The sequence below is a fragment of the Aristophania vespae genome, from assembly GCF_009906835.1.
GTDB lineage: Bacteria > Pseudomonadota > Alphaproteobacteria > Acetobacterales > Acetobacteraceae > Aristophania > Aristophania vespae.
Map to the genome: position 1 here is coordinate 1,240,001 of NZ_CP047652.1, position 57,671 is coordinate 1,297,671.

A 57,671-nucleotide genomic window follows, 5' to 3' on the forward strand; every position below is an offset into this window, starting at 1 on the left:
TGTGCCATTTGGCAATATTTGATGGTCTGCTGTGGGAATATGTGTGTGGGTTCCGACAACTAATGAAACGTGACCGTCAAAAAATTGTCCGATTCCCATTTTTTCACTTGTCGCTTCAGCATGTACATCAAGGATAATGGCCTGCACTGTCGTCCCCAAACGATAGCGCAATAAAAGCTCGCTGACAGTACGGAAAGGATCGTCTAACGGATCCATAAAAATGCGCCCCATAACATTAATAACGAGCGCTTTTTGTCCCTTCGGTAATTCAATAAGGCAACTACCCTGCCCTGGAGTGCCTGGTGGGTAGTTAATAGGGCGGATAACAGTTGGAAACTGATCAATTTGTCCAATTAGATCGCGTCGATCCCACGCATGATTACCAAGCGTTATGGCATCAACCCCGCCATTGAGGAGATCTCTCGCAATTTGCGGAGATAGTCCGAAACCATGAGAAGCGTTTTCTCCATTTACAACAACTAAATCGAGAGACAGCTTTTCACGCCACTCCGGTAAACCTTTTAAAACGGCTTCCCGGCCTGAGCGGCCTACGATATCTCCCAAAAACAATAGTCTCAATGTCTGACTTTCATAAAATTCAAAACGTTATAATTTCGTGTTCTGTTACGATAAATTCGAGTCGTTGATCAAATATATCTGTCGGAATCCATTTTTGCTCCTGGCTGGAAAGTGCATAGCCAACAGCCATACTATTAGGATAGGCATTTAATGTCCGGTCATAATAGCCTCCTCCATATCCCAGTCTGGCTCCCGAGCGATCAAAAGCTAAAAGAGGAACAAGGATTAGGTCAGGAGTGCCTTGTGCCCCTCGCGGGTAAGACGTGCCAAATCGGCCCCTATACATTTTTGTATGTGGTTTCCAATAATGGAATGTAAGGGCCGAACCTTTTGGGGGTGTATAAGGAAGAAGAACCTGAAGGCCCACTTTATCCAGAAGGTGGCAAAGAGGCCTTAGATCAATTTCTGAGTCTAATGGCCAAACGAGGGCGATTCTGGAAAAACCAGTTTTCCAGATAAAATGCGAGAGTTTCTGTATAATAAGCCGATTTTGTTTTGGAAGCGGTCGTGTACGATCGGAAAGCAGTTTTCGCCGTAGCTGCTGTTTTTTTTGGTCTATATCCAGAACTGACCTCTTAAATGAAAAAGAGCCACCGAGCCGTCGGTTTCTGTCTACCCTCCTAGACCTGCTTGAACAGGTGGGCACCAGTTAACGTGACCAGGGCCACGACAGAGCCAGTTCCCTAAGGAGTGCTTATCGGCCCAGGGGTTGATCTTACCTAACAAACCCGGCAGCTCCCTCTGAAATATGACATTCAGCTTGTCGTAGTTCAAGACTCAATTTTCAAAGAAAAAAAAAGTTTAGGCCAATTTTGAGGCATCTTCATCCAATTGTGACAAAAGATTTTCGGCAAGATCGGCAACTTGGTGCAGTCTTTCATGCTGTCTGGAGCGTTCTTCAATGATTAATCGTGCCTGCTCGATAGCCTTGACCGATTCGTCAGTCATCTGGCCTGCTCGCAAATCCTGAATTTCATCAGCTAAAAGCAGCGCTGTTAAAAACAGGGCATGGCTTTCGCTACTCGGTGCAAGCTGGCTACGTACAGTGTTCAAGCGCCTTTCGACTTCTTGAGACAAATATTGCACGTGACCTTCTTCGCCATCTTTGCAACCCACAACATAAGTTGCCCCTGTTATGGTGAGCGTAATTTGTGCCATATATCAGCCCTCCTTTTGCTCATCTTTAACAGGGACCTCCAAAAGAGACTTAATTTTATGCTCTAAATCTTCGATACGTTCAGTCAAGCTGGACATGAAAGTCTCTTTTTCTTTTTGATATGATAGAGCCTGACTATCTCGCTGCTCCAAAATAAAGCCGACACGTACCAAAGCAGTCTCTAACCGTTCAATGGGGTCATCATTATGGACAAACTCATTATGTTGAGGATACTCAACGATATCCATTTTCAATCCCCTTTTCTTTTCTCTCAACCTTAAAAGCGTTTATTCTATTTTGAGAAAGACTTTTCTTTGCAAAGCGTCAAGCATGTTAGACCCTTTTCCTTACCCTGTTATTGATATTTCCTCCCAAAATGAGCTTAAACGACTTTTGAGCCTACAAAATGAGAAGAGAATTACAATTATTTCGCCCCCTTATGCAGGCCATGCTTTTGGCCTGCCCTGGTGGCAAACCTTGATAAAAGACTGTCCTTTTCCCACTATCCTTGATTGTGGTGCATCGGCTGCGTTGGCTTTAGCAGCACTTGAAGACGGTATTCATGGGGTTATTTGTCGTGATTTTTACTCTTTAAAACCGTCTCAATACTCTTATCAGCTTTTAACAAAACGGCCTGACACATTATCTTTAAAAGACTACATAAAACAACTATCCAGTTCTTAGAGGATCCGGCATTTAAATAATGATGATTGATTTTGATTTATACCCCATGATTTCACCAACAGATGATTATGAAGCTGTGCTCAATCACCTGCCTAAAATCCTGATTGAGCCCCGCATTTCGGCTCTGCTTTTATGCATCGATAAAGTTCCTTCAGAAACGATTATAGGCAAGCTTCTATCTTTATCTCAACAACATAACGTTGCTTTAATGGTATCTTTTACGGCTTATTCCAAGCCTGATAGCCAAAGATTTAAAGATGTTGACGGTGTACATATAACCGATCTCGCTAATCTTCCTCTTTCTGTTCAGTCCGCAAAATCTTTGAAGCAACAAATAGGCTGCAGCTGCACTACGTTAGATGAAGCAATGTATGCAGGCGAAGTAGGAGTCGACTATGTCTCATTCCCTGCACATTCGTTGGAGCTTATTGAAAAATGGAGCGGTTTTGCTGAGCTTCCTTGCGTTGCTGAAAATGCAGACTCTCCCCATGAAGCTTTTGAAGCTGTAAAGCGCGGGGCCGACTTTGTTGCTTTTTCATTAAGTATGAATGAAACAGATCTAGAGTGGATTAATGAGCTAAATACTCTCGGCTCACTTTAATTTTAGGGAGCTATATTTATTTTTTCCGAGGCAGGAATTGAGTTTAGAAGATAAAGTGTCCCATTGGATTGGGGATAAACCTGCCCTGTGAACCGGGTCATTCCACCCTGAGGGGTAATGACAATTACCTCACCTGACGGTAAAGGCCTTAAAAAGATTTTAGTGCCACTTAAAGTCGTTGCTTCAACATTACCATTTAGAAACTGGGCTCTTTTACGCAGACTGGGCAGAGAATAATTCCCTATTAAAATAGTTCCGCCAATAAAGCGCGAAAGCTGCTTTTGGTTAGACGGAGCCATGAGACCACCGGGTACTTTACGGCTGTAATCTTCCAATATCTCATTAGGCAAAGCAAGAACGGTATATGGGCCTTCTGCCTGAAGCCATCTTTGCCAGCCAGCCTGTTTTACCGCGGCGTAATAATCAGCTAATTCTATTGAAGAACTTATATTTTCATCGAGGGTGTTATCTTCATAAGACACAGTAGGCGTTGAATGAAACGCTATCGGGCTGCTGCTTGATTCACCCTTTTTGGCAGAATGGTACTGGTTAGTAGCACTCTTCGCATCAGGTAATATTTCAGAATAATTTGAAGGACCTACAAAATAAGGATCTTGCCTATCTGGCTCAGCACCACTTTGACAGGCAGATAATGCGCCTCCTAATAAAATGCTACTAATGAGCCAGTAAAATCGCTTATGGATTGAGTCATAATTTTGATGGCTCAACATCCATCTCCTCTTTTTCTCCAAGCAATGACTCGGTCTTCGAGCAGTTCAAACGTCGTTTGGCAAGTGCTGGCACTATAGCCCGACATAGCCGGACCGCCCCACGGGCCTCCCCAGCCCCATCCCCAACCATAATCATTGCCCCAACCCCAGTCAGAAGAGCCCGGATAGAAATCAACGTCTGACACATTATAAGCCAAAAATTTGTGACCTTTAGTCTCATAGGTGGTTGAAGGGACACCAAATTCCCTAATGACTTCCAACGCACTCTGTCCCACCATCGAATCGAGTAGTTCCTTTTTCTCCAAAGGTGAAACTTCACATCCCGCTAAAATGGTAAGACAGGCTATATTCAAAAACAAAAAAAACTGCTTTAGCCGTCTTCCTTGCACTATAGGGCAGTCATGTAATTTCTTTTTCTCTACCATCATTTTGTATCCTTAAGATTTTTCGTAACGTAGAGATCACTCCAGAAAGAAAATTTGTCTTTTCTAACTCAGCCCAGCCAGAGCAAATCGTCAATAGATGGAGCGTTTGTGGCTAACATCGCAAGGCGGTCAAACCCTAGTGCAATACCAGAGCAAGGGGGCATAAAACTGATAGACTTTAAAAATGCTTCATCTAGCGGCCAATCCTGATCTTTATAGAGATCAAGTCTTCGCGCACGGTCTATCTCAAAGCGTTTTCTTTGCTCATTTTGATCTGTAAGTTCCTCAAAAGCATTGGCCAACTCTAAGCCACCTGCGTAAAGCTCAAAACGCAAAGCAACACGTTCATCATGAGGATCTTTTTTGGATAGTGCCGCCTGAGGTGCCGGCCAGTGTGTTAGGAATGTTGGTTTTTCACGGCCAATAAAAGGTTCAATTTTTTCCAGCATCAGACGGAAAAATAAATCTTCCCACTCTTCTCCCTCACGTAACAAAACACCCGCCTGTCGCGCTAAGGCCTCAGCATCATTTATCGTTCCCAATAAATCAGCACCTACATAGCGATGAAAAGCGTCTTCCAAGGTTAGACGTTCAAACGGCGCTGATAATTTTATTGTGTTCGACTTATAGTGAATCTCAGAAGGTAAAATGGTTTTTAATAAATCTTCTGTTTCATCCATAAGGGCAGTTAGGTCAGCTTTTGGATGATACCATTCCAGCATGGTGAATTCGGGGTGGTGAGTGGCGCTTTTTTCTCCATTTCTCCAAACACGGGCGAATTGATAGATTGGAGATTGCAAAGCAGCTACCAATCTTTTCATAGCGAACTCAGGGCTAGTATGAAGAAAGCGTTTTTCTTTTTCGCCATCTGGTTTTTCAAGAATTGTAGAAAAACATCTTAAATGGACCTCCTCCCCAGGTGTTTGCACGAGATAAGGCGTCTCGACCTCAATATAATTTTTGTGGTCAAAAAACGCCCGCACAGCATGCATAAGTTCCATACGGCGGCGCATTAAAGGGGCCTTGTCTGCTATGGAACGAAGGTCATGAGGTAAAGATGCAGGCATAAACACTACGCTTAAAATATTTATAATATGAATAGTTTTTGTTGCATAAGGCTGTAAAGCTTGGCTAGAGCAAACTCATGGAAAAAACGGCTAAACCTTCTCTGCAAAGCACTATTCGCTCAGCTCATGACCTTATAGAGGCTGGCCTTGCTTCAGAATCAGATCGGACTCATTTAGAAACTGTAGCCCAACATTATGCCACAGCCGTGCCACCTGCTTTTCAGGCTCTGATAGAAGACCCTAATGACCCTATTGGAAAGCAAGTGATTCCAACTGCTAATGAGCTCATAACGCAAAATTATGAGATGAATGACCCCATCGGAGATGAGGCTTTTTCGCCCCTTCCTGGTCTGATTCATCGTTATGAAGATAGAGTTTTATTAAAGCCACTTCTCATTTGCCCTCTTTATTGCCGATTTTGCTTTCGGCGTGAGCATGTAGGGCCGGATGGTGGATTATTGAATAAAAACGATCTGACAAAAGCGTTTGAATGGATCGACTCGCACCCCGAAATACAGGAAGTCATTTTATCAGGTGGCGATCCTTTAATGCTCTCTCCTCGTCGATTAAGTTTTATTATATCTCACCTTTCTTCCATAACGCATATTCATACAATCAGAATACATACACGTGTACCTGTTGCTGCCCCTGAACTGATTAACCATGAACTTTTACAGGCTCTAGACAGTGAAAAAGCTGTATGGATGGTTCTTCATATTAATCATGCGCAGGAATTGGGGCCTTCTGCGAAAGCAGCCATAAAATCGTTAGTCAAAGAAGGCATACCGCTTTTATCGCAATCAGTCCTATTGCGCGGAATCAATGATAACCTTGACTCTTTAGAGACGCTTTTGCGATCACTGATACAATTACGCATCAAACCTTATTATTTACATCATCTTGATCCTGCTCCCGGTACATCCCATTTCCACGTTCCGGTCGAAAAAGGACTCGCTCTTCTTAAGGCTTTGAGAGGACGCGTATCAGGATTGGCCTGGCCGCATTACGTTGTTGATATTCCAGGAGGAAAAGGGAAAGTTCCTTTAGGCCCTAGCTATCTTTTACCGAAAGAAAACAGCTATAATGGAGAGGAAAAAATATATTCCTTCCGAGGTGACATTCACAATTTTCGTTAAAAGCGGAAATCATAAAGAGAATTTTAGCGCCTTGCGTCTTACCCCTAGCTAGCGCTAGAAGCCGCATATATAGAGTAAATACGTAAACCTTATAAAGTACCGGAGAGCCGTACCTACCATGAAACAACAAGCCAACCTCATCAGAGCCGGGCAGGTAATTGAACATAATGGGCGTCGTTGGACTGTTCTCAAACAACAAATCCTGACCCCAGGTAAGGGCGGTGCTTTTATCCAGGTTGAAATGCGTGACCTTTCTACCGGTAACAAAACCAATGAAAGATGGCGCACAGCTGACACTGTCGAACGTCTCATCACAGAAGATAAAGACTATATTTATTCCTACACAGACGGTGAAAACATCGTTTTAATGGATCCTGAGACTTTTGAGCAAACATTCCTGCCCCAAGATATTTTGGGAGAACAGCTCGCTTTTCTGCAAGATAACATGCAACTTAGCATTAAGCTTGTTGAAGGTGACCCTGTAGCTGTCACACTTCCGCCTCATGTCACCCTTGAAGTGGCAGAAGCAGACCCGGTTGTAAAAGGGCAAACAGCAAGCTCTTCATATAAGCCTGCTGTCTTATCTAACGGTGTTAAAACCCTTGTTCCTCCTTTTGTTGAGGCTGGTGAGCGCATTGTCGTCCGCACTGACGATGCTTCTTACGTTGAGCGCGCTAAGGACTAAATCATGCGTTTATCTCCGCATATGACCGTAATGCAAAATGCTGCTCAAAAAGCAGCACGGTCTCTTTTGCGTGATTTTACTGAGGTGGAGCAGCTTCAGGTAAGTATCAAAGGTCCGGGTGACTTTGTCTCTCAGGCTGATATGCGCGCCGAAGCTACCATTCGTGAAGAACTGAACCGGGCGCGCCCTGGTTATAGTTTTTTGATGGAAGAAAGCGGCGCTTCTGGAAGCGATAATTGGAGCTGGCGTTGGGTTGTTGATCCCCTTGATGGGACAACAAACTTCCTGCACGGTATTCCTCACTGGGCTATTTCCATTGGGCTACAAAAACGTCTAGCTGATGGCACAATCGAGCTTGTAGCTGCTGTCGTTTATAACCCTGCCACAAATGAAATGTATTGGGCTGAAAAAGGCATTGGCGCTTTTCTTAATGAAAGACGCTTGCGTGTTTCAGCACGGCGCAAATTATCAGAAGCCGTATTTGCAACTGGTATTCCTTTTGCCAAAGTTTCTGAAGAAAAGCGTCTTCCTTTCGGTTTCATTCTTGGTGCTTTAATGCCAAAAGTTGCAGGTATTCGCCGTTTTGGTGCTGCTGCTCTTGACCTCGCATGGGTAGCTGCTGGCCGCTATGAAGGCTATTGGGAGCTTGGAATAAAACCTTGGGACTGTGCTGCTGGTCTTCTTTTAGTACGAGAAGCCGGTGGATATGTTACGGATGAACATGGGAATGACCTGAGTGCTCTCCCTGATGATGATGTGACAATTATCGCTGCCAACACTCACTTTCACACACCTTTAAAAGATCTCGTCCGCAGTTCAATCGAAAAAGCTTCAGCTTCCTAACTCATATTGAATTGGAAGATTGCAGGAGGGGGCGCCACTCGGCTAGGATTATTCTATGAAATTAAGGCTGATCCATTCTCTCCTGCTGAGTTCTGTACTGCTCAGCTGTAGCATTTTCACTACAGCCAGCATGGCACAGATTTCTACGAATTTTGATGTACTCCCCAAGGGAGACAAAAATTCAGCACCGCAGGCTGAAAAAAAAACGAAATCTGTGGCGCGTTCATCGCCTTCATCAAAAGCTATTCAGCAAGCTAAAACTGGCTCCCCCTCTTCCGCAGCCCATACGACGCTCCCGGCAATCCCTCAAGAACCGCCAAAACCCGTCATTATTCCACCTCCTTTTGTGCCGGTGCCCACTCATCCAGCCGTTGCACCAACAGACATAAAAGCAGATCAGGCCGCTAAAAGTCAGTTTGTTTCCCTGGCCGGTACAAAGCGCGTTTTATTTGACACTCTTTCATATAGTTTAAATCAAGAAACGATCGATGCTGTTTCTAATTTGGGGAAAGAATTAGCAAGTCAGCCACATAAACGAATTGTGCTGGAAAGCTATGCTAATATTCCAGGAGATGATCCCTCTCAGCCACGCCGTGTTGCTCTTGCAAGAGCTTTGGCGATTCGATCTCTTTTAATACGCAGTGGCGTAGCCACTACGAGAATCTATCCTATTGCTCATGGTAGAACTGAGGCTCAAGATAAGGAGCCGGCTGACAGGGTAGATATTAGACTTGAAGAAAATCCTGTTAAATATGTCCCTCTGTCTATTGCAGCACCTGAAAATACAGATCCTGCTCTGACCGATCCTCAAAAAAGGAGTTCAGTACAATGACACGCCCAACGCGCTATCTGGTCAGAATGGTTCTATTTTTGCTTATCATTGCAGGGCTGGGCTTTTATCTCTCACCAATGCTGAAACATGCCTTTATGGCCAATCCTGGGCTAAATGGTACAATCTTAGGTATCTTGGTGTTAGGCATTATCTGGAATTTCCATTTAATTATTCGTCTATATCCTGAGATAAATTGGGCTGATGGCCTTCGTCAAAAACGCTCCGGCCTAACAGTACGACCCAAAACACGCTTATTAGGCGTACTTTCGGGAGCCATTAAACAAACGCAAAGCGAACAGGTGCCCTTGACGCTATCTCCTCAAAGAACAGAAACACTTCTTGATAGTTTGAGTGCGCGCATGGATGAAGGGCGTGATATTTCACGCTACACAACGCAACTCCTTATTTTCTTGGGCCTTTTAGGTACATTTTACGGGCTACTCCTTACATTACGCTCCATTGCGGATGTTATTGGCGGGTTGCCTTCGGTCAATGCTGATGTCGGACTTATGTTTGACCATGTAAAAAATGGATTGGTCCGTCCATTGACAGGTATGGCCACAGCTTTTTCTGGGTCAATGTTTGGCCTAGCTGGTGCGCTTATTCTTGGCTTTTTAGATCTAACAACAGGGCAGGCTCAAAACCGCTTTTTTAACGAACTTGAAGATTGGCTTACTAATCTTGTTAATACAAAATCCGAGTCCAGCAGCGTTACAACAAGTGCCGCTATAAATGCACTGACAAGCCAAAATGAACCTGAAGCTTTCACCGCCACTATGGAAGATTGGCTGCCTCGTGTTCAGGATTTCATGCGTCTTACGACCGAAAATGTTTCTTTATTGCAGCAAAACCTCACAATCTTGCGGGCTTTAGTTCGTGATGGTCAGGAAGGTCAGCAACAAGTTATCGCAACGCTTAAAGAAATATTGAATAATCTTGAGCAGCAAGGACGCGAGCAAGCTTCAATTCAGCTATTACAGGAGATTGAACGCCAGTTAAAAAGCCTGCGTGACGAGATGCGCGAAAATCGTATAGCAGCGAAAGAACTGTAATATGGCACGGCGCAAACGTAATACACATAGCGCAATAAATGCCTGGCCTGGCTATGTAGATGCTCTCTCTACATTGCTTATGGTCATTACATTTGTTTTGCTCGTTTTTGTCATTGGGCAACAATTTCTTTCTGCAACTATTACGCAAAAAGAACGCACTCTTTCTTCTTTAAAAGAACAGGTTGACCACCTGGCTAAAGTTTTGTCCCTGAGCCAAGAAGAGGTCAAACAGCTTAAAAGTGATAATCAGTTAAAAAATGCAGAATTAGCCACTCTGAAGGAAAATTTGGATGAAAAATCCAAAAACCTGCAAGAGTTACAAGAAAAATCTAGCTCGCTTGAAGCAACGCAATTTAGAGACATTCTTGATTTATCTAAACAAGTTTCAGCACTGTCTCAGCAACTGGAAATGATTTCTAAAGCGCTTGACCTTGAAAAGCAGAAAGAATCTGACAAAGATCAACAAATTGAGGATCTGGGCAAAAAGCTAAATATAGCGTTGGCAGATAAAGTCACTCAGCTCAAACGTTATCGCTCCGAATTTTTTGGGCGTTTAAGAGAAATTCTTAAAGGCAAACATGGCATTGAGGTGAAGGGAGATCGCTTTATTTTCCCTTCAGAAATTCTTTTTCCTACAGGAAGTGCTGAGCTAACAGCCGAAGGAAAAAGTGAAATTCGGACCCTTGCCAAAACATTTCGCAGTGTTGCTTCAACGATTCCCAAAGATATTCCCTGGATCTTACGCGTTGATGGTCATGCAGACCGTATGCCCATACATAGTATTTTCCCGAGTAACTGGGAACTTTCTTCAGCAAGAGCAATTACAGTTGTAAAAATGCTTATTGCTGAGGGCGTTGACCCGCACCATCTCGCAGCGACAGGGTTTTCCGTCTATCAACCTCTTGCAAAAGGTACGAGTGCCGAGGACTATGCCCGTAACCGACGCATTGAGTTCCGCTTAACTGATCGCTAACTCCTAAATTGCTTGTTTTTGACGTAATGACAGAAACAACGGAATCACCTATAGAAATGCCATGACTAATACACCGCTCTCTTTGATCCGAAACTTCTCAATCATTGCTCATATTGACCATGGCAAATCAACCCTGGCTGACCGTCTTATCGAGGCCTGTGGCGCCCTAACAGCCCGAGAAATGAAAGGGCAGGTTCTTGATTCGATGGAACTTGAGCAAGAGCGCGGTATTACAATCAAGGCCCAGACCGTGCGTCTGACCTATCCGGCCAAAGATGGTAAGATTTATACCCTGAATCTCATGGATACACCGGGCCATGTTGATTTTGCTTATGAAGTAAGTCGTTCCCTTGCCGCCTGTGAAGGCTCATTGCTTGTTGTAGACGCTTCTCAGGGAGTAGAGGCTCAAACACTAGCCAATGTTTACCAGGCAATTGACGCTAACCACGAAATTGTACCTGTCCTTAATAAAATTGATCTTCCTGCTGCCGAGCCAGAACGTGTTAGAACTCAAATTGAGGACGTTGTAGGTATTCCGGCAGATGACGCAGTCGAAATTAGTGCAAAAACAGGCATTAATATCGAAGGCGTTCTAGAAGCTCTTGTAGAGAGGCTTCCTGCCCCAGTGGGTGACGATAAGGCGCCGCTACAGGCCTTGCTGGTTGATAGCTGGTATGACCCTTATTTGGGTGTGATCATTTTGGTGCGTATTAAAGAGGGGCGACTAAAACGCGGCGATAAGATTCGCATGATGCAAACAAATGCGACTTATCATGTAGATCAGGTTGGCGTCTTTTTGCCCAAAATGAAATCCGTCGATTCATTAGGCCCAGGTGAAATTGGCTATATTAATGCGGCTATCAAAACAGTGGCTGACTGTAATGTGGGTGATACAATCACACTTGATAACCGCCCTGCAGAAAAAGCTCTTCCTGGTTTTAAACCCTCCATTCCAGTGGTGTGGTGTGGCCTGTTCCCTATCGATGCAGATGATTTTGAAAAATTACGCGACAGTTTAGGCAAACTACGCCTCAATGACGCATCTTTTCATTTTGAAGCAGAAACCTCTGCAGCTCTGGGATTTGGCTTCCGCTGTGGATTCCTTGGATTACTCCATTTAGAAATTATTCAGGAACGTCTTTCCCGCGAGTTTAATCTTGATCTTATAGCAACAGCTCCTTCGGTTGTTTACAAAATTGAACGGACAAACGGCACAGTTGAAGACTTACATAATCCAGCTGATATGCCTGACCTCTCGCAAATAGAGCGCATCGAAGAACCCTGGATTAAAGCTTCAATCCTCGTGCAAGATGAATATCTTGGTGCTGTTTTAAGTTTATGTAGTGAGAGGCGTGGCATTCAAATTGACCTCACTTATGTAGGCAATCGCGCCATGGCCACATATCGCTTACCACTTAACGAAGTCGTATTCGACTTTTATGACCGTTTAAAATCGCTGACACGCGGCTATGCCTCATTTGATTATCAAATGGATGGTTATGAAGAAAGCGACCTTGTGCGGATTTCCATTTTGGTCAATCACGAACCTGTCGATGCGCTCGCTTTTGTTGCTCACCGCTCAGCAGCAGAAGCCAGAGGCCGCTCTATTTGTGCAAAATTAAAAGACCTAATTCCCAAACAACTTTTTAAAATTGCTATTCAAGCTGCCATTGGCTCCAAAGTTATAGCACGCGAAACCATTGGCGCCCTTTCTAAAGATGTGACAGCCAAATGTTATGGCGGTGATATTTCGCGTAAAAGAAAGCTACTTGATAAGCAAAAAGAAGGTAAAAAGCGCATGCGTCAGTTTGGTAAGGTTGAAATCCCTCAAAGCGCCTTCCTTGCAGCTCTTAAAATGGATTGAGATAAATGCCCAGGACGGGAGCTTTACTTTGCGTGCGAAACGCACGAAAGACACTTCACTGGTGGATTGCTCATCACTTAGCTGTTGGCTTTACAACACTTTATATCTGTGATGATCATTCTGATGATGGCACATGGGAGTTTCTCCAAACAGCCGCTCATCGTTATGATCTAAGAATCAGCCAAACTGATTTGAGCATTACGTCACCTGAAGAGCGTCGTGAGAAAGCACAAAGAGAACTTGTTCGGGAACAACATCAAAATATCAGCTGGATTCTCCCTCTTGATTTAGATGAATATTTTTATCCAGAGAGCGGTTCAGTTAGAGCTTTTTTAGCTGACCTCAAAGCACGATATGGAGAAGAAACATTCAATCTCACTCTGTCTTTTCCGATTAATTGGTGTATTAGCGGCTTAAATGGCCATCATCCTGATAATATAACAGGCAATAGCCCTTCGCCGCGTACGCTCTTTAACCGTCATGCGCCACAAGAATTTCAGGACCATAGAATCGTTCGCTTTATTTGCCGCCCTGAAGCATTGGCAGAAACGTTACCTGACCCCTTTAGCTGGTCAGATCATGATGTTGACTGGTCGTTGGGGCGCATTATGCATGATGCGGCTGCGCAATCACAAGGCGATGTGAGACTTCATTACGACAGAAATGAAGAGGTTTTTATCCATGCAGATCGCTTTTTATGTCAAACGCAGCTAATTGCAGCAAGAATTTTACAGGCCGCGTTATTAGCTCTTTCCTATAAACTTAGAGAAAGACCAATACAAAATTTTGACGAAGAGCAATTATCGATAAAACTTTATAAAGTCGTATCTAACGGCATGATATTATATTTCGATCATGATCATAATAAGATTGTGTGGCAAAATATAGATCAGACCCAGCAAACAGAACTGGCACCATTTTATCTTATAGGCGATATTAAAGATTCGATTCCCCGAAATGGACTCAATTTATGGGGCTATATTCTTCCAGCTGAAAAATTATCGTCTTATGAAAACTATCTTTCTGTAAAACATAGCTATAGTGAGCTACTCGGCTTTTTGCCTTTGGGTTTATATTATAAAAACAATAAATATAATTTGATTAATAGCGCTAGTAATGAATGCTTATTTGAGGAACCATGTTCTTTTGAGTTAGTATCTTTTCTTTCTGACAGCGCACTCATTAACCAAACGGTTTTTCAGCAATTTTCTACTCTGTTCAAATATGGTCACACAGCCCCGGCTCTCATAAAAGCACTTAAAGAACTTCCATGGATTGCGCCCTCTATATTAGGCGCTGCATTACTTCATTTATCAGAAAAAGAAAAAGCCCAAATTTTGCCTCTATATTTGCAAGACATATTCGGTGCTGCCTCCAAATAGAGTTTTTCAAAAAGGAGTCAGCTCATGTTTCTAACGTGGCTTGATCGTTTTTTCCATATATCACAAAGAGGTTCTACAATTTCTCGCGAAATTGTAGCAGGACTCACGGTTTTTGGAGCAATGGCTTATATCATGGCCGTTAATCCAACTATTTTATCCGCTACTGGCCTCGCACGTCATGACATGGTTATGACAACCATAGCAGGAGCCGTCGCAGGCACCCTCATTATGGCTCTCTGGGCTAAACTTCCTATAGCTTTAGCCCCAGCCATGAGTAGCAATGTCCTTTTTACACAAGTGATCATCGTGCAAGGACATTTTAGCCCGCGTACGGCTTTTACTGTTGTATTTTGTAGTGGTCTTTGCTTTACGGCCCTAGCACTGACCCAATTACGGCAAAAAATCATTAATGGTTTCCCCCCCGCTATTATTATTGGAGTTCAGGCGGCAATCGGTGCATTTGTAGCGCGTCTGGGACTTATTACAGCAGGAATAGCCGTACCTTCCCCTGGGGGCTTAGCATTTGGCTCTCTTTCTGACCCTTCTGTCATCCTTGCCCTAAGCGGTATTGCTCTTTGTGCTGCTTTTCTTATTTGCAAAATACCGGCAGGTTTTTTGATTACAATTTTTGTTTTAACCATCACAGGGTTATTTGTACCTAACGGGCATGGCGGGGTTATTACGCAGTTACCTAATCGCTTTTTTGACTGGCCTCATTATCCGACACATCTACTATTTCCATTCGATTTTAAAGAATTTTTTTCACATTTAGGATTGTTAATTCCTATTACGCTTTATCTTTTATTAAGCGATTTTTTTGACGCAACAGCTACACTTATGAGCGTAGTGCAACGTTCAAATCTTCACGAAAATACTGGGAAATTAAAACTTGATTCGAGCGCTTTTGCTGCAGATGGGCTTGCAAGCGTTGTTGGTGCTACTTTAGGGACAAGCACAGTCTCGGCCTATGTTGAAAACCTAGCTGGAGCTGAGGCTGGAGCACGAACTGGTCTTGCAGCCATTGTGGTAGCCTTATTATTTGCTCTTTCCTGTGTTTTATGGCCCCTTATAACAGCCATCCCTGCCCTTGCCATATCGCCTATTCTTGTTTTGGTTGGCTTAAGTATGACCAGTTGCCTTGGTCGCTTGTCTTCCTCTTTAGATGAAGCCCTTGCACCACTTTTTATGTTTCTTATAGCAGCTGTTACAGGAAACTTTATGCTCAGCCTGACTTGTGGTATGCTGCTTTATTCAGGATTAGCAGTAGTTTCCAGGCAATTTTCTCGATTAACACCGGTTGTTTTAAGTTTGGATATCGTTTTTATAGGCTACATGGTTTTACAAACGTATTTTTAATATATTTTCTTAGTCAGTTTCACGATGTCTTTACGGAAAATATGTATTGGCGAGGTTATTTTGCCATAAAGACATGGTAAATTAAAAAGCCTCTATGGAGTCTAAAAACCTAGGGGATGTGGTCTTTTTCATGCTTAGTAAGAGCCATGAATTAAACTATCAACGCATTCTCTCTTATTAGGGCTAGAAAAAGATGTTATATCGCTGTAAGTCTTCCGGTCTTTATGTAACTTTTTTCAGTCACTGTGCCGATAGCTAACGCTCTTATGTCTCAATCCTTACAAAATTCTCTTAAAGATTTATCATTTGAAGATGCACTCTCAGAGTTAGAAACCATTGTGCGTAATCTTGAGGGCGGCCAGCTCACTTTAGAGAAAGCCATAACAGCCTATGAGCGTGGCGCTGCCTTGCGTCAGCATTGTGAAGCCCGATTAGGTGAAGCAGAAATGCGCGTAAAGGCGATTGTGCAAAAGAGCGATGGGTCTCACGGCCTGCAAGATTTACCCCCTAGTTTTAGTGCCTCTGAGGAGACTGCTTAAATGACCGCCCTTCCCCTAAAGGAAGCCCTTAACCAGGCTTGTCACGAGATTGAGCGGACAATTGATGTTTTGCTCCCGCTAGTACCTGGTGATGAAAATATTTTAATTGAAGCCATGCGCTATGCAGCCCTAGGTGGTGGTAAGCGCTTAAGAGGCTTTCTCATATTAGAAACGGCAGCACTTTTTGATGCCCCTCGTGAAGCCGCGTTAAAAGCCGCCGCTTCGGTTGAATTTTTGCATGCCTATTCTCTTGTGCATGACGATCTTCCTGCTATGGATGATGACGATCTGAGACGGGGCCAGCCTTCAACCCATAAGAAATTTAATGAAGCCATTGCTATCCTTGCTGGTGACGCGTTACAGACAAGCGCTTTTGAAGCTATTTTAGATCCATCCACTAAACTAGATGCTTCGATAAGAGCAGAGCTTGCTTTAAGCCTTGCAAAAGCTTCAGGCTCGACTGGAATGGTCGCTGGGCAAGTTATTGACATACGTGGTGAAGGGCGCGCACTGCCTTTAGAAGAAGTAAGCCGCCTTCATGCCCTTAAAACAGGTGCTTTAATTCGCTATTCTGCCGAAGCAGGTGCAATTTTAGCGGGCATTTCAAAAAGTGATCCTCGCCGACAGGCCTTATTAAGTTATGGCGCTGATATTGGTACAGCCTTCCAAGTTGCTGATGATGTTCTTGACAGCACCGCAAGCACCGAAGAATTAGGAAAAACAGCTGGCAAGGATGAAGATGCCAGCAAATCAAACTATGTTGCACTCTTAGGCATAGAAGGTGCTCGCGCAGAAGCAAGACGCCTTATTGAAAGGGCTAGAAATTCCCTAGAAATTTTTGGCCCCCGTGCCGAAACTCTCCGCTCCCTTGCGGATTATTTTGTAGAACGCAGGAGCTAATCGTCTTATGAGCACCTCTAATATTTCAACTTTTGGTCGTTATCCTACGCTAGATCGCATTAACTACCCAGCAGATATGCGCAATCTCTCAACGGAGCAGCTTAAAATACTAGCTGATGAAGTCCGTGCCGAGACTATTGATGCTGTCTCATGCACTGGCGGGCATCTTGGAGCCTCTTTGGGTGTTGTAGAGCTTACTGTTGCTTTGCATGCTGTCTTTAATACTCCTGATGATAGAGTTATTTGGGATGTTGGCCACCAGGCTTATCCCCATAAAATTTTGACAGGCCGACGCGATCGCATCCGCACATTGCGTCAACCTGGTGGGCTTTCTGGTTTTACGCGCCGCTCTGAAAGTGATTATGATCCATTCGGAGCTGCACATTCCTCTACTTCCATCTCTGCTGGATTAGGAATGGCGGCTGCGCATCATATGCAGGCCAAAAAAGATCCCAGCTACGAAGAGCGGAATGTTATTGCCGTTATTGGTGATGGATCCATTTCTGCCGGTATGGCCTATGAGGCTATGAATAATGCCGGCTTTATGGGTGACAGAGGTGCAGACCGGCTCATCGTTATTCTCAATGATAACGAAATGTCCATTGCACCACCTGTTGGCGCAATGTCTAATTATTTGACACGCCTTATGTCTTCTCACAGTTTTCTGTCGATTAGAGATTTGGCAGGCAAGTGGGCAAAACATCTACCTTCAGGCATTGAACGTACGGCTAAAAAAGCTGAGGAATATGCCCGTGGGATGATAACAGGTGGCACGTTATTCGAAGAGTTGGGTTTTTATTATGTTGGCCCTGTCGACGGCCACGATATGACCCAGCTTGTTCCCATTTTGCGCAATTTAAGAGATGCGGAACATCGTAGCCCCATTCTTCTTCATGTCATTACTGAAAAAGGGCGTGGTTATAAACCAGCTGAAGCGGCTGGTGATAAATATCATGCTGTAGCAAAATTTGACGTTGAAACTGGTAAGCAGAAAAAGGCACCTGCAGGCCCACCAACATATACATCTGTCTTTGCTCGGGAGCTTCTCTATCGTGCTGGCATAGATGATAATGTTATGGCCATTACGGCGGCTATGCCTTCTGGCACTGGACTGAATCTTTTTGCCGATAAATACCCTGACCGTTTTTTCGATGTCGGTATTGCTGAACAGCATGCCGTTACCTTTGCAGCCGGTATAGCAAGTGAAGGCTTACGTCCTTTCTGCGCAATTTATTCTTCTTTCTTGCAACGGGCTTACGACCAGGTCATGCATGATGTTGCACTGCAAAATCTGCCTGTGCGCTTTGCCATAGATCGTGCTGGTCTTGTTGGAGCAGATGGCGCGACTCATGCAGGATCTTTTGACCTCAATTATCTGTGCTGTCTGCCTAACATGGTCGTTATGGCACCCTCCGATGAGGTTGAACTACTGCACATGACGGCAACATCATGGTCTCATGATTCTGGCCCTTCTGCCGTGCGTTATCCACGTGGATCAGGCGTCGGTCTTGAACTGCCGGCACATGGTGAGATTCTTGAGATTGGCAAAGGCAGAATTGTAAAAGACACAGATAAAGCTGGTGTTGCTATCCTTTCATTAGGAACGCGCTTACAAGAAGCACTGAGTGCAGCCGAAACCTTAGAGAATGAGGGCATTGCTGTTACCGTCGCAGATGCACGCTTTGCAAAACCTGTTGATACGGCCTTAATTGAGCAGCTTGCTCAAAAGCATGATGTCTTTATTACAATTGAAGAAGGCGCTGCTGGCGGCTTTAGCTCGCAGGTCGTACAACATCTTGCTGCCACAGGACTTATAGATAAAGTAAGATTCCGTCCTATGTCATTGCCTGATATATGGATTGATCACAATACGCCCGAGGCCCAGTATGAAGAAGCTGGTCTGACAGCTGCTCATATTGCCGAGACGGCGCGTAAAGCTTACAGCGCTAAAAAAGTTTAATGGCCAAACGTCGTGCTGACCAACTCCTGGTAGATCGGGGGTTGGTCGAAAGCCGGACGCGTGCACAGGCACTCATTATGGCCGGACTAGTCTATGCCGGTATTGATGGAGATAAGCCTGTCCGCAAAGCAGGTGACCAGCTTTCGGAAGAAACACCTCTCTGCGTTAAGGGGCAGGATCATCCCTGGGTTTCGCGTGGGGGACTAAAACTTGATCATGCCATCACTGCATTTAATTTAAATGTTGAAAATGTCATCGGTTTGGATGTTGGCGCCTCTACTGGTGGTTTTACGGATGTCTTGCTTACTCATGGCGCCAGCAAAGTTTACGCTGTTGATGTCGGCCATGGCCAACTTGCCTGGAAGCTTCGTTCTGATTCGCGCGTGGTGGTTTTTGAGAAAACCAATGCCCGTTATCTGACAAGTGAGCTTATTAAAGAGCCGGTTGACATTGTTGTTTGCGATGCAAGTTTTATCAGCTTAAAAACCGTTTTGCCTGCTGCTTTAGAGCTAACAAAAGCTGGCGGGATGGCTGTTGCTTTAATTAAGCCCCAGTTTGAAGCAGGGCGAGCTGATATTGGCCCTAAAGGGGTAGTGCGTGATCCCGCAATACATCAGCGTGTTTGTAATGAAATTACCGAATGGTTCAGCACCTTACCAGACTGGACAGTTATGGGACTGGAAACAAGCCCTATAACCGGGCCAGAAGGTAATAAAGAATTTCTCATTTATGCTAAAAAGAGCAGCTAATTTACAGATTTTATAGCCTTTTCTCATGCTCTTATGGTATGGGACGCGCTTATGACGAATCTGGCTGCTCCTTCCTCCTCTTCTCAAGCGCTCAATGATCTTAATGAAACTGAACGCAAACGTATTTTAGCGAAATCGGCTCTTTTTGTCCCCCCTACAGCAATGACTGAAGATGGGCGCAGAGATCTGGTCGGTTTATCGCGTGAAGAGCTTGAAGCTGTTCTCACTGACATAGGGGAAAAGCCTTTTCGGGCTAAGCAAGTCTGGCACTGGATTTATCATCAGGGTGTCACTGACTTTTCTAAAATGAGCACTATTGCAAAGCCCTTACAAAATAAATTAGCTGAACATTTTATTGTAAGCCGTCCCTCGATCACGACTGAGCAAACCTCAAAAGATAATACCAGAAAGTTCCTTTTTCGGTTTCGGGACGGACAGGAAGCAGAAACAGTTTATATTCCAGACCGGCAAGAGGATCGTGGGGCTGTTTGCATATCTTCACAAGTAGGCTGCACTTTATCTTGCACATTTTGCCATACAGGTACTCAAAAGCTGGTTCGCAATCTTGGAGCTGCTGAAATTGTCGGACAGTTTATGGCAGCCCGTGACAGCTATAAAGAATGGCCTAGTCCCAAAGGTGAAACACCACGCCTCCTTTCCACTATCGTGTTGATGGGCATGGGAGAACCTCTCTATAATTACGAAAATGTCGCAAAAGCTATGAAAATCGTCATGGATGGTGAAGGCATTGCTTTATCTCGGCGGCGCATCACTCTATCTACTTCAGGTGTTGTTCCCATGATGGACCGCTGTGGCGATGAACTTGCCATTAATTTGGCAATATCGCTTCATGCTGTGACAAATGAATTGAGAGATGAGATTGTTCCTTTAAATCGGAAATATCCCATTGAAGAGCTAATGGCAGCCTGTCGCCGTTATCCTGCGGCTTCAAACTCACGACGCATCACATTCGAATATATTATGCTACGTGGCATTAATGATAGCGACGCTGATGCCAGAGAGCTGGTTCGTCTTATCCGGGGAATCCCTGCAAAAGTAAATTTAATTCCTTTTAATCCCTGGCCTGGCTCCGATTTTAAGCCATCTACAAAAGAACGACTTGCACGCTTTGCACAAATTATTATGGATGCAGGTTATTCAGCCCCTATTCGTATGCCAAGAGGGCGCGATATTTTAGCAGCATGCGGCCAGTTAAAAACTCAAAGTGAAAAATTAAGACGAACCATTGCAAAAAATCCTGATGATAAGTCTGAAATTTAGTATTTTCTGTTTTTGAGCTCTCTGATTGCATCCTCATTTGTCTAGTACATTTAATAGCGTTACAAAAATTACAAATATTTTGTAGCTATTGAAGTACTGGCCCTAATCCGCCCCAAATGATAAAGTACGGCAAATTCTGTATTTTTTCATTTTCCGGGAGGATAAACGTTATTATGAGCAGCACGTCAGGGGTTAAAAAAGTCGTACTGGCTTATTCAGGCGGGCTGGATACATCTGTTATCCTTCGCTGGTTACAACAACGTTATAATTGTGAAGTCGTCACATTTACAGCCGATCTTGGTCAGGGCGAAGAACTTGAGCCTGCCCGGAAAAAAGCAGAAATTTTTGGCGTCAAAGAAATCTTTGTTGAAGATCTGCGTGAAACATTCGTCAAAGACTTTGTTTTTCCGATGTTCCGCGCCAATACTCTTTATGAAGGGCAATATCTTCTTGGCACTGCCATAGCGCGCCCACTCATTGCACAAAGACAAATTGAGATTGCCGAGGCTGTTGGTGCCGATGCTGTTGCACATGGAGCAACAGGAAAAGGCAATGATCAAGTCCGCTTTGAACTTGGTTATTATGCTCTCAAACCTGACGTTAAAGTGATTGCACCCTGGCGGGAATGGGATTTGACGTCTCGCACAAAATTACTTGATTTTGCCGAGAAAAACCAAATTCCCGTTACAAAAGATAAACGTGGAGAAGCCCCTTTCTCTGTAGATGCTAACCTGCTTCATTCCTCTTCCGAAGGCAAAATTTTGGAAGATCCCGCCGTTGGCCCAGATGAAATTGTCTTCCAGAGAACCGTATCACCTGAGTCTGCCCCAGACAAAGCTACAGAAATTACTATTGATTTTGTAAATGGTGACCCTGTTGCGCTCAATGGCACAACACTTTCACCTGCTACTTTACTCACAAAACTGAATGAGCTGGGCCGTATTAATGGTATTGGCCGTCTGGATCTCGTCGAAAACCGCTTTGTTGGTATGAAATCTCGCGGTATTTACGAAACACCTGGAGGAACTATTCTCTTAACAGCTCACCGCTCTATGGAGACAATTACCCTCGACCGTGATGCAGGCCATTTAAAAGACAGCATTATGCCACGCTATGCTGAGCTGATTTATAATGGCTTGTGGTTCTCTCCCGAACGTCGCATGCTTCAGGCGCTTATTGATACGAGCCAGCATTCAGTAACAGGACGTGTGCGCTTAAAACTTTATAAGGGCAACGTTATTTGTGTTGGTCGTGAAAGCCCCAATAGTCTTTATGACGCACGCGTTGTAACATTCGAAGATGATGAAGGGGCTTATAACCAGGAAGATGCTCAAGGCTTTATTAAATTAAATGCTTTACGCCTTCGCCTTGGAGCCCAGATAGGAAGAAAAGGTGGAGCCCTCTAAGCTCTCTCTCACATCCTGTCATTCACTTATATAAGGAGAAACTTTGTGCGCCGTTATATACGCTTCACCAAGGCTATAATTCCTGCTCTAGCTTTATCGAGTCTCTTAGGTTTGGGAGCTTGTGCAGATGCCCCTAAACCAGAGCTCACCAGCGATCAATTTATGGCCAAGGTTCGTAAAGAACCAGGTGTTAAGACGTTACCTGACGGATTAGCGTATAAAGTAATCAAATCAGGCCCCAAAGATGGACCTAGCCCTCATGAAGGCTCAATGATGATGCTGATTTATGAGGGACGACTACCTGATGGCAGTATTTTCGACAGCTCCGAAATGCATACTGGAGCTGCCTATATGGAAATGCCCCTCGATGGTGTGATCAAAGGGTGGATGGAAGGTCTACCTATGATGCATGTAGGTGATACGTGGGAGTTTTATATTCCTGCCGAACTCGCTTACGGTAAACGGTCTTTAGGGGTCATCCCGCCTAACAGCCCGCTGGTTTTCAAGATCCAGCTTCTCGGTCTTGATGATGGATCAATGCTGTAAAGCACTAAAGGGTCTTGATTAGAGTCTTTAAGTATTATTCTAAAGCCGCCCTTTCTTACTGAAAGGTGCGGCTTTACACTATAATGAGGTTTTTTATGCAACGTGTTTTTTCTGGTATTCAACCAACAGGTATTCCCCATCTTGGTAATTATTTAGGTGCCATTCGGAGTTGGGTTACGTTGCAAGAGACTTATGACAGCTTTTACTGTCTTGTTGATCTCCACTCTATCACTATGCCCTGGGAACCAGAAAAACTTCGCCAACAAACTTTGGTTACAGCAGCCTGTTTATTGGCGTGCGGTCTGAACCCTGACCGTCTTTATAACCAGTCAGCTGTTAGCACACACGCACGGCTTGGCTGGATATTTAACTGTGTCTCGCGCCTGGGTTGGTTGAACCGCATGACACAATTTAAAGACAAAGCCGGTAAAAATAGAGAAAATCACTCAGCAGGACTTTATGTTTACCCCAATCTTATGGCTGCTGACATATTGGCCTTTCATGCCACACATGTTCCCGTTGGAGATGATCAGCGCCAGCATATTGAACTAGCCAATGATATTGCTCAAAAATTCAACCATGATATGGGCGTAGAATTTTTCCCACAAATTCAGGGGCTTATTCCGCCTCATGCAGCGCGCGTTATGAATTTACGCGATGGTCAGAAGAAAATGTCAAAATCTGACCCCTCAGAACAAAGCCGCATTATCCTTACTGATAAAGAGGATGACATTACCCTTAAAATCAAACGCGCTAAAACAGATTCTGAACCTTTGCCTGGTGAGGTTGAAGGGTTAAAAGACCGCCATGAGGCACGCAATCTAATAACGATTTACGCTTCTTTGTCTGACAAAACACCTGAAGCCGTTTTACAGGAATTTGGCGGTAATGGTTTCGGACAGTTCAAGAAAGCTTTAACTGACCTTCTCATAGAAAAAATTGTTCCTATTGCCCAGGAAACAGAACGCCTTCTTTCTCATGAGGATCACATAATATCCCTTTTACGAAAGGGAGCAGAAACGGCCTCAACGGTCTCTGAACCAATTGTAAGTGAAGCAGAACGCCTGGTAGGTTTTTTGCGATAAAAGCTACATATCTTTTCTAAATTAAAAAGGTCTTCTTTGAGACGTGAACCTCTTTTTCATCCAATAAAGCAGAAATTTTCACTTCAGTAGCAGCAAAAGTCTCCATCTGAAATGACCCTGCCAAACTTTAAAAGTATGTCAGGGCCTTTCAAAGAATCTTCTTTGAGACACAAACCTCTCTTCCATCCGTTAAAGCAGGAATTCTTACTTCAGCCGCAGCAGCAAGAGTTTTCCTTGAGAATGATCCTGTTAAGCTTTAAAAACACGGCAGGGCCTTTCACAGGATCTTCTTGAAGACACAAACTTCTTCTTCATCCGTTAAAGCAAGAATTTCCGATCGCAGCTGCATCAGTAAGTGTCTCCGTTTGAAACAGCTTTGTCAGACTTTAAGAATGCGGTAGGACCTTTCAAAGAATCTTCTTTGAGACGTAAACCTCTTTTTCATCCACTAAAGCAGGAATTTCTACTTCAGCCGCAACAGCAGGAAGTCTTTCTTTAGAATGGTCTTGTTAGGCTCTAAAAACACGGCAGAGCCTTTCGAGAAGGTCTTCTCGGAGGTCACAAACCTCTTCTCTGCCCATTAAAGCAGGAATTTCCATTACAGCCGCGTCAGCAGGATCTCACTTTGAAATAATTCTGGCAGGATTCAAAAGTATGTCAGGGCCTTCCAAAAGTTCTTTTTGAAGACTTAAACCTCTTCCCCATCCATTAAGGCAAGAATTTCCATTACAGCCGCATCAGCAGGAGTCTCCCCTCGAGGGGGACTTAATTTTTGTAAAAGGCTACTAAAAGCACCTTTTTGGGCATCTGCTTTAAAAGGAGACCGCAAAAGCTCTGAAATTGTTTCGGCTAATAAATCTGCTCTACAGTCTTTTTGCAAAAGCTCAGGTACAATCGCTGTACCCATCAAAAGATTTACCATGGCCACATAAGGTACTTTAATTAAATGCCTCGCAATAAATGCAGATAACCAATTGACCTTGTAAGTAACAACCATGGGCACACGCCCCATAGCCAGCTCTAACGTGGAAGTGCCAGATTTTGTAACAGCACATTGAGCCGCCGCATATGCATCATGTTTATCCTGGATATCTGTTACCAGGCGAGGTTGGACTTCCCATTTTTTAAGATAATGCCGCACTAAAGGCGCCATAGCAGGCACAACGGGAATGACCAGACAAAGATCTGGAAATTCTTTAACAAGAAGTTTTACCATTTGATGGAAAACGGGCATTAATTTTGGGACTTCAGAACTTCGACTTCCTGGCATTAAAATAAGAACTGGCGCCGTATCCGAGATATCATGCCGCTTTCGAAAACGATAGGCTTTGCCGTGAGCCACCCCAGCCTGCAAAACGGGGTGACCAACAAACCTACCTTCAAATCCACGCTTGGCAAACCACTCAGGTTCAAACGGAAATAAACAAAGTAGCCGGTCCCACAGGCCATGATATTTTTTTAAGCGTTTTTCGCGCCATGCCCATACCTGAGGGGCTACATAATGCACTCTCTTTATACCTAAAGGAGCAATACGTTTTAGCAGGCGAAACGAAAAGCCAGGACTATCAATGGTAATAACAACATCGGGGCGTCTGAGCTTAATATCTAACTCCGCTTCTAATAAACGCTGTGACAGCATCCTTAAACGCGGAACAATTTCTAAAAACCCCATGACCGCTAAATCATCCATGGGAAAGAGACTCCTTAACCCCAGAGCCTCCATGCGGCCTCCCCCACACCAGCAAAAACAATTTCAGGATCGCGCTTATGAAAAGCTTCCATAAGACGCGCTCCGATCACATCACCGCTGGTCTCTCCCGCAAGAATCCAAACAACGCGGCCACGTTGATGCATTTGCATCTGACCCTGAACGGCAATTCTTTGGACCATGCTGGCTTTCCTCAGTTCATAATTATCGTCTCAATACAGCTCCTGTCACTTTTTGGACAGCTCGTTCAATATTAGCTGCTAAGGCCTCGAGCTGTTGATCCGTCAAGCTTTCCTGCTTTGGCTGCAACGTAACCTCGATTCCTATGGAACGATAACCCTCAGGTAATTTATCACCTTCATATATATCAAATAAACGCACATCCGTAACAAGTTTACGATCTGCCATGCGCGCAGCTTTAATCAAATCCTGCACGTCAACTTCTTTGGGTGACAAGAAAGCAAAGTCTCTTCTTACAGGCTGCAGGGGAGACAAATCCGGTGCTGCTTTGCGTTTATTTTTTGGCATTGGAACATTACCAATATTGAGTTCAAAAACGGCAATTGTCCCCGTTAGGCCAAAATGGCGTGCTACTGTAGGATGAAGCTCTCCAAAACTACCCAGAACCAATTTAGGGCCCTGGCGCACAACACCGGAACGACCAGGATGATAATATTTTGGAGCATCTGATGTTGTAGTGAGTGAGACGTCTGGTACACCCCACAACTCTAAAGCCGCTAATAAATCAGCTTTTGCTGTCAGCCAATCTGGCTCTTGTGCCACCTTTCCTGGGGCACGAGCACTCACACCACCACGAACAGCAGAAAGAACATAACGACTACCCTGCTTACCAAAGGATGGACCAATCTCGAAGAAAGCAGCTTCTCCATTCTGTCCTAAACCACGTGCCAGATTACGATCCAGCGCCCGTAAAAGATTTATAAGAGGCGTTGGACGTAATTGATTTAGATCTGAAGCAATGGGGTTTAAGATCTTTTCACTTTCACAAATCTCATCAAAATAGCTGGCATCCTGATCAGAAACAAAAGAGAAACCAACTGTCTCCATATAACCCCGTGCAGCGCAAAGACGTCGCAACATAGAGTGACGTGCCTGCTGGGTTTGCTGAGAAAAAACAGTTCTCTCATTCAAAGGCGGCAAGGATTGAGGCGCTACTGTATCTATACCTTTAAGACGGAGCACTTCCTCAATCAGATCACATTCAGCTTCAATCTCATTCACATGTAGTGAAGCTTTTTCTGCCTGCTCTTTTGTTAATGTTGGAGCCTGAGACAAAGGTTGAGCTGAAGCAATATCATGACGCCATGATGGAACAGCAAATGTCGCTTTCTCGTCATTTTGCTCTCTGACTTCAAAACCTAAATGCTCTAAAGACGTAACAGCCTCATGAGAAGCAATATCCATGCCTGCAAGTGTTTTTAATTTCTCAAAACGCAATGTTGCTGTGCGTTGCCATGCCGGCTCTTTTCCAGCTTCTACGACCTCACCAGCTTCACCACCACAGAGAGAAATTATAAGAGCACTGGCTGCTTCCAAACCGTTCCGCACTAATGCAGGATCAACACCACGTTCAAAACGATAACGCGCATCAGAATTGATACCGAGCCGACGGCCAGTTAGAGCAATCTGGACAGCATCAAAATAGCCTGATTCGACAAATATATCTGTGCTATTTTCATCAACAGAACTGGCTTCGCCTCCAATAATGCCGGCAAGGGATTGCACGCCTTTATTATCAGCAATAATCATATCCTCTGTACCAAGGACATAATCTTTACCATCAAGAGCTTTAAAGCTTTCACAAGCGGCATGAGTGATATTTAGCTCACTACCGGAAAGTTTGGCTGCATCAAATACGTGTAGGGGACGCCCGATATCATACATCACGTAATTGGTAATATCGACAAGCGCTGAATGTGACTTTACGCCTACTGAGTCCAGACGTCTTTTAAGCCATTCTGGAGAAGGACCGTTTTTAACGCCACGAATAACCCGCCCCATTACGAAAGAGCATGCAGAATGGCTCAGCTTCCAATTAAATGGTGTTGAAATTTTACTTTCAATCGCCTCAGTCAGCCAGGGTTTTAAATGCCCTACCCCTGCCGCAGCGAGATCACGGGCAATTCCTCTGACACTAAGTGCGTCACCACGATTAGGTGTAATGGCGATTTCGATGACTGGATCATCCAGCTTGGCATAGTAAACATAATCTTCACCGACTGGCGCTAAGGAAGATAACTCGGCAATACCGTCGCTTTCCTCGCCCAAGCCCAATTCGCGTAAGGAGCAAAGCATACCTTCACTCTTTTGACCGCGAATTTTACCGGCCTTGATGGTTATGTCACTGCCGGGAATATATGTGCCAGGAGGAGCAAATATGACATGTAAGCCTGTCCGAGCATTAGGAGCCCCACAAACAACTTGAAGCTCTTCCATCCCTGGACCTGCATTAACCTTACAAACCTGCAAGCGATCAGCATCGGGATGTTTTACCGCTTCAAGAATTTTTGCTGTGCGAAATCCTGAAAGGCGCTTTGTTGGGTCATCAATGGCTTCAACTTCGAGCCCAATCCGGTTTAATGCCGCACAGAGCTCATCTAAAGAGGCCGTAAAATCTAAATGGTCGCGTAGCCAGGAAAGAGAAAATTTCATGTTAGCAGCCCTCTGCCAAACCAGAAGATGAGAAGGCTGAAAATCCATAATGACGGAGCCAGCGCAAATCACTTTCGTAAAAAGACCGTAAATCAGCAATGCCATTTTTTAACATGGCCAAACGCTCTACCCCCATACCAAAAGCAAAACCTTGCCATTCAGCGGGGTCAAGGCCACAATTAGCGAGCACACGTGGATTGACCATACCTGCCCCTAAAACTTCTAGCCAATCAGCTCCTGCGCCAATTTCACCCGTTTTTCGTGACCAGCCAATATCCACTTCCATAGACGGTTCAGTAAAAGGAAAATAGGAAGAGCGAAAACGCACAGGCAAATCAGGTTTATTAAAATAAGCCCGCAAAAATTCTATCAAACAGCCCTTAAGGTGGCCAAGGGTAATATTTTTATCAATGACCAAACCTTCACATTGATGAAACATTGGTGAATGAGTGGCATCATGATCAGCTCGGTAAGTACGACCTGGGGCAATAATACGAATGGGTGGATTTTGCCCAAGCATTGTACGTATCTGCACACCAGAGGTTTGCGTCCTTAAAACACGCGGCTCCCCCTGTCCTTCTTCGTCCAGGAGATAAAATGTATCTTGTTCTGTGCGAGCAGGATGATGATCTGGTGTATTTAAAGCAGAGAAATTATGCCACTGCGTTTCAATATCCGGCCCCTCTGCAACAGAAAATCCCATACGCGCAAAAATTGCCGTCATTTCTTCAATGGTGCGGCTAATAGGATGGATTAAACCCTGAGGCTCAAGAGGCGGTGGAAGAGTTACGTCAACACGCTCTTCTTTTAGACGAGCCTCTAAAGCAAGCTCTTCGATTTCTTTACCGCGCTTCTCAATTAATTTGGTCAACTCGTCACGCAATCGATTTAATTCCTGACCGCGTGCTTTTCTCTCTTCAGCTGGAACTTGCCCTAGCTGGCGTAAAAGCATCGTCAGTTTTCCAGAGCGGCCTAAAGTGCCTACACGCACCGCATCCCACTCATTATGAGTGTTTGCTGCGATAAGAGCCTCTATGGTTTCCTGTTTCAAAGCGTCGAGATCGTTGGCCATAATGCCTATCTTCCACCACCAAAAGAAAACGGGCTGCTCTTTTAATAAAGAGACAGCCCGTTAATCACATCTCCCTCTTTTAAAGAGGGAGAGATAACACAGAACTCAATGTAAAATATGTCTTACAGAGCTGCCTGAGCTTTACGCACGATCTCAGCAAAAGCATCAGCATTATCATAAGCGATAGCTGCTAAAACTTTACGATCAATTTCAATACCAGCTTTAGCAAGCCCGTTAATGAAGCGGCTGTAAGTTAAGCCATGCTCACGGACTGCCGCATTGATACGTTGAATCCACAAAGCACGGAAATCACGTTTTTTGTTGCGACGATCGCGATATGCGTATTGAAGCCCTTTTTCAACGCGTTCGAGAGCAATACGGTAGTTCGTAGAAGAACGACCGCGATAACCCTTAGCGAGTTTTAGAACTTTTTTGTGACGAGCGTGGGAGGTATTGCCCCGTTTAACACGTGCCATGGTCTTTTATCTCCTTACGATAGCCCGTAGGGCGCCCACTGTTTAATTGTACGTGCGTCCATATCTGTCATTGTTTGAGGACCACGGTTAGAACGTTTCATTTTCTGGGGGCGATTGATCAAGCCATGGCGTTTATTGCCAGGTCCGCACATCACTTTACCGGTTGCGGTAATTTTAAACCGCTTTTTAACCGAAGACTTCGTCTTCATCTTGGGCATTTGTCTCTCCCTTAAACTTTTTGAAGGCTACATTGACAAAACCCAATGCAACCTCACGGCCAGGCATGCCACAATTGAGCCCGGGCGCGTGTCGATTCCCGCGCTTATAAGAGGATTTCCGCCCCAGAGCAAGAAAAAAGAGCACAAAACAAGTCTTAAAGCTTTACGGAAAATCACTAATTTTGAAGCTTCATAAAAATATCATTATACTCAGAAATTCGTATAATAACCCTGAGAAAATAGCTTGTATTAAGCAGTAATATAAAAACTATTTTAATATTCTATCTCTTATTCTTTGTAAGAAAAATTTATTCTTAACAATTAAGACGTAAGATCTCTGTTAAACTAAAATGTTATATTATCTTGCGAGTAACAAATATATTCTTTAGGGGAATAGCTTTAAATCTAACTTCTAGACGTTACACCGCAATTTAAGTAACGTTAGGTCATTCTTTCTGACAACTAATTAGCAGGGTTTTCTATGTCTTCTACATCCCGAAAGGGAGGAGTCTGGCTCACAATTATTGCCCTAATTGTGGCAATCATCGGGTTACTACTCACAATTGGTGGCGTTTGGAACGTCGTCGTGGGTGGCCCCTTTTATTATCTGATTGCCGGTATCGGCTATTTGCTCACCAGCGCCCTCCTCTTTAAACGTAACCCGGCAGGATTAGCACTTTTTGCGCTTATTCTTCTTGGCACAATCATTTGGGCTATTTTCCTTGTTGGATTTGACTTTTGGTCACTTCTTCCATGGTTAGATGTTGCCCTGGTGGTTGGAATCGTGTTGAGCCTGCCCTGGGTTACACGTGCTCTTTCAGCAAGCCGTGCCGCAAGCCTACCTCTCCTTGGCACAATTGTTCTGGGTGTCATTACTCTAGTGGCTGGCTGGTTTTCTGATCCTACCGATATTGCTGGTCAATTACCCACAAAGATCGTAAATGCCCAAATTGAGAATGCAGAAAATGTACCTGCTGAGGAATGGCATTCTTATGGACGGACTCAGGAAGGCAATCGCTGGTCTCCTCTGACACAGATTAACGATAAAAACGTTAATAAGCTCAAAGTAGCCTGGGTGATGAGGACAAAAGATTTCCAAACATCACAGGATTCTGGTGAAGCCACTAACGAAGCAACGCCAATCGAGTTCGATAATACTCTTTATTTCTGTTCTCTGCACCAGAAGCTCTTCGCTATAGATGCTGCTACAGGAAAAGAGAAATGGGTTTTTGACCCTAAGCTTGATTCTCAACCCAGCTTCCAACATCTCACCTGCCGCGGCGTTAGCTTTCATGCCAAACCTGCAAATGCAGTTGATTCTGAAGGTAAAGATGTTACAGACACAGATTGTGCAAAACGCATTATTCTACCTGTAAATGATGGCCGCATTGTTGAAGTTGATGCCGAAACAGGCAAAAAATGCTCTGCCTTTGGTAAAGATGGTGAAGTTGATTTACGTTTCTCACATCAGCCATATGACACATTAGGCGATTACGAACCTACATCTCCTCCTGTTGTGACTGACAAATTTATTATCGTTAACAGTGCAGTTACAGATAATGGCTCTGTCAGACAGCCTTCTGGTGCAACACGTGCTTATGATGTTTACACAGGTAAATTAGCCTGGGTCTTTGATGCAGCTAACCCAGACCCAAATGAAATGCCAAGTGAAGAACATCCGCACTTTCATCCAAATTCGCCAAACTCATGGACAATCTCTGCTTACGACAAGAAGTTAAACCTTGTTTATATTCCAATGGGCGTAGGCACACCTGACCAGTGGGGCGGTTATCGTTCCAAAGAAGCAGAACGTTTTGTTCCTGGCGTCATAGCTCTGAACGCTGATAATGGGAAACTTGTTTGGTTCTATCAAACTGTGCATCATGACCTGTGGGATATGGATGTCAGTTCTCAACCAAGCCTTGTTGATATCACTCAAAAAGATGGTTCAACTGTACCGGCTATTTATATCCCTACCAAAACTGGTGATATATTTGTTCTTGATCGTCGCACAGGTAAACCTATTGTTGATGCACCCGAAATGGCTGTACCGCAAAAACCTGTTGCTGGTGACCATACAAGCCCAACCCAACCATATTCTCGCCTGAGCTTGCGCCCGACTAAACCTTTGAGTGACAAAGATATTTGGGGCGGTAGCACACTTGATCAGATGGTTTGTAGCATTTACTTCCATAGCCTACGCTATGAAGGGCCGTTTACACCTCCTTCTTTACAAGGAACTTTAGTGTTCCCTGGTAATTTGGGAATGTTTGAATGGGGTGGTTTGGGAGTTGATCCTCAGCGCCAAATCGCTTTTGCTAACCCAATCAGTTTACCTTTCGTTTCTCAGCTAGTACCTCGCGGCCCAGGTAACCCCCTATGGCCAGATCAAAATATGTCCAAAAAGAAGGGCAAGGAAAGCGGATTACAGCATAATTACGGTATTCCTTACGCTGTAAAACTTTCACCCTTTATGAACCCTCTTTTGACAAAACTGGGCGTTAGAATCCCATGCCGTACGCCACCTTGGGGTGAAGTTGCTGGTATTGATCTGCGCACAAATAAGGTTGTTTATCGTCACCGTAACGGAACCATGCAAGACTCACTTTATGGAACACCCATTCCTGTTCCCTTGCCTCCTGTAAAAATTGGGGTGCCAAGTTTAGGTGGGCCGTTAGTTACCGCAGGTAATGTTGGTTTCTTAACAGGTACGATGGATCGCTATATCAGAGCTTATGACCTCACTACGGGTAAAATGCTTTGGAGTGACCGTTTGCCAGCTGGTGCACAATCTACCCCAATGACTTACTCAGTTAATGGGCGTCAATATATTGTGACTTATGCAGGTGGGCACGCATCTTTCCCAACAAAAATGGGAGACTATCTCATCGCATATACCCTTGATGAGGGTAATGAGAAAAAATAAGAATGACCTACAATATTCAGGTTTTTCTTAAGGAAAGGCGCTCTTTAAAAGGGCGCCTTTTTTTGTCTTTGTTCCTTAAATATAAATTACACATCTTTAACTATTCTTTTGAAAATTTAGAATATAGAGTCAAATAGTTCGTGTAATTTTACATGGATATTTTCTTATTCCTCCTAAGGGGATTATCATGACACTTCGTCGTATCGCTTTTGCTGCTCTTACTTTTACCGCTCTTAGTGGGCAAGCTGCGTTAGCTCATAACGCTGGCCATCATTGTCGTGATGAAAAAGGCCATTTTGCAAAATGTCACAAACATCATAAAGCAAAAAAACATTGCCGCGATGAAAAAGGGAAATTTACGAAATGCGCTTCTCACAAAAAAGATGAAGCTATGCAACATAGCAAAGAGGCTACAGAGCAGAATTTAAAAGCTCCAGCCGAAAACTTGCAAAATAAAGCTTCTTCAATGGCACCAGATGCAATGAAATCTGACATGCCTGCAAAAACTGCCCAGGTTCCAGAAGCTCCTACCGCAGAACAATAAAATCGCAAAAATGCCCTTTTTTCTTATAAAAAAGGGCATTTTTTCGTTAATCTCTAAGTTGTTTTTTAAAGAGAAGCTGCATATTGCCTGATAGACTGGGCCATTGCTTCTACGCCATTACCTCTATTTGTAGAAAGTGCTTTTACTAAACCAAGATCATGTAAGAAAGATGATCCTGTTTCTAAAATTTCGGCCGGACGCCTGCCCGAATAAACACGTAAAAGCAAAGCAACAAGCCCTTGTACAATAGCCGCATCAGAAGCTCCGGCAAAATAAAGCTTTCCCTGATCAAATTTTGCTTCAAGCCATACCTGACTTTGGCAGCCAGGAACGCGGTGTTCGTCATTTTGCCATTCAGAGGGAAAAGCAGGTAATTTGCGTCCGAGCTCAATAATATATTGATAACGCTCCATCCAATCATCAAAGAGGTCTAGCTCTTCTTTAATCATATCAATAGCTTCTACAGCGCTAGGCTCCTGAGGTTGCAGGAAAGGAAGCGTTATCTGGTCTGACATATTATTATGTTTTTACCTCTGGAAAGTGGCCCTTAGAAAATCTTCTTAAAGGATAAAGCGACTTAAATCACCCTTACGAGCCAAAGGTGCTACTTTTTCCTGCACATCCTGCTCAGTAACGTGAATAGTCTCACCCTTTTTCTCAGAAGCCGTGAAAGAAACGTCTTCAAGAAGACGCTCTAACACTGTGGCTAATCGTCTGGCACCAATATTTTCAACGCGTTCATTAATATCAGCAGCAACGTCAGCCAAAGCATCAATAGCTTTGTCACTAAATTCCAGAGTCACACCCTCAGTTTTCATTAAAGCAACATATTGCTTAATGAGAGAATGCTCAGGCTCCATTAAAATACGGCGCAAATCATTACGATTTAGACCAGCCAGCTCAACACGAATAGGCAGTCTACCTTGTAGCTCTGGCAATAAATCAGATGGCTTTGCCAGATGGAATGCCCCCGACGTAATAAAGAGAATATGGTCTGTTTTGACTGGACCATATTTCGTATTGACCGTTGTCCCTTCAATTAGAGGCAGCAGGTCGCGTTGCACACCTTCTCTTGAAACATTACCACTACGCGAGCCTTGTTCTGATGTAGCGCAAACTTTATCGATTTCATCAAGAAAAACGATACCGTTATTTTGCGTAAAAAGAAGAGATTCTTGATCTAATGCATCATCATCTAACAGATTATCTGCCTCTTCACGCAAGATTTGTTCGCGGGCTTTGGCAATGGTCATTTTTCGCTTTGTTTTTGTGCGCCCCATCATATTACGCATCATATCGCTCAGATTAATAACCTGACCGGGCACAATACCTGGAGGTAAGTCACCATTACCCATATTTTGCGAAGCGGCTTTGTCGCTTGAAAGCTCAATTTCGATTTCTTTATCCTCGAAATCGCCTTTATGAAGCATTTGCCTAAAGCGCGTCCGTGTATCAGCCGAAGCTTCTTTGCCAACCAATACATCTAGCAGACGCTCTTCTGTAGCTTCCTGCGCAAGGCCTTCAACATCTTTGCGCTTTTGCTTGCGAAGCATTGAACGTGCCACTTCGACTAAGTCACGCACAATACTGTCAACATCACGCCCGACATAACCTACTTCGGTGAATTTTGTCGCCTCAATTTTAATGAAAGGGGCGTTAGCCAGTTTCGCCAATCGGCGTGCAATTTCGGTTTTACCGCAACCGGTAGGCCCAATCATTAATATATTTTTGGGCACCACTTCTTCGCGCATAGTGCCTTCAAGCTGCGCCCTGCGCCAGCGATTACGTAAGGCAATGGCTACTGCACGCTTAGCATCACTTTGACCAACAATATAACGATCCAGCTCTGCTACAATAGCTCTGGGTGCTAATTCTGAACCGCTCATACATCCGCTCCCTTTTCATTGGTAAGGGTCTCAACACGCACAGAGTGATTGGTATAAACACATATGTCACCCGCGATTTTCATAGCACGCCTTGCTATTTCCTCAGCTTCTAAATTATCCACCGTTAGCAAGGCACGAGCTGCTGAAAGAGCAAAATTTCCGCCTGAACCAATGGCAATAATACCATCTTCTGGTTCTAAAACATCGCCATTACCAGTGAGTGTAAAAGAACGTTCTTTATCTGCAACAGCCATCATTGCCTCTAACCTGCGCAGATAGCGGTCAGTTCGCCAATCCTTCGCAAGTTCAACACAGGCACGTTCTAACTGGCCAGGATAACGCTCTAACTTTGCTTCTAATCTTTCAAGCAAGGTAAAAGCATCTGCCGTTGCACCGGCAAATCCTGCCAAAATGGAATCATCTGGGCCTATACGTCTTACCTTGCGGGCATTGCCTTTAATGACAGTTTGACCAAGTGTCACTTGGCCATCTCCAGCCATTGCCACTTGATTGTTACGACGGACACATAAAATTGTTGTGCCGTGCCACCCAATAGGGTCATGGGAAGAATGGTTCATCATAAATTCCAAAATGGTAATTTGTTCTTTAAACTCAAGCCCTAACAAGGCAATTCTTCAATTCATAAGTTCATGCACTGAACGTAACAGCATCTCTTGAGTAAAAGGTTTTGAAAGAAGGGGGGCCCCTCCCAAATCAAGATTTGCGACATCCCCGCTCATATATAAAAGCTTTATGTTAGGAAGACGTTGCTGCAAAAATCTTGCACAACTCGGCCCATCATGGCTGGGCATACGTACATCTAATATCGCAAGGTCAGGGTGATAGCCACTATCAAGAAGAGCTAAAGCCTCATCCAAATTCCGCGCATTCTTGACTTCCAAGCCATCAATTTCAAGAAAATTAGAAACAACCAGTCTAATCATATCTTCGTCATCAACAACCAAGATACGATGTTTTTGCGCTTTCTGATTGTCTGTTGCTGCGTGAAAGTTTTCTTTCGAGCTTTCTTCTGTAATCTGAGACGTGACTATGGGTAAAAATAACGTCATTACAGTGCCCTGTTGCGGCTTACTAATAACCCGAATATCGCCGTAACAGCGTGTAATGAATCCATAAACACCTGATAAACCCAATCCGGTGCCTTTTCCTACCTCTTTTGTTGTGAAAAAGGGATCAAAAATGCGGTCAATAATCTCGGGAGGCATACCCTCCCCTTCATCGGCCACATCTAAAGCAACAGCATGACAAGGTGCACAGTAAGACGGGGCATTTTTCAAACTATGCTCCACTAATCGTGCTTTGATCTCAACCTTTCCCCCATGTGGCATAGCATCACGCGCATTGACACAAAGATTAAGCAAGGCCATTTCGAGCTGCTGAGGGTCAGTCAGAATAAGGGGAACGCCTTCTGATACGGGGTGAATAACCAACTCGCAGCGTTGCCCTCCCCCTCGCAGACTTTGCCCTAAAATTCCTTCTAAATCAGCTAAAAACCGCCTTATAGGAACTTCTTTTAGTGAATCCTGCTTTGACCGGCCAAATTGCAGTAAACGCCGCGTTAAAGCCGCCCCTCTCTGAACAGCATCTTTAGCCTGCTGCAAAAAACGGAGCGCCTGGAGCTTATCAGGCGCAATATCATCTTCAAGCATTTCCAAAGACCCAGAAATAGCCGCCAGAAGATTGTTAAAATCATGTGCAACTCCTCCTGCCAAGGTGCCAAGAGACTCTAATCTTTCTGCCTGACGCAACTGAGATTCAATTGTCACGCGACGCGTAACGTCACGATCAAGACAGACTTGCCAGGCCTGCTCTTGAGGGACATTTTTTGGCCAGGCTAAAGTAAGCCTATTGAGCTCATGCCACCGTGTTTTTATGGCACCAGAATTTGTTGTGACTTGTTCAGCAACAAGACGTTCTGACTGCCCATTGCGACGGGTTTCTTCCCGCATTTTTAAAATTTCATCACGCAAGGCAGGGGGATAATGGGTTATTTCATCTCCCCAATATTCATCTAACTTATCTTTGACATTACTCCGTATGGAATTCCCCTGTGCATCAGAAAAAATAAGATTAAGGGGAAGAGCTTCCATTAAGCCACGCAATAAAGCTTGCTCTGTACGTAAAGCTCTCTGAGAAAGACAATGCTGAGTGACTTCAGCGACTAAAGTACGAAGTGATTCAGACTCCCAGGGTTTGTGGATATAAGCCTGTACATTGCCCTCATTAAGGGCTGAAACAACAGCCTCAAGGTCTGCATAGCCTGTTAAAAGAATGCTACGTGCATCAGAAATTTCGTCAGCACGAGCTAAAAACCGGTCCCCCATCAAGCCTGGCATTCTTTGATCAGAGATAATCGTTGCTGTTTCTGGGTGCTGCGATAATAGCTCCAGGGCTTCCAAAGGGTCAGTCGTTGTCAGAAGAGTATAATCATCTTCTAAGATATCACTCAAAGCGATGAGAATTTCCTCTTCATCATCCACAAGCAAAATAGTCGGGCGATCATTATCAGTTCTGGAATAAACCATTTCTTGACTAGCAGTCTCTTGAGACATTATTTAACGCGCCCCTTTGCAGCCAAACCTTCTGGCGTTTGGTAAACAGGAATGACGAGCCTAAAACAAGTACCACTAGCAGGCTTATGCTCCCATAATCCAGGACCAATTTCGATCGTGCCACCATGTGCCTCTACTACGCCATGGGCGATAGCCAAACCTAGGCCAGTCCCTTCTCCAACTGGTTTGGTTGTAAAAAACGGATCAAAAACCCTGTGTTGAACATCTTCTTTTAGGCCTGTCCCATCATCACAAACAGTAATGATATAGCTATCATTTTGAAGATGTGTCGCAATTTCTATATGACCCTGAGCAGGCTCAGACGCTTTATAACCCGAAGCAATGGCATCGGCTGCGTTTGAAATAATATTCATGACTGCTTGATTAATAAGAGAGGCCTGGCAAATTAAATGAGATGGCGCCTCTAATTTTTTGGTCACCTGAATATTCTTGCCGAGTTTGTGAGCCAAAAGCGTTAATGTTATCTCCAAAGCTTCAACCACATCTACTTTCTGAAATACAGTTTCGTCTAAACGTGAGAAACGACGCAAACCAACAACAAGATTTTGAATGCGCTGAAGGCCTATTTTCATAGCCTCCAGTCGAGACGATCCTTTTTCAATCTTTTTCCGTGTGTCTTCAGATGTAACTTCGGTTTTCAAGGCTGCCAGGCTAGCAGCAACAGTGCTGGCATGGCTTATGGTAAAAGCAAGGGGGTTATTAATTTCATGGGCAATCCCTGCCACGAGTTCGCCTAAAGAAGCCATCTTGGCTGTATGAACCAACTTTGCCTGTGCCTGGATAAGCTGCGTGTTAGTATGAGCAAGTTCCTGGTTAGCCTGCTCCAAAGCCTCAGCCATCTCAGCTTTGGCACGGGCTGCCTCTAAAGCAATAGCAGCTCTCTGGCGTTCTGACTCTTTTTGCCGAAAGCTCTCTTCAGCCATGCGCCTTTGAGCTAAAGTGCGAATTCTTAGTGCCAGAACATCTAATGAAATGTCACTTGATACAAGATCATCTATGCCTGCTTCTAAATACGCAACAGATGATTGCCCACGAAATCTTTGAGCTTCAACAATCCCCAAAATACGAAAAGGCGTCGCCCCTGCTTCCTTAATGGCTTGACGACGTTTTTCTATAAGTTGGCAGAATTCTAAATCTCCTTCTCCCTTACCAAGGTCAACTAGTACCAAACAGTCAGGTGCTGAACCACTTCCCAACCAGCCTCCCTCAATCAAATCGGTCGATCGTTCAACTGTTGTAACTGTATAGCCATCTCTCCATAAAAGCTCACCTAACCCTGGGCCTTCCTGGTAATCATCATCCAAATCATCTTCTAAGAATTCGGCCTGTGCGTTTTCCCAAAAATTTAAGAGGGATTCATCGGTAGGAGGATTAACAATAACAATACGGGCCCGACGGAGTTTGGCAGAATCTTCTTCCGGGATTCTCTCTGTGCCTGTTTGGAGTAAGGCCCTAATGCGTAAAAATAAAAGATCTGGATGAGCAGAACGCGAAATATAAGCATCTGCGCCACTTTCCAAACCATCCCGCTCTACACCAGAAGAAACATCTTCTGTGAGCATCAAGACAGGGATGGAGCGCAGCCACCCATCAAGACGTAACCGGCGCACGAGCTGTCCTGCACTCATTCCAGCAAGCCAGGTACAAACCACGATTAAATCTGGCAGCCCGTTAACTCTGCTTTGCTCAAGAACGGGTAAAGCATTCTCAGCACACTCTACACAGACAAGATGAAAGCCTTGTGATAAAAGGAGGTGCTTTATTTTTCCCTGCTCCTCCCCGTCTGGTTCAACAAGAAGGATATTAATTTTTTCCAGTTCTGCAGGACGGAAAATTTGCATAATAACCCCTTTATCCGCTAGGCGAAAAACGCGTATAGGCTCATTGGTATTATAGTCACTTATAGGCCCTATAATATAATGAGCCTATATTTGATGAGGTCTATTGGCCCTTCTGAACTCATAAAAGGTTTCAAAGCTTTATGAATGATCACTCTTCACCACTGACATCGCCTGAAACAAGGCGCCTTACACAGCCTTCTTTCTCCTCGAAGGAACGGTCTTCATTATCAAAACAACCTTTTGCAGGCCGTATTCTCCTGACTGGCATTTGGGGAGTTTTTCATTTTTTAGCTTGTTTTTTGCTTCAAGTTTGCGAACTTTTTGCACCTTTAGCCCTCATTCTTGGCTTTGGCTGGACTTTTTTGCCTCACCTCATTGGAGTTGTGAATCAGAATGTTGTCACCACCAGTAGTGACCCTCAAACAAAAGAACTCATTAACCACATTACGCAATCGCTTCCGACTCGCCTGGACATAATGGGGCATACCCTAACCGCTCATGGTTTAATCATTGATGGTTTTTTACTCATGGCTTTGGCTGCCCTTTGTGCCACGATTGCAACATGGCTTGGTCGCCGCCTTTAATTCTAACTAGACGATACAACTTTAAAATTTTGCAATTAAATGGTTAAGAATTTTAATGCTTAAGTTTTTGAATGATTGAGCTACACAATCTAACGCTTCCTATTTCTCGGGATTATCATCCGCAGAATCAGCAAACACTATCTCTCCGTTTGGAAATAGGAAGCCATTACTGGCTCCTGGGGCCCCCTGAAAGTGGAAAAACCAGCTTGCTTGAAATTCTTGCCCTGCAACGTTCTTTTTCAAAAGGCACCTTCAATTTATTTGGAAACGATATTTCTAAAAAGATGCCTTCTAAAACATTATCTTTTCTTCGTTCTCGCATTAGCTATATTGCTGACAATCCTGAATTTATTGAAGAATGGACAATATTTGACAATATCGCTCTACCTTTAAGACTTAACCAGTATGATCGAAAAACAATTATCCATGATACGACTACAATTTTAAGGTGGCTTTCTTTAGATAAAGATGCACAATCTTACCCAAAGACCCTGTCCCATACAGCCTTACTCAAAGCTTCTATAGCCCGCGCTCTGATTAATAGACCCGCCCTTTTACTGATTGATAAACTCGCTCTTACAATTAATCAGTACGTCCAGGATAAACTTATTACGATTCTTAAAGAAATTATCGCTACGGGCAAAACAACTGTCGTTATTGCAACAGAAACATCTGACTTAGTACATTTATTACCCGGCCCCATTATTCATCTGCCAGCACAATTTCCAGATACTGGCTCTCCTTTTAAATCACTCAGAACACCAGTTTCAAGCAAACGTTCCAGATGGTTTTGAAAAAAATAAATGAATTATTTATCACGCTTCCCTCCACTTGTTCCGCGTTTATGCTCTAATTTTCTGCCTTTTTTTGCAGCCTTATCAATTTTGCTTGTAGGAGCAGGGATTGATCTGACAATTGGCTCTAACGCGCTCATTCAAAGTTGGGAATCTCGGTTAGAAGATCACGCTCTTATTGCTTTACCTCCTTCGCAACAAGCTGGCAGTGTCACTCCCCAATCACCAGAAGCACAAAGTTCTGACTTGCTTCAAATATTACACGCAAATAAACAAATAACTGATATCAAATTTGTTTCTAGAGAAGAAATAACGCAAATATTATCTAATTGGGGAAGTTCCTGGCCTGGCCCTTTGCCCATTGTCGTAAGGGTCAATTATGAAGGGGAGCGTCAAACACTTGAGCAAAATATTGTAACCAAAGAACCAAAAGCTATTGTCGTTTTCCCCCCTGCCCCATCTCAATTTTTACATCCTCTTACTGTCCCTCTCCGCCTGGCTAATAAAACCATTACATTTTTTCTGATTTTGACTGGAGAATTTGTATTTTTTTTAGGCGTGATTTTGTCACTTCATAGTGGATGGATAAAACATTATAATAGCTTAAAAATATTGTCTCATTTAGGGTGCTCGCATCAAAACCTCTTTCGCAGTCTTATGCGACAATTTGGCTGGCGGTGTTTATTAGGAGGATATGTGGGTGTGCTAGTACTTATTCCCTTCATAAATGGGATAACATCTATGCTGCGTCCCATCTTGCAGCTACCGCTTGAAAACACAACCTTATATAATCTGTTCTTTCATAATCCCTTTAGTTTTTTCTGGAGTTTTGTAATTATTTTATCACCACTCCTTAATTGTCTGGTAGGATGGGGCCTGACTTACTGTTCACTTAAGCTTACGTCTCATAAATTCTTATGAATAAAGCCCTTTTTTACCAACACAGATTTATTTGGGCATTTTTAGGCTGTATAATATCTTTATTTCTAGCGGGTTTTGTTTTTTTCATTATTTGCGTGACGAGGACTGAGTCATTTCCTCACGATATTAAAGCTGGCGATTATGATATTGTTGTATTTACAGGAGGAGATAACCGAGTCAAAACTGCACTTGATCTGCTTAAACGAAATCCTTCAGCACGTTTACTTATTTCAGGTGTAGAACCTAATAGTAACTTGCATCAGATTTTTCACAGTGCACAGAGCACTACTTTTCCGCCAGAGTTAGTCTCGCATATCACTTTAGGTTACAGAGCACATAGCACTTCTGGCAATGCTCAAGAAACAGCAGAGTGGGTCAAGCTTAAGGATAAGCACAACCTAGTTGTTGTTACGTCAAGCTATCACATGCCTCGTGCTTTATTAGAGTTAAAACGCACAGGGACAAAACTACATTTTATCCCATATTGGGTGCAGTCAAGAAATTTACATACACTGTACTCACCAAAAGTAATTAAAATATTATGCCGAGAATATATAAAATTTTTAGGTGCCATTGTACGTAATATTTTTTATAACCCTAACGTTACACATCGTCTTAGTTCAAGCTAGTTTTAGGGCCCCAAGGAAAGTCTATGAATTTGCTACGCGGTGTTATTTTTAATCTTTATCTTTTTTGCCTGACTCTAACTATGGGTCTGGGTGCCTTACCTATTCGCCTGCTTAATAGAAAAACCATAGCATTGCGTTACGCCAAAGCATGGTCGCGGGCCGTATTGTGGGGGTTAGAGCATTTATGTTCAATTACTATCGAAATAAGAGGTAAAGACCATATTCCTGACGGCCCCGTAATGATTGCCTCACAGCATCAATCTTTTTTTGATGGTTTTATCTGGATGAATAATGTCACACTTCCAGCTTATATCATTAAAAAAGAACTGACTCTTATTCCTTTTGTTGGTCCCATGCTTCTTTTAAGCGGTATGATCCCCGTTGATCGGAAAGGAGGGTCTCAAGCTTTACGAGATATGATGGACAACACTGCCACTGCCCAAAATCAGGGAAGACAGATTATTATTTTTCCCGAGGGCACACGTACCAAACCCGGCGTTAAGGTTCCTATTCAAAATGGTATTGTAGCCCTTGCCCGGCAATCCAAAGGGCCCATCATTCCTGTAGTTACTAATTCTGGTCTTTTTTGGCCAAAATCAATATGGCGCAAATACTCGGGCACTTTAATTATAGCGATTGGACGCCCATTACCTCCGGCAAAAGGGCGTGATCTTATTAAACACCTCGATAATGCCTGGGATGAGTTGTGTAAAATCAACAAAATAACCTATGAATCTGTGGATAACTCTGTGGATCGGAACTAAATATGTCTTTCTGTTAAGTTATTACTCCTTTTAAGACATTTTTTACCTCTCATTTTATTAGGATTTTCTAGAAACTATACTTTAAGCTTTTAATCCCAGAAATTAGCCAAAAATTTACCTAAGATTCTGCACTTCACACTCTTGACAAATATGAGTCCAAACTATTCTTAGGGTGAATCGGGAGAGACTTTCCTTGTATATTACAAATTGGGGATAAAAAGTTATCTCTTATATATTGGCAGTGTAAAAGGGCGTTTTAATCTAACTAGTGTAGCCCTCTGCTATAGTAAAAACTTAGAGCCACGTCGTAGATTACCTCACTAAGCCATGCCTAAAGATTAGATCAATTATTCTGAAATATGTCGTAGCTCTCGGAAGTAAGGGGCAGATTAACGGAATAGTCATATTCAATATTTTACTTATTTGCGTCAATATAGGGGATAGACGTAACAAAGTCTCTTATAAGAATAAAATATAGATATACAAAAAAGTGGCACGTTGTCTTAATGTTTAAAAACTATAATTTTCTATGATATTAATTTCGTGTATTAAGGTTTGAAATATAACACTTAGTCATAAGGGAAATTTATTATGCCATATTATCGTTCTATTTTAAGCATGTCTTTTTTTGCGTTTTCGCTTTTATTATCCCCTGTGGCTCATGCCTCATATGATAGCAGTGGAATTAAAGAGGGTGCCATTGAGGATAATTATCACCAAACGCTGGGCCATATTGAAAATGATGGAACCATTAGCAATAGTTATCACCAAACAGTAGGCCATATTGAAAAAGATGGAACCATTGGCGACAGATACCATCAAACGATAGGCCATGTTGAAGAAGATGGAACTATTGGCGATAGTTATCACCAAACGGTAGGCCATGTTGAAGAAGATGGAGCTATTGAGAATAATTACCACCAAACAATAGGATATCTTGAGCAAGATGGGACTGTTACGGATAATTATCACCAAACGGTAGGCCACGTACCACCAGGCGCCAAAGGTGCAGCTTTCGAGCTCCTTACTCATTTTTTCCAAAAGCATCACGGATAATTTTTTTCTCTGCACAACGCAGTGCAATCATTTACGAGGCTTTTCGTTCTTTCTATCGCCTGCCTGACTGCTAACGTTATGAATGCGCTAGGAGTAGGACGATAAGCGTCTAAGATGCTTGTTGTAATGATAATATCGCATTTAGCAGACATAAAAGCATCTTCATATTCGCTCAGATATCTCCGAAATCAGGATCACTATTTAATGAAGAAAAAAACTATCACACTTTTAGGCTCTATATTAGCTGTTGGCGTGATTCTTCTCGGTGCAGATACTGCTCTTTATTTCTGGACTCAAAGTCGCATTACTGGACATGTCGAACAAATCAAACTTAATGCTCAAAAAACAGGCTCCCAACTTCGTTTAGACATAGCACAAAGAGGAGGATGGCCCATCGGCGCATGGGCAAAATTCTCATCGCCTGCTATGCAATTAAAGACAGATAATGACTTAATTGCCTTTTCAGGCACCAGCATGAAAATTGGAGGATCCTGGGCTTTCTGGAGCAAGAGCCTTTTTAACCCTAATGCTCTTCCTCTGACATTAGAGGGCAAATCAGTTTTACGTCTTACATCAGAAAATGGCGAAAAATTTCTTATTTCTGATAATGCTCATTTTTTTATTCCTAAAGAGATTCCTCTAAGCGGTACATATTCCTCTCCATTCACCTTTGACTCTTTGACAAGCATAGTCACGACATCTACTCACAAAGCGGGAGTCAAATTAGACTCTGTCAAAGGCCAACTCACCCTTAATGCTGCGCCTAATCATCACTTAAGAAATATTGCTTTTGAGAGTCATGCAGATACGGGCCACATTGGCCTCGAAAAATATTTGTCATCAACAGCCATACAAAAATTCCATTTTGCCTTTGGTGTTAATCTTGATCCTGATAATGCCGATTATCCTCATCACGGAAAATTATTAATTCAGGATCTTAGCTATCAATTACCACAATTTGCCTTATCTTCTCCTGAAAAGGGTAAAGTCATTCCTGCTCTTGCCTTGTCAGGCCAGATGACAATGCCTGATGTGAGTGGAAGGGGCACCATAAAAGTCGATGCATGGCGGGACTTGATACGCTCTTTTTATCACCAAAATGGTAGCGCTATTACTGGCAGTGACGTTACAGCTGAATCAGAGATTTTTCTTGACCATCTGCTCCGCATAGGACAAGACGAAAATTCTCTTAAGCAACCTTTGACGATGAGTATTGAATTTAAGGATGGAGACATCGTTTCATTTGATTCAGGCGCTTTGGGTAATTTAATCTCTTCATTAATGGGAGCCTTTGCGGGCCATTAAATCAATGCCAGACCTACTGTGCGAAGTAGATCTTATAGCTGTTCTGGTTACTTTAGGAAGTGACGGCCCTTTTGTGCTAACAAAAGACCGGGTTACACTTCCAAACCAGGCCCTTGACGCAAAGCGGCGCTCTTTACAGCGCGGCTTTCGGCAATGGGCAAATACCCTAACTCATAACTCTTTGCGCTCTGTAGAGCAGCTTTATACGTTTGCTGACCAAAGCGATGCAGGCACTGTAAGACGGCTGATTAGTATCTCTTATCTCGCTATCTCTCAGTCATTACCGCAAGATCATTATGACGTCTGTTCTTTTTATGACTATTTTCCCTGGGAAGATCGTCGCCAAGAGAATAAATCTCTCCAATATTTACAAAAAGAACTTATGATTTGGGCAAAAAATGACCCAGAAAAACAAGCCCGTATCACTCATTATTTCGGTTTGAATAATGCTCAATGGAATGATGAATTTGTACTGTCTCGTTATGAAATTTTATGGGAAGCTGGCCTTGTTGCTGAATCATCTAAGGAAAGGACAGTTCCTTATAGTGGGTTAGAAATGCATCATGATTATAGACGTATTTTAGCGACAGCTTTTTCTCGGTTACGAGCTAAAATACGCTATAGCCCAATTATTTTTGATTTTTTACCCGAAGTTTTTACCCTCAACCAATTACAGCATGCTCAGGAATGCATAACAGGGCGGCTCATTCATAAGTCAAATTTTCGGCGGCTCGTTCTTCATCAAAATTTAGTTGAAAATACCGGAAAGCGCGATCATTCCGCCCCAGGTCGGCCAGCCTCATTATATCGTTTTTGCCAGAAAAATGACGCGGCCTGTTACCTTTCAGGTGCTGTTCTTCCTTTGTCAGAAGAAACACTAAAAATATAACCGTCTAAAAATAAAATTTTCTTGAGTTACTAGTAAAATCTTTTGGCTTCATTAATTATACTCAATATGAGTATAATTAATATTGGGGGCCTTTAACGATGGAATATGACAATTTAGCTTTTGCTCGGTCGCCCACATTCACTCAGGAATTCTTCTCTAAAGCCGGCGCTATATCTCGCGAGACATGGGAAGAACGATATGCTGATGATGCGCGCGCTATTCAAAAGCTTAAAAAAGAGCGTAATGCCGTTATTTTGGCGCATAATTACCAAACACCAGAAATTTTTCTTTCTGTCGCAGATATAAAAGGCGATAGCCTCGCTTTAGCGCGTGAGGCTCAGAACATTAAAGAGCAGGTCGTTGTCATGGCTGGTGTTCATTTCATGGCCGAAACAGTAAAGCTTTTGAACCCGGATAAAACTGTTTTAATCCCCGATTTAAAAGCTGGCTGCTCTTTGGCCGAAGGCATTACGGCTGAAAATGTCAGAAGCTTAAAAGCCAAATATCCCAATGTACCGGTTGTAACATATGTGAACAGCACTGTAGCTGTAAAAGCCGAAACTGATATTTGCTGCACATCAGGCAATGCACGCCGCATTGTAGAAAGTTTAGGTGTGCCAGAAGTTATTATGATTCCAGATGAGAATTTAGCTCGCAATATTGAAAAAGAAACAGGCATAAAAATGCATACATGGCCTGCTTATTGCGAAGTGCATAGAGACTTTACACCACAGGAAATTGAAACATACCGCCAGAATTTTCATCCTGTCACTGTTATAGCCCACCCTGAATGCAGCCCAGAAGTCGTTGCCTCGGCTGATCTGGCAGGCTCTACAGCTGATATGATTCGCTATGTTGATGACCACAAACCTGAAAGGGTTTTACTCATCACTGAGTGTTCAATGACCAGAAATCTTTCTGCTCTTTATCCCAAAACACAATTTATAGGCCCCTGTAATTTCTGTCCTCATATGAAGCGTATCACTCTTAAAAATATAAGGAGTGCTCTGGAAACACTCTCCCCGAAGTCATGATTGACCCTTCCTTGCAAGAACCTGCCAGAAGGGCCGTTGAGCGAATGTTGCTGGTAAAATGACCTCTCTCCCTTTGCTAACGCAATATACAGGCTGGCCAGTCATTATAGGCGGTGGCTTAGCTGCCTATTCAACAGCCTTACATCTGAAATCTCCCTGCCTCATTATTGCCCCTCACATTGGAGGAGAAGGAACATCAAGTGCATTGGCACGAGGTGGAATGAGTGCAGCAATTGGCCCCAATGATAGCCCTGAATGTCACGCACAAGACACAATTAAAGCAGGCGCAGGGTTATGTGATGAAAAAATTGTTCGTCATTTTACAAATGCCGGTCCTAAGGCCGTTGAAACATTACTTAAATGGGGCGTACCTCTTACACGTAAGGAAAATGGCCAGCTAGCACTTCATTTAGAAGCGGCGCATCAACATCCCCGTATTGTTTTTGCTGGAGGTGACCAAACAGGGTCTTTAATCATGAAAAGCCTTGTTAAAATGGCCCAGAAAGAGGAGAGAATTTGCTATTTAACACCTCATCATCTGCTCGATTTTTTTGTCGAAGATAATGAGCTTAAAGGCCTCTGGACAAGCGCTGGCTATATCGCAACCAATAAATGCATTTTAGCGACTGGCAGTATTGGCGGGCTTTATACCCACACCACTATTCCCCTCAATAACAGAGGTTGTGCTTTAGGCCTGGCACTGAAATCTGGAGCAGAGGCTATTGATTTAGAATTTACTCAATTCCATCCCACAGCCTTAAAAACCGACAAAATAAAAGGCCGTCTTCCTCTTATTAGTGAAGCTGTACGCGGGGCTGGGGCTCTTCTTCTCACTAATGAAGGCAAGCGTTTTATAGATGAGCTGGCCCCGCGTGATATTGTAGGGCGGGCCATTTCATTTCAGATCTCTCAAGGAAAAGGGGTTTTTCTACACACTCAACATCTTGATAAAGGACGCTTTAGCACAATTTTCCCTGGAATCACGGCCTCATGCCTTGCTGTGGGACTTAATCCAGATGATGAGCCCATCCCTGTTCAACCGGCTATGCATTATCACATGGGTGGTTTGAAAGTAGATAAACACGGCAGAACGACTATTTCTGGGTTATGGGCCAATGGAGAGGTCGCTTGTACTGGGTTTCATGGGGCTAACAGGCTTGCAAGCAATTCTCTTCTTGAAGCTTTGATTTTAGGGAAATGGATTGCCCAGGATATTGATTATTGTTCTGACCATCACACTATAAATCAAACTAGATACCCCCCTCTCAAAAATCAGACAGCTTTTCTTTCATCTGATTGGGCCTTTCATTCTCTAATGGAAAGCCACCTTGGCATTATACGCTATGAAGAAGGGTTAAAAGAATTTCTCTCTCAAATCTTGCCTGAAAGTAAAAAAAATTCTTGCGCATTAACAGCCTCTTTTATCGCCTGGGCCGCTTTGAACCGCACCGAATCACGAGGGAGTCACTGGCGAAATGACTACCCTCAGACAAATCTTTCAGCCCGGCGACTTAATTATTCAATCACTGACTTAAAATCTCTCATGGAATGACATCATTATGACAAACGCGCTTTATTTACCCGATTTATTATGGGAACCAATTATCAAAACAGCTCTTTATGAAGATTTGGGCACAGGAGGAGATGTTACAACACAGGCACTTCTTTCTGAACCAACCAGACGAATTAAAGCCTGTTTCAAAGCCCGCCAAAAAGGCATCATCGCCGGTCTGCCCGGTGCTCGCCTTACCTTCCAGCTTCTCAATAAAGACTGCGAATTTCATTATGTGAAACAAGATGGCGATATCATCATGCCAGGTGATATCATTGCGCGTATAGAAGGCCCGCCAGAAGCCATTTTAGGGGGCGAGCGCGTTGCCCTTAATCTTTTATCACATCTCAGTGGCATTGCGAGCATAACTGCAATAATTCAGAGAGAAGTACAAAGCTGTAATGTCGGTATTTGTTGCACCCGCAAAACATTACCAGGCTTGAGGGCTTTGCAAAAATATGCTGTCCGTGCTGGCGGGGTCGTAATCACCGTCACCGATTAGATGATGCCATTATGTTAAAAGATAATCACATCGCTTTATTAGGCGGCGATATAGCCACAGCCCTGAAGCTTGCGCGCCAAAGAGCTGGGCATTTAATGAAAATAGAACTTGAAGTTGATAATCTTGAGCAGCTTGAAACGGCTCTTCTGCATGGAGGGGCCGATGCCTACTTACTGGATAATATGTCAGCCTCCATGCTTCGTCGAGCTGTAAAAATGGTTAATAATCGTGCTATTACCGAAGCTTCAGGTGGCATTACGCCACATAATGCCCGTGAGATCGCTGAAACTGGGGTCGATATCTTGTCTCTGGGTTGGCTTACCCATAGCGTTAATGCATTGGATATTGGCTTGGATTTCCTTCCTTTATCCTAAAATACATCTTTAAGTTTTCTTATATGAGCAAATTCTTCAATAGTTTTTGCTCTTAAAAAAGGGTTATAAGCACGCTCTTCACCTAGCGTTACCGGAAGAGTGGGCTTATTTTTTGCTCTTAACTCTTCTACCTTTGATTTTCTCTGTAAAAATGCTTCAGATTTTATACCCAAAGAGTCGATAAAATTCATATTGCTTTGGGTATATTCGTGCCCTGCGCAAAGAAGTGTCTGATCAGGCAAATGATCAAAAACGCGCAGGCTGTGAAAAAGTTCTGCCGCCGTTCCTTCAAATAAGCGCCCACAGCCCCCACTAAATAAAACATCTCCACTCATCAGGGCCGGTATAGCTTCATTATAAAAAGTAATATGTCCCTTAGCATGACCCGGAGAGGAATAAACCTGAAGCTTTATGTCGTTAAAATTTAGAGTCTCTCCGCCCTTAAGCAGATGATCAGCTAAATGGCTAATATTTGTCGGTCCATAAATAGGGGCTTTATAACGCTCTCTCAAACGGGCGGCACCTGCCAAATGATCTGCATGATGATGCGTAATACAAATGGCCGTAAGAGGCTTATCTTGCAAAAATGCTTCGATAGGTGCCGCCTCGCCCGGATCGAAAATTATAGCAGCTTCAGAAGAGTAAAGATGCCAAGCATAATTGTCATTTAGGACGGGAATTGGCTTAATCTGTATGGACATTTGCAATAATCCTTCCAAAAGGTTATTTCCTTTCTCATAATACACGTCCCTATGGTCTCTTAATCAAGCTGTCATGAGGGGAAGCAAAGAGTAACAATATGTCCCTAATTCAATCTTTCAAACTTGTTCTTTCTCCCCCACACCGGGCTGCCTATCCTTTTATAGCTGCTGGTCTAGCGGGTAGTTTCATCGGTAAGATTACGCCTTGGCGTTTTACCCGTGTTTTAGGAAAAGCAAGTTTTGCTTTTGCAGGGTTTTGCCTCTATTTCTTCCGTGACCCCAAACGCTTTTCTCCGCAGGACAGTAACCTTGTTCTGGCTGGAGCTGATGGCCGTATCACTTCTATTGCCCAGGTTCCTCCTCCTGCTGCACTAGAAATGGGAAGCGACCCTGTTTGGCGCGTTTCTACTTTTTTATCCGTATTAGACGTTCATATTAATCGTATGCCCGTCAGTGGTGAAATTACAAAAATCGCCTATCATCATGGCAAGTTCCTAAATGCGAGTCTCGACAAGGCGTCAGTTGATAATGAACGCAATGAGCTTTGCGTAAAGTTAAAAGACGGACGAGAAATTGCTGTTGTGCAAATTGCAGGATTAATTGCACGCCGCATTTTATGTGAAGTATCCGTAGGTGATAAATTAGAAGCAGGCGAAACCTTTGGACTTATCCGCTTTGGTTCACGCACTGATATTTATCTTCCCCCAGGTGTGACACCTTGTGTTTCAGAAGGTCAAACCATGATTGGAGGGGAAACAGTTATAGCTAAACTATAACATCCATCACCATGACTGAAACGCTCCCCCCTCGCCCCTCACATGATACACAACCTCCCAAGACAACACGGCGTCATAGAAGGCGTGTAAGAGTACGAGGGCTCTCATTTAACAGGTTGGTTCCCAATCTGCTAACCATGTTGGGCCTCTGTGCAGGACTTAACGGAATAAAATTCGCTTTATTAGGCAATTTTAAACACGCTGTTATTGCTCTTCTTATTGCTGCCTGTATTGATGGCCTGGATGGCCGCATTGCCCGCCTTTTAAAAGGTACATCACGCTTTGGAGCAGAATTTGACAGCCTGTCTGATTTTGTCTGTTTTGGAGTGGCTCCGCCTATCGTCTTAATGATGTGGGGCTTGCCCCCAACCATGCGTTTTGCCTTTATCCCGTGCCTTATGTTTACTGTGTGTATGGCTTTACGCCTGGCCCGGTTTAATGCAGCACTTGATGACGATAACAAACCAGAATATGCCGCTAGCTTCTTTTCCGGTGTACCAGCCCCGGCAGGTGGTGGCTTAGTGTTATTTCCAGTGTTTCTGGGTTTAGAAGCCCATCATAATGGTTGGAAAACTATTGAGGCATTTTCTCACTCTCCCTACCTCATAGCCACCTGCTTAATTTTAATAGCACTCTTGCTGATCTCAACACTGCCAGTCTGGACCTTCAAGAACTTTAAAGTTCCTTCTTATATTGTGTTACCCCTACTTTTAGGAACGGGTCTTTATGCTGCGATTTTAGTCTCCGAACCCTGGGGGGCTTTGGCAGGAGCGGGTCTTCTTTACCTCATTTTACTTCCCTTTTCGCGCCGCTCTTATTGGCGCCTCAGAAAAGAGGCAGAAGCTGTTCACGAGGCAGAAAAAGAAGAAGACACTTTATCGGCCAGTACTAATAAAGCTTGACGTAATTCTTCTGGAGATGGGGGGCAACCAGCAATTGGGTGGTAGAAACGGCTTATTTTCTCCACCCCTCCCAAAGATGTATAAGGGGCTGTAAATGGCCCCCCATTTAACGCACAAGCCCCAATGGCCACTAATATTTTATGATCAGCCATGGCCTGCCAGGCTTCCAGCAAGGCTCCTGCGTTACTACGTGTTACAGCGCCTGTTACTAAAAGCCAATCGGCCTCACCCGGATTTGATACCATTTCAAAGCCGCTCGCTTTAAGAGAATAAGCCCCTCCTGCAAGGCTGGCTATTTCCATCGCACATCCTTCACAGCTTCCCGTTTCTAACGAAAAAAGCCTGATAGGCCTTGGAGCACGAACACGTTTTTTAAGGGCTGGCCTGTTCTGTCTTGTTTCCCAAAAGGCAAAAAGCCATGTCACAGGGGCAGAATGCTTTGACATGAGGACTAGTTCCTATAAAGCGATTGCAGCAGGGGAAAAGCCCAATGATGTTAAAGCAAAAGGAAGCTGGTCAGGCCTTAAACCGTGGAACATCTCATTAAAAGCAGTCATCACAGCTAAAGCCGGATCGCGTATCTGAAGTGTTTTTATTCGGTCATTTTCCATAACAAGCCAATACCAGATATCACCCCTTGCGCCCTCCACCACACCAATACCTTCCTGAGTAACGGCAAAAGGTTCAGTGGCATCTTCTACACCGAAATTGGCAATAATTTCACTGATTAAGGCGAGGGAATCCCTTATTTCTGTCAGTCTTTGCAGGTTACGTCCATGTGCATCACCCCCCTGCCCTCCTGAAGAGCGCAAAGCCTCAAGACGCATACCGACATCCCCGCGGCGCATATCAATATAACGGCCACTTGCCCTGCCTATAACGCCCCCAATAGCATAACGCCACGCTGTATCATTGGATAAAATCACCTGGTTCTTAAAACGTGATGCGTAAAGCTGATACAGATCTCTCAACATATCCAAACGTGAAGCAAGACTATCTCTAATAGATTGGGCTAAAGGCACTATTTCAATAGTATTATGATCACCTTCTTTTAACTCAATCATATCTGTTAAGCGGCGCGTCATACCATGAGCACTACATAAAGACGCAATGATCTCACGTGTCTGATCGCAGTAAGTTGCGAAAAGCGATGCTTTTGCAAAGCGCGCCGTTTGTGCCAAATCGAAGAGATGAAGGCTAACACGCTCTATTTCTAACAGGATAAGACGTGTATCGCGTTCATAAGGAGGAGGATATATACCCTGTGCCTGCTCATAAGCCCGGATAAAAGCCAAGGGATGAGCAACAAAGCCACCAGCACTTATTCTTGATATGAGCGGTAAAGCCTCTTTTGGCGTTAATCCTTGCAATTGGGATATAATCCCACGGTGAGCAGACGCAATATCGACCGTTAAGCTTTCAATATATCCGTGCTTAAGTTCATAATTTAACCCAACAAGGCCTGGTAAAGTCGTGCAATGTGGCGAAATATGCAGGCACTGAGGATAAGAAAGACCACCTCCCTGCACGTCTAATCTTTCTTTAGATAAGGGCCATGTTTGCGTCCAGCTACCGTCATCTAAAATAGGCGCATCATCAGAAGCATATAAAGCCTCTACGCCCCATAAATCACGCGCTATTCTTTCGCCCCATGATGCAACAGGATAATGACTGGAAGGAGCGTAATAACGCCGCAAACTGATAGGAGTACTGACCAGTACAGGGCTTTCACCTTCTAAAAGTAAAATTGTTGCTTTCTCTTCATCAGCCCAGCAAGCCAATAAAGGAAGAGGACGCCCCGCTAGACTCAAAAATTTTGTCCAATCCTCACTTTCCAATAGATAATGCGAAAGACCAATACGTTGCCCTTTACGCAAAAATTGGCTCATACCGCTCATGGATGCCACCCTACTGAGAAAGAGTAAGGCATAAGGCAGGCTCCCATAATTGTTGTAAAGCCAATGAGAAAGAGCATAATTTTTGTGAAATAATCCAGTGAAAGACAGCTTACAAAATGATGTTGAACCCCTTTTATAAAATCAATATTACGGCAGCTTAATAGCACTGACAAAAGCATCACCCCTAAATAAAATGGTGATAAATCACGCCCTATTATCATTAGGGCCACAAAAAAAATCGGAATCACGCACCATTCAGGCAAGTCAAAAGAATTTATTTTCAAACTTTGGTAATGCCACTTTATGCCCATCCCTAATAAAGCCGCTATCATAAGCAAAAGAAAAGCAAGCGGGGACTGAATCGCTGCTGCAAAACTGGCCAGAGACGTTACAAAAAGCAAAAAAGCATCTTCTCGCCTTCTAAAAAGAGCACTGATAACTGAACCTATTGCCCCGGCAAGAAGCATCATATCTCGGGCAAAAGGATAATAACCAAGGCGCAACATCAAGGTTAAGGCTGCAAAACGCAAAGCAATATCTAACAGAACAAAAGAAGCTGTCTGATTAGAAGAGCTTCCCAACCCGGCCATCATCCCCAAACCAATGATCAGAAAAACCAGCCCTAATATTTCTCCTGTTACCTCGGCATGAGCATTAGGCACCTCATGCAATAAAGCCGCTCCCAAAATTCCCAGTATAACGCCACATAATCTAAGTCGAACCATAGACCAGGCCGCTAGGGCACGGCGCGTTGATTGGCCATCCCACCAGGCTAAAATAACGCATCCTGCACCAATAAAAACACATATTGCCAATGCAGAAGACAGACATAGCGCCATTAAGACACAGCCAATAATGAGAAAAGGCAAGCGCTCCCCTTTTGGGGTTGAAATAGCAGCACCTGATAATTCAGTCTGAGGAAGCCAAAATAATAAAAGCGGCAAGCAACTTGCCACGCCAATTGACATTATTGCCAAAAGATCGAGACGCGAAGGGAAAAGTACTAACGCCCCAATAGTAAAAATAGCGCCTACAGCAGCCAAATTTTTAACATGACCCGTTCTGCGCGATACCCATAAGAGCCATGCCACTAAAAAAGGCCAACATAAAACGGCAAAAAGCCCCACAGAAGGCAGCAAAACAGCAGAAAGAGAAGACATTTAGCGTTCCTCTACTTTGCGCCAGGCCAAACGGGGTAATAACACTCCTCCCAAAAGCGCCATAACACCCCACAAAGCAAGAGCTGTGAAAAACAACGTCCAGGAAGAAAAAACACAGGCGACTACGAATAAACCATCTGCAGCCATTAAAAGCCCACAAAATTGCACAAGGGCGCCCCCACTCGCCACAATACATAAGCTCGCCACTGTCAAACCGAGGGCCAGGATCATAACAAGCCCCAGATTAGACCCCGCCAACGCCAATATAAGCAGCAATATAATGGTTAATGCCACAGGCAGGACAGAAGCCAAAATATGAGACTCTTTACGTTCTTCTTCTGTAAATTGCCGTAAAAATAACCATGCAAAAAAATTTAAGCTTAAGAGTAAAAGGAAGGAGACCAAGGTGACGGGGCCATTTCCAATTACTGAAACAGTAAACGCACAGGCAAGGCCATAAAAGGCAAGCCATTTTGCGTCACGTCCTAATGATAAAAAGATAAAAACAAAACAGAGCGCAAATCCAATACTCATGCTGTAAACCGCCCAGCCAGAGCAAATAACAGACCAAGACCTAAAAGGAGCGATATGTAGCGTATATTTTTTTCAGTCTGAGCCAGGCTACAGAATGTGCAAATCAAAATGATACAAAAAGTACGCAATAAAAAAGTTAATAGGGCACTTATACCCACTTTGCCACATAGTTCGGGAAACATGAGATCACTCAAAAAAATGACCCATATAGCCTGGAACAAGACTAAAAATTCACGTTTACGCTTATTTTCTACTCGGTTATTTTGATGGAACTCCTTTAAATTATAAGGTCTTTTTATAATATCTTCCTGAAAAGGAGCAGGAGCCGTCAAAAGCAAGGCCAGAGCTGAGCAGGTCAGCACACCATTCAGAGAAGCATCAAACTCTAAGGCATCGTTATTATGAAATAAGGCTCCGTTATGGAGCTGTGGCACTAAAAGCATTAATAAAAGTTCCGTCCATAACAGAACTATAAAACTGCCGCTTAATAGCAACAAAGACTGTGCTGGCAAAAAATAAAATCTTACCAAAACCAGACCTGTTCCTATGAGGAGCGGGTCAGACCAAAAAGCTAAAAACGGCGTATGAAATAAAGGCTTACTTAATGAAAAACTTGGAAGAGCCAGCAAAGTCAGGGTAACAAAAACGCAGCAAATGCCTTCTTTAAAAGTAAGACCCGTTTTGAAAATGTACTTTCCTGCCTGAAAGGCTCTCTTATAATAAAATCTGAGCGAAAAGCCTCTCTGACCTGACAAAGAAACTGGTAAGGTTTCTAAGGTCCAGCTCAAAAAAGGTAAAAGCGTAATTAATAAAAATAGAGTTAAACCATTAAATATAATCACACTGAAATAAGACTGTGCATCTATCATGACGCAAAGCCAACCATTGCCAACATACTCCCAAGGAAAAAGAGCCAGATTGGCAGAGTAAAGCTAGAAATTTTCTTTTCTTCTAATTTTGCCATTAAAAAACGTGGCTGACATTGTTTTAAGAATAAAACAAATAATCTCTGCCAAGGACGTTTTACAAAAAACTTCATATTAAAATGGGGCATTAAAAAAATGCTCAATTCGGCCCTAAACATCTCAGATACACTTAATGAAATAGGCGGTTTTTTTATTTTAAAACGAGGCGAAACGCAGCAAAACCATATGGTCATTATAAACATCCATAAGGCTGGAAATGCTAAATATTGCTGATTTTGAACCGCGAAAAACCACGTCCTTATATGACTTAATGACAGTGACATATGACTATCATATTGTGGCCCAAGCACTATAGCCATGATTGTTACAACGCAAAGGAAAAGCGCCGCTTTTCCTATAAAAGCCCATTCTAAGCATAGTTTGGGTAAAGTAAGAGCGGTCAGACATGATTCAGCCAGTGAACATAGGCCCAAAATTAATGCAAGGCCAAGCGATAAAACGATCCCTTCTCCTGTCTCATTAGACATGGCTAAAGTTGCATTAATCCCAAACCATAAAGCCACAAAGCCTGGTAAAGGCGGCACAATAAGCCTAAGACTA

55 protein-coding genes, 1 other RNA gene and 3 pseudogenes (2 of these 59 running past the window's edge) are annotated in these 57,671 nt (G+C 43.5%); 34 read left to right on the forward strand and 25 right to left on the reverse strand.

Going from position 1 to position 57,671, the window contains the following annotated elements; genetic code table 11:
* The 5 genes from GT348_RS05575 to GT348_RS05595 form a co-directional block, all read right to left on the reverse strand.
* Nucleotides 1-579 carry the 5' portion of a TIGR00282 family metallophosphoesterase gene (locus GT348_RS05575; protein ID WP_160618862.1) on the reverse strand. Its footprint begins 240 nt before the window's first position, so the window shows 579 of its 819 coding nt (coding positions 1-579); the start codon lies at nt 577-579; its stop codon lies beyond the left edge, outside the window.
* Nucleotides 580-598: 19 nt separating this feature from the next.
* On the reverse strand, nt 599-1,144 hold the full coding sequence (locus GT348_RS05580; protein ID WP_160619459.1) for a 5-formyltetrahydrofolate cyclo-ligase: 546 nt from the start codon (nt 1,142-1,144) through the stop codon (nt 599-601).
* 18 nt (nt 1,145-1,162) lie between these two features.
* Nucleotides 1,163-1,320: non-coding RNA, 6S RNA (ssrS, locus tag GT348_RS05585), on the reverse strand.
* 60 nt (nt 1,321-1,380) lie between these two features.
* The gene (gene zapA / locus GT348_RS05590) at nt 1,381-1,737 is read right to left on the reverse strand and encodes a cell division protein ZapA (RefSeq protein ID WP_160618863.1); all 357 of its coding nucleotides are present in this window, start codon (nt 1,735-1,737) and stop codon (nt 1,381-1,383) included.
* Between the two features lie 3 nt (nt 1,738-1,740).
* Nucleotides 1,741-1,983 carry a hypothetical protein gene (locus GT348_RS05595; RefSeq protein WP_160618864.1) on the reverse strand — a complete coding sequence of 81 codons (243 nt, stop codon included), beginning with the start codon at nt 1,981-1,983 and terminating at the stop codon, nt 1,741-1,743.
* Between the two features lie 82 nt (nt 1,984-2,065).
* Here GT348_RS05595 and GT348_RS05600 point away from each other — a divergent pair, with 82 nt between their 5' ends.
* The gene (locus tag GT348_RS05600) at nt 2,066-2,419 is read left to right on the forward strand and encodes a hypothetical protein (RefSeq protein WP_160618865.1); all 354 of its coding nucleotides are present in this window, start codon (nt 2,066-2,068) and stop codon (nt 2,417-2,419) included.
* A 19-nt stretch (nt 2,420-2,438) separates the two neighbouring features.
* Nucleotides 2,439-3,020 (forward strand): thiamine phosphate synthase, encoded by a 582-nt coding sequence (locus tag GT348_RS05605; protein WP_160618866.1) that lies wholly within the window; start codon nt 2,439-2,441, stop codon nt 3,018-3,020.
* Nucleotides 3,021-3,022: 2 nt separating this feature from the next.
* On the opposite strand, the gene GT348_RS05610 is transcribed toward GT348_RS05605, so the two are convergent.
* The 3 genes from GT348_RS05610 to epmA all read right to left on the reverse strand — a co-directional run bounded on the left by GT348_RS05610 (nt 3,023) and on the right by epmA (nt 5,243).
* Nucleotides 3,023-3,751 carry a fasciclin domain-containing protein gene (locus GT348_RS05610; protein ID WP_160618867.1) on the reverse strand — a complete coding sequence of 243 codons (729 nt, stop codon included), beginning with the start codon at nt 3,749-3,751 and terminating at the stop codon, nt 3,023-3,025.
* A complete protein-coding gene (locus tag GT348_RS05615) occupies nt 3,745-4,179 on the reverse strand; it encodes a hypothetical protein (RefSeq protein ID WP_236646431.1) in 435 nt (144 codons plus the stop codon). The genes GT348_RS05610 and GT348_RS05615 overlap by 7 nt, the downstream gene beginning before the upstream one ends.
* A gap of 65 nt (nt 4,180-4,244) precedes the next feature.
* On the reverse strand, nt 4,245-5,243 hold the full coding sequence (gene epmA, locus GT348_RS05620; RefSeq protein ID WP_160618868.1) for an EF-P lysine aminoacylase EpmA: 999 nt from the start codon (nt 5,241-5,243) through the stop codon (nt 4,245-4,247).
* 77 nt (nt 5,244-5,320) lie between these two features.
* Here epmA and GT348_RS05625 point away from each other — a divergent pair, with 77 nt between their 5' ends.
* From GT348_RS05625 to trpS, 17 genes are all read left to right on the forward strand, one after another.
* The gene (locus GT348_RS05625; protein WP_160618869.1) at nt 5,321-6,379 is read left to right on the forward strand and encodes a lysine-2,3-aminomutase-like protein; all 1,059 of its coding nucleotides are present in this window, start codon (nt 5,321-5,323) and stop codon (nt 6,377-6,379) included.
* 118 nt (nt 6,380-6,497) lie between these two features.
* Nucleotides 6,498-7,064: an elongation factor P gene (gene efp / locus GT348_RS05630; RefSeq protein WP_160618870.1), complete on the forward strand. Its 567-nt coding sequence runs from the start codon at nt 6,498-6,500 to the stop codon at nt 7,062-7,064.
* A gap of 3 nt (nt 7,065-7,067) precedes the next feature.
* Complete coding sequence (locus GT348_RS05635; protein WP_160618871.1) at nt 7,068-7,907, forward strand: inositol monophosphatase family protein; 840 nt, start codon at nt 7,068-7,070, stop codon at nt 7,905-7,907.
* Nucleotides 7,908-8,037: 130 nt separating this feature from the next.
* Entirely contained in the window at nt 8,038-8,739 is a 702-nt protein-coding gene (locus GT348_RS05640; protein ID WP_160618872.1) for an OmpA family protein, read from the forward strand.
* The gene (locus GT348_RS05645; RefSeq protein ID WP_160618873.1) at nt 8,736-9,791 is read left to right on the forward strand and encodes a flagellar motor protein MotA; all 1,056 of its coding nucleotides are present in this window, start codon (nt 8,736-8,738) and stop codon (nt 9,789-9,791) included. Before GT348_RS05640 ends, GT348_RS05645 begins: the two co-directional genes overlap by 4 nt.
* Nucleotide 9,792: 1 nt before the next feature.
* Nucleotides 9,793-10,764 carry a peptidoglycan -binding protein gene (locus GT348_RS05650; protein ID WP_160618874.1) on the forward strand — a complete coding sequence of 324 codons (972 nt, stop codon included), beginning with the start codon at nt 9,793-9,795 and terminating at the stop codon, nt 10,762-10,764.
* A gap of 61 nt (nt 10,765-10,825) precedes the next feature.
* A complete protein-coding gene (gene lepA / locus GT348_RS05655) occupies nt 10,826-12,628 on the forward strand; it encodes a translation elongation factor 4 (RefSeq protein ID WP_160618875.1) in 1,803 nt (600 codons plus the stop codon).
* Between the two features lie 32 nt (nt 12,629-12,660).
* Nucleotides 12,661-14,010, forward strand: a complete 1,350-nt coding sequence (locus GT348_RS05660; protein WP_160618876.1) for a glycosyltransferase family 2 protein — start codon at nt 12,661-12,663, stop codon at nt 14,008-14,010.
* 24 nt (nt 14,011-14,034) lie between these two features.
* A complete protein-coding gene (locus tag GT348_RS05665; RefSeq protein ID WP_160618877.1) occupies nt 14,035-15,366 on the forward strand; it encodes an NCS2 family permease in 1,332 nt (443 codons plus the stop codon).
* Nucleotides 15,367-15,632: 266 nt separating this feature from the next.
* Complete coding sequence (locus tag GT348_RS05670) at nt 15,633-15,905, forward strand: exodeoxyribonuclease VII small subunit (protein WP_160618878.1); 273 nt, start codon at nt 15,633-15,635, stop codon at nt 15,903-15,905.
* Nucleotides 15,906-16,805, forward strand: coding sequence for a polyprenyl synthetase family protein (locus GT348_RS05675; RefSeq protein ID WP_160618879.1), 900 nt, complete (start codon nt 15,906-15,908; stop codon nt 16,803-16,805).
* Nucleotides 16,806-16,812: 7 nt separating this feature from the next.
* Nucleotides 16,813-18,765, forward strand: a complete 1,953-nt coding sequence (gene dxs / locus GT348_RS05680) for a 1-deoxy-D-xylulose-5-phosphate synthase (RefSeq protein ID WP_160618880.1) — start codon at nt 16,813-16,815, stop codon at nt 18,763-18,765.
* The gene (locus GT348_RS05685; RefSeq protein ID WP_160618881.1) at nt 18,765-19,514 is read left to right on the forward strand and encodes a TlyA family RNA methyltransferase; all 750 of its coding nucleotides are present in this window, start codon (nt 18,765-18,767) and stop codon (nt 19,512-19,514) included. Before dxs ends, GT348_RS05685 begins: the two co-directional genes overlap by 1 nt.
* Nucleotides 19,515-19,565: 51 nt before the next feature.
* Nucleotides 19,566-20,795, forward strand: a complete 1,230-nt coding sequence (gene rlmN, locus GT348_RS05690) for a 23S rRNA (adenine(2503)-C(2))-methyltransferase RlmN (RefSeq protein ID WP_160618882.1) — start codon at nt 19,566-19,568, stop codon at nt 20,793-20,795.
* A 173-nt stretch (nt 20,796-20,968) separates the two neighbouring features.
* A complete protein-coding gene (locus GT348_RS05695) occupies nt 20,969-22,201 on the forward strand; it encodes an argininosuccinate synthase (protein ID WP_160618883.1) in 1,233 nt (410 codons plus the stop codon).
* Nucleotides 22,202-22,246: 45 nt separating this feature from the next.
* Entirely contained in the window at nt 22,247-22,747 is a 501-nt protein-coding gene (locus GT348_RS05700; RefSeq protein ID WP_408865142.1) for an FKBP-type peptidyl-prolyl cis-trans isomerase, read from the forward strand.
* Nucleotides 22,748-22,842: 95 nt separating this feature from the next.
* Nucleotides 22,843-23,832 carry a tryptophan--tRNA ligase gene (trpS, locus tag GT348_RS05705; RefSeq protein ID WP_160618884.1) on the forward strand — a complete coding sequence of 330 codons (990 nt, stop codon included), beginning with the start codon at nt 22,843-22,845 and terminating at the stop codon, nt 23,830-23,832.
* 688 nt (nt 23,833-24,520) lie between these two features.
* Here trpS and lpxB read toward each other — a convergent pair.
* From lpxB to rpmI, 5 genes and pseudogenes are all read right to left on the reverse strand, one after another.
* Nucleotides 24,521-25,722: pseudogene (gene lpxB, locus GT348_RS05710) on the reverse strand (lipid-A-disaccharide synthase).
* Nucleotides 25,723-25,744: 22 nt separating this feature from the next.
* On the reverse strand, nt 25,745-28,213 hold the full coding sequence (pheT, locus tag GT348_RS05715) for a phenylalanine--tRNA ligase subunit beta (RefSeq protein WP_160618885.1): 2,469 nt from the start codon (nt 28,211-28,213) through the stop codon (nt 25,745-25,747).
* A gap of 1 nt (nt 28,214) precedes the next feature.
* A complete protein-coding gene (pheS, locus tag GT348_RS05720) occupies nt 28,215-29,285 on the reverse strand; it encodes a phenylalanine--tRNA ligase subunit alpha (protein ID WP_160618886.1) in 1,071 nt (356 codons plus the stop codon).
* 122 nt (nt 29,286-29,407) lie between these two features.
* Nucleotides 29,408-29,761 (reverse strand): 50S ribosomal protein L20, encoded by a 354-nt coding sequence (gene rplT, locus GT348_RS05725; RefSeq protein WP_160618887.1) that lies wholly within the window; start codon nt 29,759-29,761, stop codon nt 29,408-29,410.
* Nucleotides 29,762-29,775: 14 nt separating this feature from the next.
* Nucleotides 29,776-29,979: a 50S ribosomal protein L35 gene (gene rpmI / locus GT348_RS05730; RefSeq protein WP_160618888.1), complete on the reverse strand. Its 204-nt coding sequence runs from the start codon at nt 29,977-29,979 to the stop codon at nt 29,776-29,778.
* 481 nt (nt 29,980-30,460) lie between these two features.
* Here rpmI and GT348_RS05735 point away from each other — a divergent pair, with 481 nt between their 5' ends.
* Together GT348_RS05735 and GT348_RS09175 are read left to right on the forward strand one after the other, a co-directional pair.
* Entirely contained in the window at nt 30,461-32,905 is a 2,445-nt protein-coding gene (locus GT348_RS05735; protein ID WP_160618889.1) for a membrane-bound PQQ-dependent dehydrogenase, glucose/quinate/shikimate family, read from the forward strand.
* A gap of 187 nt (nt 32,906-33,092) precedes the next feature.
* Complete coding sequence (locus tag GT348_RS09175; protein WP_201740033.1) at nt 33,093-33,449, forward strand: hypothetical protein; 357 nt, start codon at nt 33,093-33,095, stop codon at nt 33,447-33,449.
* 65 nt (nt 33,450-33,514) lie between these two features.
* Here GT348_RS09175 and GT348_RS05745 read toward each other — a convergent pair whose 3' ends face one another.
* From GT348_RS05745 to GT348_RS05765, 5 genes are read right to left on the reverse strand one after another with little or no spacing between them, the layout of a single operon-like run.
* Nucleotides 33,515-33,964, reverse strand: a complete 450-nt coding sequence (locus GT348_RS05745; RefSeq protein WP_160618890.1) for a SufE family protein — start codon at nt 33,962-33,964, stop codon at nt 33,515-33,517.
* 45 nt (nt 33,965-34,009) lie between these two features.
* Nucleotides 34,010-35,335 carry an ATP-dependent protease ATPase subunit HslU gene (gene hslU, locus GT348_RS05750; RefSeq protein WP_160618891.1) on the reverse strand — a complete coding sequence of 442 codons (1,326 nt, stop codon included), beginning with the start codon at nt 35,333-35,335 and terminating at the stop codon, nt 34,010-34,012.
* Nucleotides 35,332-35,916: an ATP-dependent protease subunit HslV gene (gene hslV, locus GT348_RS05755; protein WP_160619462.1), complete on the reverse strand. Its 585-nt coding sequence runs from the start codon at nt 35,914-35,916 to the stop codon at nt 35,332-35,334. The genes hslU and hslV overlap by 4 nt, the downstream gene beginning before the upstream one ends.
* 54 nt (nt 35,917-35,970) lie before the next feature.
* The gene (locus tag GT348_RS05760) at nt 35,971-37,908 is read right to left on the reverse strand and encodes a response regulator (RefSeq protein WP_236646432.1); all 1,938 of its coding nucleotides are present in this window, start codon (nt 37,906-37,908) and stop codon (nt 35,971-35,973) included.
* Complete coding sequence (locus GT348_RS05765) at nt 37,908-39,770, reverse strand: ATP-binding protein (protein WP_160618892.1); 1,863 nt, start codon at nt 39,768-39,770, stop codon at nt 37,908-37,910. The genes GT348_RS05760 and GT348_RS05765 overlap by 1 nt, the downstream gene beginning before the upstream one ends.
* Before the next feature lie 140 nt (nt 39,771-39,910).
* Between GT348_RS05765 and GT348_RS05770 the strand changes: the two genes are divergently transcribed.
* From GT348_RS05770 to nadC, 11 genes and pseudogenes are all read left to right on the forward strand, one after another.
* The gene (locus tag GT348_RS05770) at nt 39,911-40,354 is read left to right on the forward strand and encodes a hypothetical protein (RefSeq protein WP_160618893.1); all 444 of its coding nucleotides are present in this window, start codon (nt 39,911-39,913) and stop codon (nt 40,352-40,354) included.
* Nucleotides 40,355-40,425: 71 nt separating this feature from the next.
* Entirely contained in the window at nt 40,426-41,148 is a 723-nt protein-coding gene (locus GT348_RS05775) for an ATP-binding cassette domain-containing protein (protein ID WP_160618894.1), read from the forward strand.
* A gap of 9 nt (nt 41,149-41,157) precedes the next feature.
* Nucleotides 41,158-42,069 (forward strand): cell division FtsX domain-containing protein, encoded by a 912-nt coding sequence (locus tag GT348_RS05780; RefSeq protein ID WP_160618895.1) that lies wholly within the window; start codon nt 41,158-41,160, stop codon nt 42,067-42,069.
* Entirely contained in the window at nt 42,066-42,698 is a 633-nt protein-coding gene (locus GT348_RS05785) for a YdcF family protein (RefSeq protein WP_160618896.1), read from the forward strand. Before GT348_RS05780 ends, GT348_RS05785 begins: the two co-directional genes overlap by 4 nt.
* Nucleotides 42,699-42,721: 23 nt before the next feature.
* Complete coding sequence (locus GT348_RS05790) at nt 42,722-43,462, forward strand: lysophospholipid acyltransferase family protein (protein ID WP_160618897.1); 741 nt, start codon at nt 42,722-42,724, stop codon at nt 43,460-43,462.
* A 591-nt stretch (nt 43,463-44,053) separates the two neighbouring features.
* Nucleotides 44,054-44,518: a 5-fold beta-flower protein gene (locus tag GT348_RS05795; protein WP_160618898.1), complete on the forward strand. Its 465-nt coding sequence runs from the start codon at nt 44,054-44,056 to the stop codon at nt 44,516-44,518.
* Nucleotides 44,519-44,722: 204 nt separating this feature from the next.
* Complete coding sequence (locus tag GT348_RS05800; protein WP_160618899.1) at nt 44,723-45,823, forward strand: hypothetical protein; 1,101 nt, start codon at nt 44,723-44,725, stop codon at nt 45,821-45,823.
* A gap of 4 nt (nt 45,824-45,827) precedes the next feature.
* Nucleotides 45,828-46,712, forward strand: a complete 885-nt coding sequence (locus GT348_RS05805; RefSeq protein ID WP_236646433.1) for an NUDIX hydrolase — start codon at nt 45,828-45,830, stop codon at nt 46,710-46,712.
* Nucleotides 46,713-46,882: 170 nt separating this feature from the next.
* A pseudogene (gene nadA, locus GT348_RS05810) lies at nt 46,883-47,808 on the forward strand (quinolinate synthase NadA).
* Entirely contained in the window at nt 47,805-49,298 is a 1,494-nt protein-coding gene (locus tag GT348_RS05815) for an FAD-binding protein (protein WP_160618900.1), read from the forward strand. Before nadA ends, GT348_RS05815 begins: the two are co-directional and overlap by 4 nt.
* A 7-nt stretch (nt 49,299-49,305) precedes the next feature.
* Nucleotides 49,306-50,174 (forward strand): annotated as a pseudogene (gene nadC, locus GT348_RS05820) (carboxylating nicotinate-nucleotide diphosphorylase).
* Here the strand turns inward: nadC and gloB are convergent.
* Nucleotides 50,171-50,875 carry a hydroxyacylglutathione hydrolase gene (gene gloB / locus GT348_RS05825; protein ID WP_160618901.1) on the reverse strand — a complete coding sequence of 235 codons (705 nt, stop codon included), beginning with the start codon at nt 50,873-50,875 and terminating at the stop codon, nt 50,171-50,173. The pseudogene nadC and the gene gloB sit on opposite strands and share 4 nt — an antisense overlap.
* Before the next feature lie 98 nt (nt 50,876-50,973).
* Between gloB and GT348_RS05830 the strand changes: the two genes are divergently transcribed.
* Both GT348_RS05830 and GT348_RS05835 read left to right on the forward strand, forming a co-directional pair.
* Nucleotides 50,974-51,651 (forward strand): phosphatidylserine decarboxylase, encoded by a 678-nt coding sequence (locus GT348_RS05830; protein WP_160618902.1) that lies wholly within the window; start codon nt 50,974-50,976, stop codon nt 51,649-51,651.
* Nucleotides 51,652-51,656: 5 nt separating this feature from the next.
* On the forward strand, nt 51,657-52,553 hold the full coding sequence (locus GT348_RS05835; protein ID WP_408865159.1) for a CDP-alcohol phosphatidyltransferase family protein: 897 nt from the start codon (nt 51,657-51,659) through the stop codon (nt 52,551-52,553).
* On the opposite strand, the gene GT348_RS05840 is transcribed toward GT348_RS05835, so the two are convergent.
* The 6 genes in view from GT348_RS05840 to GT348_RS05865 are tightly spaced (at most 12 nt apart) and all read right to left on the reverse strand, a layout consistent with a single transcriptional unit that may run on beyond the window.
* Nucleotides 52,499-52,999, reverse strand: coding sequence for an NADH-quinone oxidoreductase subunit B family protein (locus tag GT348_RS05840; RefSeq protein WP_160618904.1), 501 nt, complete (start codon nt 52,997-52,999; stop codon nt 52,499-52,501). The genes GT348_RS05835 and GT348_RS05840 overlap by 55 nt on opposite strands.
* A gap of 12 nt (nt 53,000-53,011) precedes the next feature.
* Nucleotides 53,012-54,451, reverse strand: a complete 1,440-nt coding sequence (locus GT348_RS05845) for an NADH-quinone oxidoreductase subunit D-related protein (RefSeq protein WP_236646434.1) — start codon at nt 54,449-54,451, stop codon at nt 53,012-53,014.
* On the reverse strand, nt 54,448-55,611 hold the full coding sequence (locus GT348_RS05850) for a hypothetical protein (RefSeq protein WP_160618906.1): 1,164 nt from the start codon (nt 55,609-55,611) through the stop codon (nt 54,448-54,450). The genes GT348_RS05845 and GT348_RS05850 overlap by 4 nt, the downstream gene beginning before the upstream one ends.
* A complete protein-coding gene (locus GT348_RS05855; protein ID WP_160618907.1) occupies nt 55,612-56,145 on the reverse strand; it encodes a hypothetical protein in 534 nt (177 codons plus the stop codon). It abuts the gene before it with no gap.
* Complete coding sequence (locus tag GT348_RS05860) at nt 56,142-57,014, reverse strand: hypothetical protein (protein ID WP_160618908.1); 873 nt, start codon at nt 57,012-57,014, stop codon at nt 56,142-56,144. Before GT348_RS05860 ends, GT348_RS05855 begins: the two co-directional genes overlap by 4 nt.
* Nucleotides 57,011-57,671, reverse strand: partial view of a hypothetical protein gene (locus GT348_RS05865; RefSeq protein WP_160618909.1) — the 3' portion only. The gene runs 539 nt beyond the window's last position; the window shows 661 of its 1,200 coding nt (coding positions 540-1,200); its start codon lies off the right edge, out of view; the stop codon is at nt 57,011-57,013. Before GT348_RS05865 ends, GT348_RS05860 begins: the two co-directional genes overlap by 4 nt.

Coding starts and splice junctions, on each gene's coding strand:
- hslV (WP_160619462.1), bottom strand. CDS start 35,916: ATGATGAACCATTCTTCCCATGACCCTATTGGGTGGCACGGCACAACA.
- GT348_RS05785 (WP_160618896.1), top strand. CDS start 42,066: ATGAATAAAGCCCTTTTTTACCAACACAGATTTATTTGGGCATTTTTA.
- GT348_RS05670 (WP_160618878.1), top strand. CDS start 15,633: ATGTCTCAATCCTTACAAAATTCTCTTAAAGATTTATCATTTGAAGAT.
- GT348_RS05745 (WP_160618890.1), bottom strand. CDS start 33,964: ATGTCAGACCAGATAACGCTTCCTTTCCTGCAACCTCAGGAGCCTAGC.
- pheS (WP_160618886.1), bottom strand. CDS start 29,285: ATGGCCAACGATCTCGACGCTTTGAAACAGGAAACCATAGAGGCTCTT.
- GT348_RS05845 (WP_236646434.1), bottom strand. CDS start 54,451: ATGAGCGGTATGAGCCAATTTTTGCGTAAAGGGCAACGTATTGGTCTT.
- GT348_RS05860 (WP_160618908.1), bottom strand. CDS start 57,014: ATGATAGATGCACAGTCTTATTTCAGTGTGATTATATTTAATGGTTTA.
- GT348_RS05850 (WP_160618906.1), bottom strand. CDS start 55,611: ATGTCTTCTCTTTCTGCTGTTTTGCTGCCTTCTGTGGGGCTTTTTGCC.
- GT348_RS05830 (WP_160618902.1), top strand. CDS start 50,974: ATGTCCCTAATTCAATCTTTCAAACTTGTTCTTTCTCCCCCACACCGG.
- dxs (WP_160618880.1), top strand. CDS start 16,813: ATGAGCACCTCTAATATTTCAACTTTTGGTCGTTATCCTACGCTAGAT.
- GT348_RS05640 (WP_160618872.1), top strand. CDS start 8,038: ATGGCACAGATTTCTACGAATTTTGATGTACTCCCCAAGGGAGACAAA.
- epmA (WP_160618868.1), bottom strand. CDS start 5,243: ATGCCTGCATCTTTACCTCATGACCTTCGTTCCATAGCAGACAAGGCC.
- GT348_RS09175 (WP_201740033.1), top strand. CDS start 33,093: ATGACACTTCGTCGTATCGCTTTTGCTGCTCTTACTTTTACCGCTCTT.
- GT348_RS05595 (WP_160618864.1), bottom strand. CDS start 1,983: ATGGATATCGTTGAGTATCCTCAACATAATGAGTTTGTCCATAATGAT.
- GT348_RS05800 (WP_160618899.1), top strand. CDS start 44,723: ATGAAGAAAAAAACTATCACACTTTTAGGCTCTATATTAGCTGTTGGC.
- trpS (WP_160618884.1), top strand. CDS start 22,843: ATGCAACGTGTTTTTTCTGGTATTCAACCAACAGGTATTCCCCATCTT.
- GT348_RS05760 (WP_236646432.1), bottom strand. CDS start 37,908: ATGTCTCAAGAGACTGCTAGTCAAGAAATGGTTTATTCCAGAACTGAT.
- GT348_RS05675 (WP_160618879.1), top strand. CDS start 15,906: ATGACCGCCCTTCCCCTAAAGGAAGCCCTTAACCAGGCTTGTCACGAG.
- gloB (WP_160618901.1), bottom strand. CDS start 50,875: ATGTCCATACAGATTAAGCCAATTCCCGTCCTAAATGACAATTATGCT.
- GT348_RS05840 (WP_160618904.1), bottom strand. CDS start 52,999: ATGTCAAAGCATTCTGCCCCTGTGACATGGCTTTTTGCCTTTTGGGAA.
- hslU (WP_160618891.1), bottom strand. CDS start 35,335: ATGAGCGGTTCAGAATTAGCACCCAGAGCTATTGTAGCAGAGCTGGAT.
- GT348_RS05795 (WP_160618898.1), top strand. CDS start 44,054: ATGCCATATTATCGTTCTATTTTAAGCATGTCTTTTTTTGCGTTTTCG.
- GT348_RS05645 (WP_160618873.1), top strand. CDS start 8,736: ATGACACGCCCAACGCGCTATCTGGTCAGAATGGTTCTATTTTTGCTT.
- GT348_RS05635 (WP_160618871.1), top strand. CDS start 7,068: ATGCGTTTATCTCCGCATATGACCGTAATGCAAAATGCTGCTCAAAAA.
- GT348_RS05765 (WP_160618892.1), bottom strand. CDS start 39,770: ATGCAAATTTTCCGTCCTGCAGAACTGGAAAAAATTAATATCCTTCTT.
- GT348_RS05770 (WP_160618893.1), top strand. CDS start 39,911: ATGAATGATCACTCTTCACCACTGACATCGCCTGAAACAAGGCGCCTT.
- GT348_RS05790 (WP_160618897.1), top strand. CDS start 42,722: ATGAATTTGCTACGCGGTGTTATTTTTAATCTTTATCTTTTTTGCCTG.
- rpmI (WP_160618888.1), bottom strand. CDS start 29,979: ATGCCCAAGATGAAGACGAAGTCTTCGGTTAAAAAGCGGTTTAAAATT.
- GT348_RS05615 (WP_236646431.1), bottom strand. CDS start 4,179: ATGATGGTAGAGAAAAAGAAATTACATGACTGCCCTATAGTGCAAGGA.
- GT348_RS05605 (WP_160618866.1), top strand. CDS start 2,439: ATGATGATTGATTTTGATTTATACCCCATGATTTCACCAACAGATGAT.
- GT348_RS05650 (WP_160618874.1), top strand. CDS start 9,793: ATGGCACGGCGCAAACGTAATACACATAGCGCAATAAATGCCTGGCCT.
- GT348_RS05735 (WP_160618889.1), top strand. CDS start 30,461: ATGTCTTCTACATCCCGAAAGGGAGGAGTCTGGCTCACAATTATTGCC.
- GT348_RS05600 (WP_160618865.1), top strand. CDS start 2,066: ATGTTAGACCCTTTTCCTTACCCTGTTATTGATATTTCCTCCCAAAAT.
- GT348_RS05625 (WP_160618869.1), top strand. CDS start 5,321: ATGGAAAAAACGGCTAAACCTTCTCTGCAAAGCACTATTCGCTCAGCT.
- efp (WP_160618870.1), top strand. CDS start 6,498: ATGAAACAACAAGCCAACCTCATCAGAGCCGGGCAGGTAATTGAACAT.
- GT348_RS05775 (WP_160618894.1), top strand. CDS start 40,426: ATGATTGAGCTACACAATCTAACGCTTCCTATTTCTCGGGATTATCAT.
- GT348_RS05685 (WP_160618881.1), top strand. CDS start 18,765: ATGGCCAAACGTCGTGCTGACCAACTCCTGGTAGATCGGGGGTTGGTC.
- zapA (WP_160618863.1), bottom strand. CDS start 1,737: ATGGCACAAATTACGCTCACCATAACAGGGGCAACTTATGTTGTGGGT.
- GT348_RS05805 (WP_236646433.1), top strand. CDS start 45,828: ATGCCAGACCTACTGTGCGAAGTAGATCTTATAGCTGTTCTGGTTACT.
- rplT (WP_160618887.1), bottom strand. CDS start 29,761: ATGGCACGTGTTAAACGGGGCAATACCTCCCACGCTCGTCACAAAAAA.
- rlmN (WP_160618882.1), top strand. CDS start 19,566: ATGACGAATCTGGCTGCTCCTTCCTCCTCTTCTCAAGCGCTCAATGAT.
- pheT (WP_160618885.1), bottom strand. CDS start 28,213: ATGAAATTTTCTCTTTCCTGGCTACGCGACCATTTAGATTTTACGGCC.
- GT348_RS05665 (WP_160618877.1), top strand. CDS start 14,035: ATGTTTCTAACGTGGCTTGATCGTTTTTTCCATATATCACAAAGAGGT.
- GT348_RS05855 (WP_160618907.1), bottom strand. CDS start 56,145: ATGAGTATTGGATTTGCGCTCTGTTTTGTTTTTATCTTTTTATCATTA.
- lepA (WP_160618875.1), top strand. CDS start 10,826: ATGACTAATACACCGCTCTCTTTGATCCGAAACTTCTCAATCATTGCT.
- GT348_RS05695 (WP_160618883.1), top strand. CDS start 20,969: ATGAGCAGCACGTCAGGGGTTAAAAAAGTCGTACTGGCTTATTCAGGC.
- GT348_RS05610 (WP_160618867.1), bottom strand. CDS start 3,751: ATGTTGAGCCATCAAAATTATGACTCAATCCATAAGCGATTTTACTGG.
- GT348_RS05815 (WP_160618900.1), top strand. CDS start 47,805: ATGACCTCTCTCCCTTTGCTAACGCAATATACAGGCTGGCCAGTCATT.
- GT348_RS05780 (WP_160618895.1), top strand. CDS start 41,158: ATGAATTATTTATCACGCTTCCCTCCACTTGTTCCGCGTTTATGCTCT.